The organism is Bacillus testis (assembly GCF_001243895.1).
GTDB classification, from domain to species: Bacteria; Bacillota; Bacilli; order Bacillales; family DSM-1321; genus Bacillus_AD; species Bacillus_AD testis.
Genome location: NZ_LN851186.1, coordinates 721,390 through 779,060, shown reverse-complemented (window position 1 = coordinate 779,060; position 57,671 = coordinate 721,390). Strand labels below are relative to the sequence as shown.

Annotated in this window: 53 protein-coding genes, 2 pseudogenes and 1 riboswitch (1 of these 56 running past the window's edge); of the genes and pseudogenes, 19 read left to right on the top strand and 36 right to left on the bottom strand. The window is 43.7% G+C overall.

Features of this window, described 5'->3' with window-relative positions:
• Positions 1 to 203, bottom strand: the 5' portion of a protein-coding gene (locus BN1765_RS04330; RefSeq protein WP_050614009.1) for an HD-GYP domain-containing protein. The gene continues 823 nt to the left of window position 1, outside the view; only the first 203 of its 1,026 coding nucleotides appear in the window; the start codon lies at positions 201 to 203; its stop codon lies beyond the left edge, outside the window.
• A gap of 311 nt (positions 204 to 514) precedes the next feature.
• Here BN1765_RS04330 and BN1765_RS20715 point away from each other — a divergent pair.
• From BN1765_RS20715 to BN1765_RS20555, 4 genes and pseudogenes are all read left to right on the top strand, one after another.
• A pseudogene (locus BN1765_RS20715) lies at positions 515 to 1,261 on the top strand (cache domain-containing protein); the annotation flags it as partial.
• Positions 1,253 to 2,209, top strand: coding sequence for a methyl-accepting chemotaxis protein (locus BN1765_RS20710; protein WP_390621189.1), 957 nt, complete (start codon positions 1,253 to 1,255; stop codon positions 2,207 to 2,209). The pseudogene BN1765_RS20715 and the gene BN1765_RS20710, both read left to right, overlap by 9 nt.
• 111 nt (positions 2,210 to 2,320) lie before the next feature.
• Positions 2,321 to 2,716 (top strand): thiol-disulfide oxidoreductase DCC family protein, encoded by a 396-nt coding sequence (locus BN1765_RS19435; protein WP_075050777.1) that lies wholly within the window; start codon positions 2,321 to 2,323, stop codon positions 2,714 to 2,716.
• A 311-nt stretch (positions 2,717 to 3,027) separates the two neighbouring features.
• Complete coding sequence (locus BN1765_RS20555; protein ID WP_261797551.1) at positions 3,028 to 3,153, top strand: hypothetical protein; 126 nt, start codon at positions 3,028 to 3,030, stop codon at positions 3,151 to 3,153.
• Between the two features lie 160 nt (positions 3,154 to 3,313).
• On the opposite strand, the gene motB is transcribed toward BN1765_RS20555, so the two are convergent.
• Positions 3,314 to 4,081 (bottom strand): flagellar motor protein MotB, encoded by a 768-nt coding sequence (gene motB, locus BN1765_RS04315; RefSeq protein WP_050614006.1) that lies wholly within the window; start codon positions 4,079 to 4,081, stop codon positions 3,314 to 3,316.
• Complete coding sequence (motA, locus tag BN1765_RS04310; RefSeq protein WP_050614005.1) at positions 4,074 to 4,865, bottom strand: flagellar motor stator protein MotA; 792 nt, start codon at positions 4,863 to 4,865, stop codon at positions 4,074 to 4,076. The genes motB and motA overlap by 8 nt, the downstream gene beginning before the upstream one ends.
• A 360-nt stretch (positions 4,866 to 5,225) precedes the next feature.
• Here motA and BN1765_RS04305 point away from each other — a divergent pair, with 360 nt between their 5' ends.
• The 3 genes from BN1765_RS04305 (at position 5,226) to pflA (ending at position 9,210) form a co-directional block, all read left to right on the top strand.
• Complete coding sequence (locus BN1765_RS04305) at positions 5,226 to 5,687, top strand: C40 family peptidase (RefSeq protein WP_050614004.1); 462 nt, start codon at positions 5,226 to 5,228, stop codon at positions 5,685 to 5,687.
• Between the two features lie 489 nt (positions 5,688 to 6,176).
• The gene (pflB, locus tag BN1765_RS04300; protein WP_050614003.1) at positions 6,177 to 8,402 is read left to right on the top strand and encodes a formate C-acetyltransferase; all 2,226 of its coding nucleotides are present in this window, start codon (positions 6,177 to 6,179) and stop codon (positions 8,400 to 8,402) included.
• Positions 8,403 to 8,475: 73 nt separating this feature from the next.
• The gene (gene pflA, locus BN1765_RS04295; protein WP_050614002.1) at positions 8,476 to 9,210 is read left to right on the top strand and encodes a pyruvate formate-lyase-activating protein; all 735 of its coding nucleotides are present in this window, start codon (positions 8,476 to 8,478) and stop codon (positions 9,208 to 9,210) included.
• Positions 9,211 to 9,312: 102 nt separating this feature from the next.
• Here the strand turns inward: pflA and BN1765_RS04290 are convergent, their stop codons facing one another.
• Entirely contained in the window at positions 9,313 to 10,965 is a 1,653-nt protein-coding gene (locus BN1765_RS04290; RefSeq protein WP_050614001.1) for an FAD-dependent oxidoreductase, read from the bottom strand.
• Between the two features lie 196 nt (positions 10,966 to 11,161).
• On the opposite strand from BN1765_RS04290, the gene BN1765_RS04285 reads away from it, so the two are divergent.
• Together BN1765_RS04285 and mreBH are read left to right on the top strand one after the other, a co-directional pair.
• Positions 11,162 to 12,445, top strand: a complete 1,284-nt coding sequence (locus BN1765_RS04285) for an MDR family MFS transporter (RefSeq protein WP_050614000.1) — start codon at positions 11,162 to 11,164, stop codon at positions 12,443 to 12,445.
• 91 nt (positions 12,446 to 12,536) lie between these two features.
• Positions 12,537 to 13,544, top strand: coding sequence for a rod-share determining protein MreBH (gene mreBH, locus BN1765_RS04280; protein ID WP_050613999.1), 1,008 nt, complete (start codon positions 12,537 to 12,539; stop codon positions 13,542 to 13,544).
• A 47-nt stretch (positions 13,545 to 13,591) separates the two neighbouring features.
• On the opposite strand, the gene BN1765_RS04275 is transcribed toward mreBH, so the two are convergent.
• The 6 genes from BN1765_RS04275 to BN1765_RS04250 are packed head-to-tail and all read right to left on the bottom strand — an operon-like array spanning position 13,592 to position 18,951.
• Entirely contained in the window at positions 13,592 to 15,355 is a 1,764-nt protein-coding gene (locus BN1765_RS04275; RefSeq protein WP_050613998.1) for an ABC transporter ATP-binding protein, read from the bottom strand.
• Between the two features lie 18 nt (positions 15,356 to 15,373).
• Positions 15,374 to 16,150, bottom strand: a complete 777-nt coding sequence (locus BN1765_RS04270) for a TatD family hydrolase (RefSeq protein ID WP_315969825.1) — start codon at positions 16,148 to 16,150, stop codon at positions 15,374 to 15,376.
• A gap of 2 nt (positions 16,151 to 16,152) precedes the next feature.
• Entirely contained in the window at positions 16,153 to 16,887 is a 735-nt protein-coding gene (locus BN1765_RS04265) for an ABC transporter ATP-binding protein (RefSeq protein ID WP_050613996.1), read from the bottom strand.
• Positions 16,874 to 17,656: an ABC transporter permease gene (locus BN1765_RS04260; RefSeq protein WP_050613995.1), complete on the bottom strand. Its 783-nt coding sequence runs from the start codon at positions 17,654 to 17,656 to the stop codon at positions 16,874 to 16,876. Before BN1765_RS04260 ends, BN1765_RS04265 begins: the two co-directional genes overlap by 14 nt.
• Positions 17,653 to 17,934 (bottom strand): thiamine-binding protein, encoded by a 282-nt coding sequence (locus BN1765_RS04255; RefSeq protein WP_050613994.1) that lies wholly within the window; start codon positions 17,932 to 17,934, stop codon positions 17,653 to 17,655. Before BN1765_RS04255 ends, BN1765_RS04260 begins: the two co-directional genes overlap by 4 nt.
• 24 nt (positions 17,935 to 17,958) lie before the next feature.
• Positions 17,959 to 18,951 (bottom strand): ABC transporter substrate-binding protein, encoded by a 993-nt coding sequence (locus BN1765_RS04250; protein WP_187119421.1) that lies wholly within the window; start codon positions 18,949 to 18,951, stop codon positions 17,959 to 17,961.
• Positions 18,952 to 19,106: 155 nt separating this feature from the next.
• A riboswitch (TPP riboswitch) is annotated at positions 19,107 to 19,218 on the bottom strand.
• 250 nt (positions 19,219 to 19,468) lie between these two features.
• On the opposite strand from BN1765_RS04250, the gene BN1765_RS04240 reads away from it, so the two are divergent.
• A complete protein-coding gene (locus BN1765_RS04240) occupies positions 19,469 to 20,017 on the top strand; it encodes a thioredoxin family protein (protein ID WP_050613992.1) in 549 nt (182 codons plus the stop codon).
• 74 nt (positions 20,018 to 20,091) lie between these two features.
• Here the strand turns inward: BN1765_RS04240 and fabG are convergent, their stop codons facing one another.
• Positions 20,092 to 20,832, bottom strand: coding sequence for a 3-oxoacyl-ACP reductase FabG (fabG, locus tag BN1765_RS04235; RefSeq protein WP_050613991.1), 741 nt, complete (start codon positions 20,830 to 20,832; stop codon positions 20,092 to 20,094).
• A 141-nt stretch (positions 20,833 to 20,973) separates the two neighbouring features.
• On the opposite strand from fabG, the gene BN1765_RS04230 reads away from it, so the two are divergent.
• The gene (locus tag BN1765_RS04230; protein WP_050613990.1) at positions 20,974 to 21,246 is read left to right on the top strand and encodes an acylphosphatase; all 273 of its coding nucleotides are present in this window, start codon (positions 20,974 to 20,976) and stop codon (positions 21,244 to 21,246) included.
• A gap of 42 nt (positions 21,247 to 21,288) precedes the next feature.
• Here BN1765_RS04230 and abc-f read toward each other — a convergent pair whose 3' ends face one another.
• Both abc-f and BN1765_RS20550 read right to left on the bottom strand, forming a co-directional pair.
• Positions 21,289 to 22,914 carry a ribosomal protection-like ABC-F family protein gene (gene abc-f, locus BN1765_RS04225; protein ID WP_050613989.1) on the bottom strand — a complete coding sequence of 542 codons (1,626 nt, stop codon included), beginning with the start codon at positions 22,912 to 22,914 and terminating at the stop codon, positions 21,289 to 21,291.
• Positions 22,915 to 23,067: 153 nt separating this feature from the next.
• The gene (locus tag BN1765_RS20550) at positions 23,068 to 23,202 is read right to left on the bottom strand and encodes an RAxF-45 family protein (protein ID WP_261797550.1); all 135 of its coding nucleotides are present in this window, start codon (positions 23,200 to 23,202) and stop codon (positions 23,068 to 23,070) included.
• A 135-nt stretch (positions 23,203 to 23,337) separates the two neighbouring features.
• On the opposite strand from BN1765_RS20550, the gene BN1765_RS04220 reads away from it, so the two are divergent.
• Complete coding sequence (locus BN1765_RS04220; protein ID WP_050613988.1) at positions 23,338 to 24,072, top strand: tryptophan-rich sensory protein; 735 nt, start codon at positions 23,338 to 23,340, stop codon at positions 24,070 to 24,072.
• Positions 24,073 to 24,169: 97 nt separating this feature from the next.
• On the opposite strand, the gene megL is transcribed toward BN1765_RS04220, so the two are convergent.
• Positions 24,170 to 25,357, bottom strand: coding sequence for a methionine gamma-lyase (megL, locus tag BN1765_RS04215; RefSeq protein WP_050613987.1), 1,188 nt, complete (start codon positions 25,355 to 25,357; stop codon positions 24,170 to 24,172).
• A 167-nt stretch (positions 25,358 to 25,524) separates the two neighbouring features.
• On the opposite strand from megL, the gene BN1765_RS04210 reads away from it, so the two are divergent.
• The gene (locus BN1765_RS04210) at positions 25,525 to 25,944 is read left to right on the top strand and encodes a hypothetical protein (protein WP_050613986.1); all 420 of its coding nucleotides are present in this window, start codon (positions 25,525 to 25,527) and stop codon (positions 25,942 to 25,944) included.
• A gap of 138 nt (positions 25,945 to 26,082) precedes the next feature.
• Here BN1765_RS04210 and BN1765_RS04205 read toward each other — a convergent pair whose 3' ends face one another.
• From BN1765_RS04205 to putP, 3 genes and pseudogenes are all read right to left on the bottom strand, one after another.
• Positions 26,083 to 27,270 carry a DEAD/DEAH box helicase gene (locus BN1765_RS04205; protein WP_050613985.1) on the bottom strand — a complete coding sequence of 396 codons (1,188 nt, stop codon included), beginning with the start codon at positions 27,268 to 27,270 and terminating at the stop codon, positions 26,083 to 26,085.
• A gap of 478 nt (positions 27,271 to 27,748) precedes the next feature.
• Positions 27,749 to 28,669: pseudogene (locus BN1765_RS04200) on the bottom strand (sodium:solute symporter family transporter); the annotation flags it as partial.
• 201 nt (positions 28,670 to 28,870) lie between these two features.
• The gene (putP, locus tag BN1765_RS04195) at positions 28,871 to 30,373 is read right to left on the bottom strand and encodes a sodium/proline symporter PutP (protein ID WP_050613984.1); all 1,503 of its coding nucleotides are present in this window, start codon (positions 30,371 to 30,373) and stop codon (positions 28,871 to 28,873) included.
• 286 nt (positions 30,374 to 30,659) lie between these two features.
• Between putP and brnQ the strand changes: the two genes are divergently transcribed.
• Positions 30,660 to 31,964 carry a branched-chain amino acid transport system II carrier protein gene (gene brnQ, locus BN1765_RS04190; protein WP_050613983.1) on the top strand — a complete coding sequence of 435 codons (1,305 nt, stop codon included), beginning with the start codon at positions 30,660 to 30,662 and terminating at the stop codon, positions 31,962 to 31,964.
• Positions 31,965 to 32,012: 48 nt separating this feature from the next.
• On the opposite strand, the gene BN1765_RS04185 is transcribed toward brnQ, so the two are convergent.
• On the bottom strand, positions 32,013 to 32,342 hold the full coding sequence (locus BN1765_RS04185) for a hypothetical protein (RefSeq protein ID WP_050613982.1): 330 nt from the start codon (positions 32,340 to 32,342) through the stop codon (positions 32,013 to 32,015).
• A 670-nt stretch (positions 32,343 to 33,012) separates the two neighbouring features.
• Positions 33,013 to 33,396, bottom strand: a complete 384-nt coding sequence (locus tag BN1765_RS04180) for a DUF302 domain-containing protein (protein ID WP_050613981.1) — start codon at positions 33,394 to 33,396, stop codon at positions 33,013 to 33,015.
• Between the two features lie 279 nt (positions 33,397 to 33,675).
• Here BN1765_RS04180 and BN1765_RS04175 point away from each other — a divergent pair, with 279 nt between their 5' ends.
• Positions 33,676 to 34,389 carry an S-layer homology domain-containing protein gene (locus BN1765_RS04175; RefSeq protein ID WP_050613980.1) on the top strand — a complete coding sequence of 238 codons (714 nt, stop codon included), beginning with the start codon at positions 33,676 to 33,678 and terminating at the stop codon, positions 34,387 to 34,389.
• 69 nt (positions 34,390 to 34,458) lie between these two features.
• On the opposite strand, the gene BN1765_RS04170 is transcribed toward BN1765_RS04175, so the two are convergent.
• Together BN1765_RS04170 and BN1765_RS04165 are read right to left on the bottom strand one after the other, a co-directional pair.
• On the bottom strand, positions 34,459 to 36,288 hold the full coding sequence (locus BN1765_RS04170; RefSeq protein ID WP_050613979.1) for an ABC transporter ATP-binding protein: 1,830 nt from the start codon (positions 36,286 to 36,288) through the stop codon (positions 34,459 to 34,461).
• On the bottom strand, positions 36,266 to 38,008 hold the full coding sequence (locus BN1765_RS04165; RefSeq protein WP_050613978.1) for an ABC transporter ATP-binding protein: 1,743 nt from the start codon (positions 38,006 to 38,008) through the stop codon (positions 36,266 to 36,268). Before BN1765_RS04165 ends, BN1765_RS04170 begins: the two co-directional genes overlap by 23 nt.
• 201 nt (positions 38,009 to 38,209) lie before the next feature.
• Here BN1765_RS04165 and cls point away from each other — a divergent pair, with 201 nt between their 5' ends.
• Positions 38,210 to 39,658 (top strand): cardiolipin synthase, encoded by a 1,449-nt coding sequence (gene cls, locus BN1765_RS04160; RefSeq protein ID WP_050613977.1) that lies wholly within the window; start codon positions 38,210 to 38,212, stop codon positions 39,656 to 39,658.
• Positions 39,659 to 39,701: 43 nt separating this feature from the next.
• On the opposite strand, the gene BN1765_RS04155 is transcribed toward cls, so the two are convergent.
• Positions 39,702 to 41,066, bottom strand: coding sequence for an aspartate kinase (locus BN1765_RS04155; RefSeq protein ID WP_050613976.1), 1,365 nt, complete (start codon positions 41,064 to 41,066; stop codon positions 39,702 to 39,704).
• Positions 41,067 to 41,251: 185 nt separating this feature from the next.
• Between BN1765_RS04155 and BN1765_RS04150 the strand changes: the two genes are divergently transcribed.
• A complete protein-coding gene (locus tag BN1765_RS04150; protein ID WP_050613975.1) occupies positions 41,252 to 42,106 on the top strand; it encodes an STAS domain-containing protein in 855 nt (284 codons plus the stop codon).
• 44 nt (positions 42,107 to 42,150) lie between these two features.
• On the opposite strand, the gene BN1765_RS04145 is transcribed toward BN1765_RS04150, so the two are convergent.
• The 8 genes from BN1765_RS04145 to BN1765_RS04110 all read right to left on the bottom strand — a co-directional run bounded on the left by BN1765_RS04145 (position 42,151) and on the right by BN1765_RS04110 (position 49,040).
• Positions 42,151 to 42,939: a GNAT family N-acetyltransferase gene (locus tag BN1765_RS04145; protein ID WP_069203062.1), complete on the bottom strand. Its 789-nt coding sequence runs from the start codon at positions 42,937 to 42,939 to the stop codon at positions 42,151 to 42,153.
• A 58-nt stretch (positions 42,940 to 42,997) separates the two neighbouring features.
• Positions 42,998 to 43,783 (bottom strand): sporulation protein YunB, encoded by a 786-nt coding sequence (gene yunB, locus BN1765_RS04140; RefSeq protein ID WP_187119420.1) that lies wholly within the window; start codon positions 43,781 to 43,783, stop codon positions 42,998 to 43,000.
• A gap of 129 nt (positions 43,784 to 43,912) precedes the next feature.
• Positions 43,913 to 44,635, bottom strand: coding sequence for an amino acid ABC transporter ATP-binding protein (locus BN1765_RS04135; protein ID WP_050613972.1), 723 nt, complete (start codon positions 44,633 to 44,635; stop codon positions 43,913 to 43,915).
• Complete coding sequence (locus tag BN1765_RS04130) at positions 44,632 to 45,288, bottom strand: amino acid ABC transporter permease (RefSeq protein WP_050613971.1); 657 nt, start codon at positions 45,286 to 45,288, stop codon at positions 44,632 to 44,634. Before BN1765_RS04130 ends, BN1765_RS04135 begins: the two co-directional genes overlap by 4 nt.
• Positions 45,289 to 45,357: 69 nt before the next feature.
• Positions 45,358 to 46,164: a basic amino acid ABC transporter substrate-binding protein gene (locus BN1765_RS04125; protein WP_050613970.1), complete on the bottom strand. Its 807-nt coding sequence runs from the start codon at positions 46,162 to 46,164 to the stop codon at positions 45,358 to 45,360.
• Between the two features lie 505 nt (positions 46,165 to 46,669).
• The gene (locus BN1765_RS04120; protein ID WP_050613969.1) at positions 46,670 to 47,530 is read right to left on the bottom strand and encodes a dimethylarginine dimethylaminohydrolase family protein; all 861 of its coding nucleotides are present in this window, start codon (positions 47,528 to 47,530) and stop codon (positions 46,670 to 46,672) included.
• A gap of 424 nt (positions 47,531 to 47,954) precedes the next feature.
• Positions 47,955 to 48,521, bottom strand: a complete 567-nt coding sequence (locus BN1765_RS04115; protein ID WP_050613968.1) for a nitroreductase family protein — start codon at positions 48,519 to 48,521, stop codon at positions 47,955 to 47,957.
• Between the two features lie 153 nt (positions 48,522 to 48,674).
• Positions 48,675 to 49,040 carry a VOC family protein gene (locus BN1765_RS04110; protein WP_050613967.1) on the bottom strand — a complete coding sequence of 122 codons (366 nt, stop codon included), beginning with the start codon at positions 49,038 to 49,040 and terminating at the stop codon, positions 48,675 to 48,677.
• Positions 49,041 to 49,300: 260 nt separating this feature from the next.
• Here BN1765_RS04110 and BN1765_RS04105 point away from each other — a divergent pair, with 260 nt between their 5' ends.
• On the top strand, positions 49,301 to 50,473 hold the full coding sequence (locus BN1765_RS04105; protein ID WP_050613966.1) for a M20 metallopeptidase family protein: 1,173 nt from the start codon (positions 49,301 to 49,303) through the stop codon (positions 50,471 to 50,473).
• Between the two features lie 74 nt (positions 50,474 to 50,547).
• On the opposite strand, the gene BN1765_RS04100 is transcribed toward BN1765_RS04105, so the two are convergent.
• From BN1765_RS04100 to BN1765_RS04080, 5 genes are all read right to left on the bottom strand, one after another.
• A complete protein-coding gene (locus BN1765_RS04100) occupies positions 50,548 to 50,778 on the bottom strand; it encodes an excisionase family DNA-binding protein (RefSeq protein ID WP_050613965.1) in 231 nt (76 codons plus the stop codon).
• Positions 50,779 to 50,844: 66 nt separating this feature from the next.
• Positions 50,845 to 51,048: a hypothetical protein gene (locus BN1765_RS04095; protein WP_050613964.1), complete on the bottom strand. Its 204-nt coding sequence runs from the start codon at positions 51,046 to 51,048 to the stop codon at positions 50,845 to 50,847.
• An 80-nt stretch (positions 51,049 to 51,128) separates the two neighbouring features.
• Positions 51,129 to 52,190 (bottom strand): aldose epimerase family protein, encoded by a 1,062-nt coding sequence (locus tag BN1765_RS04090; RefSeq protein WP_050613963.1) that lies wholly within the window; start codon positions 52,188 to 52,190, stop codon positions 51,129 to 51,131.
• Between the two features lie 183 nt (positions 52,191 to 52,373).
• The gene (locus BN1765_RS04085) at positions 52,374 to 53,702 is read right to left on the bottom strand and encodes a polysaccharide deacetylase family protein (protein ID WP_050613962.1); all 1,329 of its coding nucleotides are present in this window, start codon (positions 53,700 to 53,702) and stop codon (positions 52,374 to 52,376) included.
• 319 nt (positions 53,703 to 54,021) lie between these two features.
• Positions 54,022 to 54,732 carry a class I SAM-dependent methyltransferase gene (locus BN1765_RS04080; RefSeq protein ID WP_050616669.1) on the bottom strand — a complete coding sequence of 237 codons (711 nt, stop codon included), beginning with the start codon at positions 54,730 to 54,732 and terminating at the stop codon, positions 54,022 to 54,024.
• Positions 54,733 to 55,092: 360 nt separating this feature from the next.
• Between BN1765_RS04080 and BN1765_RS04075 the strand changes: the two genes are divergently transcribed.
• Positions 55,093 to 55,995: an AraC family transcriptional regulator gene (locus BN1765_RS04075; RefSeq protein ID WP_069202986.1), complete on the top strand. Its 903-nt coding sequence runs from the start codon at positions 55,093 to 55,095 to the stop codon at positions 55,993 to 55,995.
• A 32-nt stretch (positions 55,996 to 56,027) separates the two neighbouring features.
• Here the strand turns inward: BN1765_RS04075 and BN1765_RS04070 are convergent, their stop codons facing one another.
• The gene (locus tag BN1765_RS04070) at positions 56,028 to 57,263 is read right to left on the bottom strand and encodes an MFS transporter (protein WP_050613961.1); all 1,236 of its coding nucleotides are present in this window, start codon (positions 57,261 to 57,263) and stop codon (positions 56,028 to 56,030) included.
• Between the last annotated feature and the right edge of the window lie 408 nt (positions 57,264 to 57,671).

Here is a 57,671-nt window from a genome sequence, read left to right as displayed (position 1 = left end):
TCAATCATCTCTTCCATTGTAATGCCTTGGGAAATAGAATCTTCAACGAATACATATTGGAAATTCAGCTTCTGTAGCTTTTGGACAAATGCCGGATGGATCGTCCGCCCCTCTGCCAACAACACACGATGGTATTTATCATAAATAGGCCTGGCCAATTCCATGGTCGCTGTTTCATATTCTTGCAGTCTGATCAGTCTCACTTTTGCTCCCCCGTTCAACCATATTTTGCATCATTAACTTTATATCAATCGCCATAGGAAAAAAGAGGATAAATACTCTATTTTCAATACGGCTTCTTTCATTTCCACACTCTTCTCCCATACATCCAATGGCCTATTAATATGTATCTTTTTTGCCTTTCTTCTTCAAATTCTCCCTCTTTTCTCCGATAAACCAAAAGATAAGGTATGACTTATTTCATACCTTTACACAAATCAATCCAGAGAAGTTTAGAGCAAACAGGCTTTTTTCTTTTCCAGCATTTTTATAGAAAGAATCGGGGGAAACAGGTATGAAAGCATTCAATAACTTAAAGATTACGTCCAAATTCAATATGCTCGTTATCACGGCTTTATTCTTTCTGGCAATTGTCGTTGGCTTCTTGGTGATATGGAAAGTGGATAGCGCCATCCGGCATAATGGGCTTGAAAAAGTGAAGACAGACTTACTGTTGAGCTACCAAGCGTTTGACTCGCAATATCCAGGAAATTGGAAAGAAGAGGATGGAAAGCTATACAAAGGAAGCGTTCTTGTCACGGATACCATTGCCAAGCGGATGGGAGACATGACCAATGATGAAGTATCCATTTATGCCGGCGACAAAGCTGTTGCTTCAACCATCCAGAATAACGCTAAGGCCGGGACTGGTTCAATAGCCGTTCCCGTAGTAAAAGAAAAGACGTTGAACAATGGGAAAACCTTCTTCGGCAATATCAAGGTCGGAGGGAAACAATATGAAACTGGCGTTTTGCCAATCCGCAGCTCTTCGGCACAGATTGTCGGATTATGGCATGTGAGCGCCAAAGAAACGCTTGTAGACGATGTGATTAGCTCGATATTCATTGTCATTTGCATCTCATCCCTCGCTCTAATCGCGTTATCCTTTTTAATCGTGTGGTTTTTTACACATACGCTAAAAAAACGGCTTAACCATATATCCATCGCCTTGGATAATGCAGGAAACGGCGATTTTTCAACCGAAATCATAGATGATAAAGGCGATGAAATCGGGCAATTGGCCAGCAGTTATATGAAAATGAGAGAGAACTTAGGCAAGCTGATCCTAACCATTAAGAGCAATTCAGAACAGGTGGCTTCAGCTGCCGAACAGTTGAATGCCAGCTCGGAAGAAACCAGCAGGGCCACCGACTCGATTGCCCAGTCCATCCAGGAAGTAGCTTCAGCCGGCGATTCTCAAAACGACTACGTAAAAACCCTTGAAGAAACAAGCAACACGGTCCTGCATAACATCACCCAAATCGCCGATGTGTCTAATACGGTTCTGGCAGCTTCAAACGAAAATGCGAAGGATGCCCAATCGGGAGGCAACATGATGAATAAGACGATGGAGCAGGTCAATAAAATCAATGATACGACAAAAAGTACCGCCGAGATGATCTATCATTTGGGAGAACAGTCCAAAGAAATTAATAGCATCGTCAACATTATTACCGATATCGCCGAACAAACAAATCTTCTGGCTTTAAACGCAGCCATCGAAGCTGCACGGGCAGGAGAACACGGCAGAGGATTTGCTGTTGTAGCGGATGAAGTCCGTAAACTGGCGGAACAATCCAATCAGTCGGCCCAGCAGATCCGTTTGTTAATATCGGATATCCAACAAGGCATTAGCGGGTCCATCAGTTCAATGGAAGAAGGACGGCACGCGATTATAGATGGTTTGGATCTCGCCGCTACCGCTCAGGCATCCTTACTGGCAATCTCAGAATCGGCTCAGGATATGTATCAAAAAGTCTCTAGCATTACATCAGCCATAGATGAAATACAGAAAGGGACTGAAGATATGGACCATGTGATTCAATCCACGGTGGACCTGATCAAAAATACATCCTCCCTTACCCAGACGGTGGCCGCTTCGGCAGAAGAACAGAATGCCGCCATGCAGGAAGTGGCAGCGTCTGCCCATTCCTTAAGCAACCTATCGGACGAATTAGCCGAAACGATAGACAGCTTCAAGCTTGCCTGATGCCAGGCAGACATATGTTTATGTGTTTTAGTCCGTGGTAAAATAAAGATATAACCAATCATCAAAGGGCGTTGTATAGGCCCTTTTTCTTGGCGGGGAGGAGGCTTCATATTGAATAAGGGTATTGTTTTATTTGACGGCGACTGTCATATTTGCAATCGGAGTGTTCAATTCATCCTCCATAGAGACCGTAATGATTATTTCCGATTTGCTTCCCTGCAAAGTGAAATAGGCGGAAAATTGCTGGACCAATACGGCATCCCCCATGATTACGACAGTATTGTTTTCATTAGTGATCACAAAGCCTACTGCCAATCTGATGCCGTATGCCAGATATGCCTTCATTTATCTGGTTTATGGAAGATATTCTATTTAGGGAAATACATTCCCTCACCTATTCGGAATTGGCTATACCGCTTTGTCGCAGAACATAGATACCTATTCAATTCACAGCAAAAAGCATGCCCTATTCCTACGGAAAAAGAAAGAAAGGCCATGCTTCAATAGAGTGAAACTTTATCAGTGAATGATCCATGCCCCCTTCACTTCCGTGTTGAAGTAGGCGTTCAGTTAGAATGGGATTAAAAAGGAGGATGAATGCTCAACATTCATCCTCCTTTTCTTTCTGGCAGAGCTAATTCGACAATAATAGCAGTCATGTCGAACTTTTTATTCTGGATAATGTGAACATTATGTGTATTTTTAGATAGGCATAAAATAAAATATAATAAAGTAAAACTATGATCGGCAGGGTTATCATTCATCTCCACCGATCATCCATTGAACCAATCGAGTTCTAACTAATAGCCTAAGGAGGAATGAAATTGACCATCCTTCATATTATGAACTACTCGATTCCCATCGTTTGCATGGCAGCAATTGGCTTTTGGCTCGACCATCTGTGCAAGCCTTCAAAAGACTCCGGCAAACAGACCCTTGAATAAGATTACACGTACGCAGGCACAACTATCATTTTGCATTCAGCTCTCTTGCCATAACGACCTTGCAGTTATGGTCTTTTTTGGGTTGCACGCTTTCTCTTATCATTTATGGCCGCCCTGATTCTTTTTGCTGAACAAAAAAAATCTGCCGGTCAGGCAGACTTTACTGATTTAATTCTGTTCTGGGGCTGATTAAGATTTCCACCCGTCTATTCTTCGCTCTTCCTTCAGCTGTATCATTGGATGCAATGGGTTTAAATTCCCCAAACCCTTTGGCGCTGAACCACTCGGGATCCAAGCTTTGGTTCTCCAATAAGACCTTCATGAAATTGACTGCCCTCATTACGCTCAAATCCCAGTTGGAACTATATTTAGATGTAGATATAGGAACATTATCCGTATATCCGCTGATCATAATGCTTCTAGGCGGATCCATGACCATTAGTTTAGCAATTTCAGTAGCGATCCTTTTATCTCCAGGCCGCACATCTGCACTTCCTGATTCAAACAGGACATTATCGCGAATGGTCACCAACAGCCCCTCACCGGATAGCGAAGTTCCTAGCTGCCGGTTTAAGTGATTGTCCGTAATATACTGATTTACTTTTTGCTGCAGCTCCGACAATTCTTTTTGGTCTTTTTCCCCCAGTCCGCCCTTCTCCTCGTGTTCCTTCATCAACGCACCGCTTTTCTCTTTTCCGGTTGTGGGATCCTGCTCGACAGGACTTTGGTACTGAAAGACTCCTGTCCCGCCCGAGAATACGTCATCAAACGCTTTGGAGAGCTGTTTGAATTTCGAGGCATCAATCGAACTCATAGAAAACAAAACAATGAACAGCGCCAACAAAAGGGTCAGAATATCGGCGTATGGAATAAGCCACGATTCGTCGACATGATCCTCGTGCCGTTTCTTTTTCTTCTTCCTAGGCATCCTGGTTCACTTCGCCTTCAAGCCATTTTTTACGGTCGCTAGCCGGCAAATAGGATGTCAGCTTTTGTTCGATGGTTCGCGGCGCTTCCCCCTCAATGATGGACAAGATGCCTTCGATCATCATGTTTTTCATGGCCACTTCTTGCATTGATTTCCGTTTTAATTTATTTGCAAAAGGATGCCACAATACGTAACCACTGAAAATTCCCATCAATGTTGCCACAAAGGCGGCAGAAATAGCCTTACTCAGCTCTTCGATTTTATCCATGTGAGACAAGGCGGCAATCAAGCCGATAACCGCTCCCAATACCCCCAACGTAGGCGCATAGGTCCCCGCCTGTGAGAAGATGGCGGCCCCTGATTGGTGCCGCTCTTCCATTGTATCCAATTCCTCTGTCAAAATATCTCTTATATATTCTGCACTTTGGCCTTCCACCGCTAAATTCAACCCATTCCGCAAAAATGGATCATCCACACTTTCGGATATTCCTTCCAGTGCCAACAATCCCTCTTTTCTGGCAATGACTGCCCACTCAGAGAACGTTTTAATCAATTCTTCCGGTTTGGGAGCCTTTTTTTCCGTGAAGATGATCTTCAACAATTTAGGAATACGTTTAATTTCATTTGTCGGAAATGCGATGGCGACAGCTGCGACTGTTCCGACAATAATAATCAAGATGGCGGCTGGATTTAAGAGAGCCGATGGGTTGACTCCTTTTAATACCATACCGACACCAACTGCCACGAGACCCAAGATTACCCCAATAATCGATGTCTTATCCATGAAACTCACCCAACTTCACTTATATTCTTTCTATCAGTTTTATCGGAAGAAATAGAAGATACATGAGCGTTTTTGTTCATTTTTTATAGTGGGAATATGAAAGGGAAAAAAACATCAGGATAAAAGGCCTTTAAAAAGAGCTCTTAATTGCACAAAAAAAAGACTTTAGACCCAAACGGCTCTATACAACGCAAAAAAGCATTCCGTTCTACAAACGCAATGCCATCCAGTCTTTCAGTCTATTTATGTCAAATGTTGTAATATTTTTGTAACAAAACTTAATATTCCTGTAAATTTAAAAGTAGGAATTATTTGCTATATTAAATCTACCGAACTATTAAACATACCCGGAGGCTCTTTATGAAGAAATTAATGCTATCATCAATCGTCTCTCTGTCTCTTGTTTTAGTATTCCTATTGCCTTCTTATGCAGATGCTGCTGCCTATCAATCTTCCAGTGCAAAAGAAAAAGTAATAGAAGTGGGCAAGAATTACATAGGAACTGCCTATCGATTTGGCGGATCTACCCCTAAAGGCTTTGATTGTTCAGGCTTTATCGGCTATACCTATTCACGGGCAACCGGAAAAAAATTGCCTCGCACAACCACACAACTATTCAGCCAGGGCACAGGGGTTAACAAAAGCCAATTGCAAAAAGGCGATATGGTATTTTTCTCTACATATAAAAAAGGGCCCTCACATGTAGGCATTTATATCGGAAATAATAATTTTCTGCACGCGTCCACTTCACGGGGCGTAACAATCGATTCCTTATCCAATAAATACTGGAATCCTAAATATATTGGAGCAAGACGAATTTAACTATTTGAATTTATTCTTACCACCAACTTCGACCTTTTAAACATCCCCATGGGGTGTTTTTTTGTATGTAAGAGGTTTAAAAATAGCGTACAACGGGGATTAACTTCTAAAAAATCTGCTTTTTCACATCCTTATCACGCTATACTACAAAGTCGGGAAACCTCTTGTTACATTATCTGTTTCTTTTGTATTCTTATTATTGTGATACAGGTTGACAATTGATCGACTTTAAAAGGTTCAATTGATCCTTGGAATAAATACATTTTTATGAACCGGCTGCAATCACTTCCCCTTTCCAGCCAAATAACAAAAATGAAATCGCTATCCACCTACGATTATCCTATTAGAATAAAAAATTGTGTATCAATTCACAAATGATTCGAATTTAATCCGCCATATAAGCTACAAATAGTAGTATGTTTCATATATAATCTGTTATATAAAGAAATACGAAACTGTTTTACTTATACAAGAGAGGCGGGATAAATTATGGAACAATGGAAAGGCTTCCAACCAGGTGCTTGGAACAAAGAAATCAATGTACGTGACTTCATTATCAAAAATATCAATGTCTATGAAGGGGACGATACCTTCCTAGCTGGCCCAACCGAGGCAACATTAACACTTTGGAAACAAGTAATGGATCTTTCAAAAAAAGAACGTGAAGCAGGCGGCGTCCTCGATTTGGACACAAAGATTGTTTCTACTATTACATCACACCAGCCGGGATACTTGAATAAAGACTTAGAAACAGTTGTCGGATTCCAGACGGATGCACCTTTCAAACGTTCATTACAACCGTTTGGCGGTATTCGAATGGCTGAAAATGCAGCTGCATCATACGGATACCATGTAGATAAAGAAGTACAGGAAATCTTCACTAAATACCGGAAAACACATAACCAAGGTGTGTTTGATGCATATACCCAAGAGATGAAACTTGCCCGTAAAGCCGGAATCATCACTGGCCTTCCGGATGCATACGGACGTGGACGCATTATCGGCGATTACCGCCGTGTCGCTCTATACGGTGTAGATTTCTTGATTGAAGAAAAGAAAAAAGACTTAAACAATACAAGTACTATTATGTCCGATGAAACAATCAAGCTTCGTGAAGAGCTTTCCGAACAAATCCGTTCATTGGACGAATTGAAACAAATGGCGGAAAGCCACGGCTTCGATATCTCCGGTCCGGCGAAAAATGCGCGTGAAGCTTTCCAATGGCTATACTTCGCTTACCTTGCTGCGATTAAAGAGCAAAACGGAGCAGCAATGAGCCTTGGCCGTGTATCCAGCTTCCTTGATATTTACGTAGAGAGAGACTTGAAAAACGGCACATTGACAGAAACAGAAGCCCAAGAGCTAGTCGACCACTTTGTCATGAAGCTGCGCCTTGTTAAATTCGCAAGAACACCTGACTATAATGAATTATTCAGCGGAGACCCTACTTGGGTAACTGAATCAATCGGCGGCGTATCGCTTGACGGTACTCCATTGGTTACGAAGAACTCTTTCCGCTTCTTGCACACTTTGTCCAACCTCGGCCCGGCTCCAGAGCCAAACTTAACTGTCCTATGGTCAACAAAGCTTCCTGAAGCGTTCAAGAAATTCTGTGCGAAGATGAGCATCCAAACAAGTGCCATCCAATATGAGAATGATGATTTGATGAGACTTGAGTACGGCGATGATTATGGAATCGCTTGCTGCGTATCCGCGATGAGAATCGGTAAACAAATGCAATTTTTCGGAGCCCGTGCAAACTTGGCAAAAACATTGCTGTATGCGATCAACGGCGGTGTCGATGAAAAAATGAAAATACAAGTCGCTCCAAAATTCGCTCCGATTACATCTGAAATCCTAGATTACGAAGAAGTAATGGAACGTTTCGATACAATGATGGAATGGTTGGCAGGATTATATATCAATACTTTGAATGTCATCCACTACATGCATGATAAATATGCGTATGAGCGCATCGAAATGGCCTTGCATGATACTGAAATCTTGCGTACGATGGCAACAGGAATCGCTGGCCTGAGCGTTGTGGCCGACTCACTGAGCGCTATTCGTTACGGCCAGGTAAAACCGATCCGCGACGAGAACAGCATCGCTGTCGATTTTGAAACAACTGGCGAGTATCCGAAATACGGCAATAACGATGACCGTGTCGACCAAATGGCTGTGGATTTAGTGGAGCGTTTCATGACTAAATTGCGCAAGCATGCAACTTACCGCAACTCCAAACATACGATGTCTATCCTAACCATTACATCGAATGTTGTTTACGGTAAGAAAACAGGAAATACACCTGATGGAAGAAGAGCCGGAGAACCATTTGCGCCTGGCGCCAACCCAATGCACGGAAGAGACACAAAAGGAGCGCTTGCTTCATTGGCATCTGTCGCTAAACTTCCATACCAACATGCTCTTGACGGTATTTCCAATACATTCTCTATGGTACCGAAAGCGCTTGGAAAAGACGATGCCAACCAAGAAAACAACCTGGCTGCGATTCTTGACGGCTATGCAGCTAAAAAAGGGCATCATTTAAATATCAACGTCTTCAACCGTGATACATTATTGGATGCTATGGAGCATCCTGAAGAGTATCCACAATTAACAATCCGTGTATCCGGTTATGCCGTTAACTTTATTAAGCTGACACGTGAACAACAAATCGACGTGATCAACCGTACGTTCCACGGCAGCATGTAAATAAGCTTCATTAAATCTTTACAAAGCTCCCCTCCTTCAACTCCCTTGGCGGGGGGCCAGGAGGGGATTTTTTATGGTAACAGGAAATATTCATTCAATAGAAACATGCGGAACTGTAGATGGGCCCGGTATCCGATACATTGTCTTCACGCAGGGATGCCAGCTTCGGTGCCAATACTGCCACAATGCAGATACCTGGGAAATAGGTACCGGGAAAACAATGTCCGTTGATGAGATTATTCAGGATGTGCAATCTTATATCCCCTTCATGGAAGCATCAGGCGGCGGAATTACTGTCAGCGGCGGCGAGCCACTGCTTCAGATTCCTTTCGTCACTGAGCTGTTCAAGGCTTGTAAGGAAATAGGCATTCACACAACGATTGATTCTTCGGGAGGCTGTTTTTCCGAGAAACCCGCGTTTTTGGAGCAGTTTGACGAACTTTTATCCTACACGGACCTCATTCTTGTTGATCTTAAGCATATTGACCGCGATCAGCATAAGAGATTGACAGGCAAACATAATGACCACATTTTAAAGTTTGCCCAATATCTATCCGACAAACAAATCCCTGTTTGGATACGCCATGTTCTTGTGCCTGGGGTCACCGACTTTAATGATTATCTGGACCGGCTCGGTAAATTCATTGGCACACTGAAAAATGTCCAAAAAGTAGAAGTGCTGCCTTACCATAAACTTGGGGTTTATAAATGGGAAGCACTCGGTTTGAAATATCCTCTACAGGATACAGACCCGCCGTCCGAAGAACGCGTCCAAAATGCATACGAACGTTTAACAAGTTATTTGTAACCCCTTGTCGGAAAACAGAATAAATGCCCGGATATTGTCCGGGAAATAACTTTATTTCGACTTCTGCTAAAACAGCGAAGCGCTAAGCGCTCCGCTGTTTTTTTAATTATTGCCATAGACCTGACTATACGTTTTGTATCCGCCGCTCACATTAACAGCCTGAAAACCATTTAAATCTAGTACTCTTGCAGCGTAATACCCTCTGTGCCCTACTTGGCATGCCACATAAATTTTTCGGTCCTTCGGCAATTCATGAAGCCGATCACGCAATTCTCCCAAAGGAATATTTTTAGAACCTGGAATATAGCCGTTTTCCCTTTCTTGAGGTTCCCGCACATCTATTAGATAACCGCCTTCCTCTACGATTTTGTCGATCTGGTGGAAATGGGCCACTTCAATCTCTTTATCTACTATATGGGAAGCCGCATAGCCCAGGATATTCACCGGATCCTTCGCCGACGAATATGGCGGTGCATATGACAATTCCAACTCTTGAAGGTCATGAACCGTCAATCCACCTTTAATGGCGGTGGCAAGCACATCTATACGTTTATCGATTCCATCTTTCCCGACAGCCTGAGCACCGTAAATCGTTCCTTTGTCGCCGTCAAATATCAGTTTCATAGCGATTAGGCTCGCACCTGGATAATATCCCGCGTGGGAAGCCGGATGGATATGAATGCATTCATACCCGATGCCCATACGTTTCAATGCTTTTTCATTATGACCGGTTGTGGCAACAGTGAAATCGAACACTTTAGCCACCGAAGTGCCAAGTATTCCTGTGTATTCTGTTTTCTTGCCATATATATTGTCAGCGACAATCCTTCCCTGGCGATTGGCTGGACCGGCAAGCGGCACCATCGCAGGCTTACCGAAAATATAGTCTTTCACCTCGACAGCATCACCAATTGCATAAATATGCTCCTCACTCGTTTGGAGAAATCGATCCACAATTATTCCACCTCTTTCTCCTATTTCGAGCCCTGCCTTTACCGCCAGCTCATTTTCCGGTTTCACGCCAATCGATAAGATGGTCAGCTCGGTCTCCAGTTCCTCTCCGCTTGAGAGGATAATCTTTTTTCCTTCCTCCCTGAACGATTGAACCCCATCATTCAATATTAAACGCACGCCCTTAGCCTTTAAATGTTCATGGATAATACATGCCATTTCATAATCCAATGGAGCCATTACTTGTGCAGCCATTTCAACAACTGTAACCTCTATTCCGAGCTCCACTAGATTTTCTGCCATTTCCAGACCAATAAAACCACCGCCGATGACCACCGCCTTACCTGGCTGCTGCTCGGTGACAGCAACTTTAATGCGGTCTGTGTCGGGCACATTTCTTAATGTGTATACGTTCTTTGCATCCTTCAAACCAGTGATAGGCGGTACGATCGGTTTCGCGCCGGGAGAAAGAACCAATTCATCATATGATTCTTCATACTGTTCGCCTGTGTCGATATTGCGGGCGATGATTACTTTTCGATTTGCCAGGATGCCGATTACTTCTGTCTTGTTGCGGATATCCAAATTAAACTTTTGGGACATGCCTTCAACTGTCTGTACCAATAAAGACGGGCGATTCTGTATGACACCTCCTATATAATAAGGAAGACCGCAATTCGCAAAAGATATATACTCCCCTTTTTCGAATAAGACAATGTGAGATTGTTCGTCCAGACGACGTAGTCTGGCAGCTGCAGTTGCCCCGCCGGCCACTCCGCCGACAATGATTATTTTTTTAGCCATTAGATATCCTCCTGTTATTTGCCATCTATCATCATTATATACCCCTTAGGGTATTATTGATAGATGTTCAGAGAGCTTTCACAACTTGTACAAATGTCCACCCTCTCTTCTAGTTCAGCTCTGCCGCCGCACTTGTCTGAATCATACAAAAAATCGTATGATTAAGAAATGAATTGCTTCAAAGGGGGGCACAATAATGAGATTTAAAGATTGGAACGCCAATTTAAAAATTCGCCTAGGTGGCGAAGCGTTGGTGAATATAACATTTTGGATGTTCTTCCCGTTTTTAGCCATCTACTTTTCTGAAGAGTTCGGTAAATCGCTGGCAGGCATTTTATTGATTGTTTCGCAGGCTTTTGCTGTAATCGCTAACCTAATGGGCGGCTTTTTCGCCGATCGTTTTGGCAGGAAGCGAATGATGGTGTTGGCCAGCATCGGCCAAGGGGTTGCTTATCTATTATTCTCACTTGCTTCCTCACCATGGCTGGATTCTGCATGGATTGGCTTTCTTTGTTTTACAATCGTATCCGTCTTTAGCTCCATTTACTATCCGGCCAGCCAAGCGATGATTGCGGATATAGTAAACGAACGGGACCGAAGTGGCGTATTCGCCCTCTTCTATACTTCCGTAAACATAGCTGTCGTGATTGGGCCGATTGTCGGCAGTATTTTTTACAAAGACCATCGTTTCGAGTTGTTATTGTTAGCGGGAATCTCCAATATCCTGCTTGGCATCGTCTACTCCAAATGGATTGTAGAAACGCTCCCGGCGAATTTGCCACAAGTTCGCCGTTCAAGAGAAACAAGTGGGCTTCATTTTTTGATTTCACAAGTAAAGGATTATGGAGTGATCATAAAAGATCATGTCTTTCTCCTCTTTATTGTCGCAGGTATATTGAATGCAATGACCTTCATGCAATTGGATCTTCTGTTTCCTGTATATACAAAAGAAGTCGTCGATATCCAGACGCTCTTTCAATTGGGGGATTGGAGCTTCACTGTAACGGGGGTTAAAACATTTGGACTGCTCGTTGCGGAAAATGGGCTATTCGTCGTGCTGTTCACTATTATCGTTTCCAGATGGATGGACCGCTTTAAAGAAAGAAATGTATTCGTGGCAGCTTCATTGGTCTACGGCATCTCCATGTTGATTGCGGGCGGCACACACTTAGTATGGGGATTGATTTTAAGCATGGCGATCTTCACTCTAGGTGAGCTCATGACGGTCGGCATTCAGAATAGCTTTATTTCAAAAATCGCGCCCGGCCATATGCGGGGCCAATATTTTGCCGCAGCCTCTCTCCGCAATACTGTCGGCCGTATGATTGCCCCGTTGGCGATTCCCATGACTGAATGGTTCGGAAATCAGGCAACCTTTGCCATCCTCTGTGGATTTTCAGTCTTAAGCGGCATCCTTTACTTCATTATGTTCCAGAAACATGATCGGCAGACGATGATACACAGCGGCCAAAGTTTGTAATGTAATTGTAAAAGTCACTTCCATTTACAATCTGTCTGATTCCTATAGAATAGGTAGATGGGGGGTCAAACTTATCGAAAGGGTGACGTACATGTTCTCTTCTACAGAGATAGGTATTGACTTAGGAACTGCTAATACATTAGTTTACACTAAAAATAAAGGAATCGTTTTAAATGAACCATCTGTTGTCGCAATGGATATCCAAACAAATGAAATTTTGGCTGTAGGAATGGAAGCCAAAAACATGATAGGTAAAACGCCCGGTAATATTGTTGCTGTGCGCCCTTTGAAGGATGGCGTTATCGCAGACTTCGATCACACAGCCGCAATGCTGAAACATATTATGAAAAAAACAGGCAAAATACTTAAATTATCCATTAGCAAACCGACTGTTGTTGTTTGTGCGCCTTCCGGTTCTACATCCGTTGAACGCAGAGCCATTGAAGACTCTGTCAAAAGCTGCGGCGCCAAACAGGTCCACCTGATAGAGGAATCCGTCGCTGCTGCGATCGGCGCAGATTTGCCGGTGGACGAGCCGGTTGCATCGGTCATCGTCGATATCGGCGGCGGCACGACGGAAGTTGCCATTATATCGTATGGCGGTGTCGTTGCCTGCAATTCGATCCGCATCGGCGGCGACCAAATTGATGACGATATCGTCCAACATGTCCGGAAGCATTATAATCTTTTAATAGGCGAACGGACAGCTGAACAAGTAAAAATGGAAATTGGATATGCTCTTATTGATCATGAGGAAAGTACCATGGAAGTAAGAGGACGAGATTTAGTGACGGGACTTCCCAAAACGATTACTCTCTCCTCGCTGGAAATCCAGGAAGCCATGAAAGAATCTCTCCTTCAAATGTTGCATACCGTTAAATCCACCTTGGAATACTGCCCTCCGGAGCTTAGCGGAGATATTGTCGATCAAGGTGTTGTTTTGACCGGGGGCGGTGCGCTCATGAACGGCATGCAGGATTGGCTGTTTAATGAAATAGCTGTACCTGTGCGGATGGCGCCTTTCCCGCTTGAATCGGTTGCCATCGGTACCGGCAAATCAATCAGTATGATTAAAAAACTCAATAAATTGGCAAAATAATAGGAAAATCCCCTGCAACCGTTTAAGTTGAGGGGGTTTTCCTATTTTCATGCTTTTTTCTGAAGTTCACTATTTATTTTCAATTGCTGCTGTGCAAATTCCCGGTATAAAGCATGGGTTTCCATCAGCTCATCATGTGTGCCGATTCCGGTAATGACACCATTCTCCAAGAATACAAGCCGGTCTGCATCAACAACAGTGGACAACCGATGTGCAATGACAATGGTTGTCCGGCCTTTCATCAAACGTTCAAGTGCCATTTGCACTGATTGTTCCGATTGGCTGTCGAGACTTGAGGTCGCTTCATCCAGCATCAAAATTTCAGGATTGCGCAACAATGCTCTCGCTATGGCGATACGCTGGCGCTGCCCTCCTGAAAGCTTCAATCCTCTTTCGCCCACTTCTGTCTCGAAAGCATCTGGCAACTCCTCGATGAAATCAAGAGCATAAGCCATTTCTGCCGCCTTTTGCAACTCACTTTCCGTTACTTGGCGGTCCAAACCGTAGCAAATATTGTCTTTGATCGTACCAGCAAGCAAAGGACTTTCCTGTGACACATATCCGATATGCTTCCGCCAAGATTCCAGCGAAAACTCGCTGATTTCTTGTCCCCCTATTTCAATTGTTCCTTGAGTAGGAGCATAATAGCGTTCCAATAGTTTGAACATGGTTGTTTTTCCGCTTCCGCTCGGGCCGACGATTGCTGTTACCTTCCCTTGCTCAATATGAAGATTGATATGGGACAGAATTTCAGCGCCTTCTTCGTAGGAAAAAGAAACATCGTTGAAAGCAATCATTTGTTTTGCATCCACTAAGCTTTTCCCCGCTTGCAGATCCTCTTCCTCTTCATTCAATATATCGATGATGCGGTCAGTCGCCCCAATCGATTTCTGCAGTTGTGTGAAAAATACGGTGATTTGCCCCATCGGCATAATAATCTGGAACAGATACAGAATGAAGGCGACAAGCGAACCGGCCGTGATAGCACCGCTTGATACTTGCATGCCTCCATAGCCGATCACAGCAACAAGCGCCCCCATTAACACCAAGGTGATGATAGGGCCCACCAATGATTGCGTCCGCGCTTCCTTTAAACCAAGCTTAAACAGAGTTGAAATTCCCTTCATGCCGCGCCCGTATTCAATTTCTTCTGCGTTAGAAGCTTTTACAAGGCGGATTTCCGGCAGCACCTGGTTCAGTATACCGGTGAACTTTGCTGTTTCAGCCTGTGTTTCTTTTGAAATAGAGTGCATCATTTTGCCGATTGGCACCAATATGGCAGCCGCAACCGGCAGGACAATGAAAATCAGCAATGTCAGTCGCCAGTTCATGACGAAGAGAATAATGATACTGCCGACAACGGATATAATACCTGTTATGGCGCCCGTTATATGGGTGGTGATCAATTCTTTGACCACCATCGTATCATTCGTCATCCGGCTGATCATTTCGCCAGAACCATTACGGTCCGAATAAGCTACTGGCAGCCTGACAAGCTTTTTCCACAGCAATTCCCTTAAGCCGGCAATGATTTTTTGGCCATTATAGCCGAGAGCGTATGTAGCATAGGCGCTCAATGCTGCTTGTACAATGAACACGATAATGATCAAACTGATTTGTTTTACGGATAAAGAAGACATGCTGAACCCATCCACCAATTGTTTCGTCAACAATGGAATCAAAAGGCTGACCAATGTCGTAACAACACTTAGGCCCAAAGCGAATATCAGTCTCCCATAGGATGGGTTGGTTGCCTTCATTAAGGAAAGGAAGGGCCTGAAGCTCCCTTTATTCTTATTATTTGTTTTCATTTTTCCTCCTGTAAATGCTTAACTCTCTCCATTATACAGTCCATAAAAAAGAATACTATGCCTGAATGTTTTCTCCCATACTTTTTCTGTCTCGATTCCTTTGATTTTCGCTAACTTATACATGCTGTCCCTGATCATGAGCGGATTGGTCATCCGATTGCGGAACGGTCCTTCGAAGGGCCAGGGACCGTCCGTCTCCAGCATGATCCGGTCAAGTGGATACAGGCTTGCTAGATGCTGGATTTCTTTTTCATAGCAAATATCAGGGGTGATGGATATGCTGTATCCATTATCGATCATTCTTTTTATGAGAACATCCTCTCCCTTGAACCAATGAAAATGGGCTTTTGTGACGCCATGCTTTTCAAGGAGATCGCAGGCTATAGCGCCATCTTCGTAAACAGCATGCAGGACGATTGGTTTGTTATGCTTCTTGGCGAACAGGATGAATTTTTCTAACAACTCGATATAACCTTGCACTTCCAATCCGGGGTTTTCCTGTCTCTTATAATAAGGCAAACCTACTTCCCCTACGGCAACCATTGTATCCACATGCTGTTCCATCCAACGAAACAGTGCGTCAATCTCCTCTTGCTTCGGCAGCTCCTGCTCCGGATGGAAACCATACGCCGGCTTGACTCGTGGATCATGCAGCGCTAATTGATGGTTCGTTTTACAGGAAGCAAGATCCATAGAGACCGCAATATAATAATCTACTTCTGGAAGATTCAAGATGATTCTTCTTTGTTCCTCCGAATATGTATCCAAATGGATATGGCTGTCAATCAATTGCATATTCATCGCTCCTTCAATAACGCATAGAGCTCCTGCTTCAATTGGATAAAAGCCGGCTCCAGTGCCATTTCTTCTCTCCGCGGCCGCGCAAAAGGAACGGCAACCTTTGTAACGATAGATGCAGGCTTGGATGACAAGACATAAATGGTATCCGATAAATAAATGGCTTCCTCTATGCTGTGGGTGATGAAAAGGACCGATCTGCGGTTCTTTTCCCATACATTCAATAACCAGTTCTGCATAGACAGGCGAGTAAGCTCATCTAAAGCGGAAAAAGGCTCATCCAGCAGCATCAATTTCTGCGGGCTTGCCAGGCTTCTCAGAAAAGCGACTCTTTGCTTCATCCCTCCGGACAGCTGATGGGGCAGCGCATTCGCATATTCTGCCAGTCCTGCTTTCTCCAGCAATTTTTTTGCTTCACCTTTATCTGCCTTTTTTGAAGCTAGCTCTGCACCTAGCACCACATTGTCCAACACCGAACGCCAAGGTAGCAGTGCAGGTTGCTGCGGCATGTAGCTGATATGGCCCTTTTCTCCGATAATCTCTCTTCCATCCAGTAAAATCTCGCCCCGCTCAGGCCGATACAGGCCGCCAATCAAGTGGAAAAGCGTACTTTTACCGCTTCCAGAGGGGCCAAGAATGCTGACAAACTCCCCATCATTCACCTGTAAGGAAAGATCGGATAAGACTTTTTGATCATGGCTGTAAGCATAAGATACATGTTTAATGTCGAGCATCTCGTTCTTGGTCCTCCCTTCTTTTCCATGAAACTGTATATTTCTCCAAAAGTGAAATACACAAGAAGAATAACAAGCTTAATGCCATGACGATGAAGATGGCAACAAATACACGATCCGTCCGGAAAGACTTGGATGCCATCGTCATATAGACTCCGATTCCCTGCTTTGCGCCGAGCCATTCGGAAATAACCGCACCCATGACACTGTATGTGGCGGCAATCTTCAATCCGGAAAAAACAAAAGGAAAGGAATGTGGAAGCTCCAGTTTCCAAAATAATTGCCGTTTGCTTGCGCCCATCATCTCAAAATAATGCTTCAACTCATATGGGGTTTGCCGCAATCCATCCAACGCGGCAACAGCCACCGGGAAAAAACAGACAAGCGTAATGACGATTAATTTCGGCAACAGCCCGAATCCGAACCAGATGACCAATAAGGGAGCCAGCACAATAATTGGCACATTCTGCGACAATATCAACAAAGGATACACTGCATCCTTGACAGCCGGAAATAAATGAAGGGACGCAGCCAAAAGCAGCCCGATTGCACTGCCGATCATTAAACCTAAAAGCGACAGCTCAACAGTCGATGCCAATTGCTCCATGATCCGGCTAGAGTCTGCCGCTCCTTCTTTAAAAATGGCGGAAGGAGCCGGCAGCAGCCAGGTTTCGACTTTAAAGATTCGAACAATCAATTCCCAGAGGATTAATAAACTTAAAAGAAGAAAGAAGGGTGCACCCTTCTTCCATAAAGAACGTTTTTTCATCTGTATTTCTCCGTTAACGTGCCCAGTGTAATTCCTTCGGGCTGGAAGAGAATTTTGACTTGCGAGATTACATTGGGCGAACCTAGTTCAATCATGCGATGATTCATTTTTTCGATAACCTGCAGCAATTCCGCCAGGTCTCCTTCCATCGTTGTTTCCAATGGATGGACTTCATACTTCACACCTGAATCATGGATGACAGCAATCGCTTCATCCACCAGCTCGATCACATGATTGCCCTTTGGGATTATTTGCACGCTCACTAATGCATTAGCCATTATTTATTCCTCCCGTCTCGTCTCTTATTTTTTTGGCAAGAAATCATTGGTAAAGGCTTCTTCCGGGTTGAAGTCCCCTTCAAGCAGCTTGTTTTCTTTCATCCACTCTCCATAGTCCTTCCAGACGGAAAGTTTCTGAAGACCCCATTGCTTAGCGTCATCCTGATATTTGGATGCAAGCCACTCTTGGCTTTTCTTGACTAATTCCTGATCAAGATCAGGCTCTGCTTTTGTCAGAATGTCTGCCGCTTGGTCCGGATGGTCAATGGAGAACTCATATCCTTTGGACACAGCCGCAACAAAGGCTTTGACTGTATCCGGCTCTTTAGCGATCATTTTTTCGCTTGTCGTCAGAACCGGCGTGTAGTAATCGAGCTTATCGCTATAATCCTTCACATACAGCATATTGAGCTTTTCCCCTCTCAGCTCCGCTTCAATCCCTGTCCAAGCATAATAAATCCACGCAAAATCGATGTCCCTTTTCACTGCTGTAAAATAATCCGTATCGCCTATGTTCAAGATGTCCACTTTTTTCACATTGGCATTTTCTTTTTCCATGATGGATTTCATGATTGCTTCTTCAACAGGTGATCCATAGCTACCGTATTTTTTTCCCTCGAAGTCTTTTGGACTCTTCATATTCTTGCTTGCAGGAGAGGCAAATCCGGAGGTATTGTGTTGGATGATGGCAGCGATTGACACAAGCGGCACCCCTTGAGCGCGGGCCTGGGTCAATCCTTCCTGGTAGCCTATGCCGAAATCAGCTTTGCCGGAAGCAACAAGCTGGTCTGCCCCAGTCTCGCCCGGCTTAACGATTTCCACGTCCAGTCCCTGTTCTTTAAAATACCCTTTTTCTTTCGCTACATATAAGCCTGTATGATTGGTATTGGGCGTCCAATCAAGGACGACTGTCACTTTCTTTAATCCATTGCCCTCTTTTGATGATTCGTCATTAGAAGAGCTGCAGCCAGCTAATACCATCATCACAGCCAGCAGTATAAACAGCACTTTTTTCACTAGTGTTCCTCCTCCTTGGATACTCAAACATGTGAAGTTGAAGACTGTTTTACTTTGGCAAAAACCGTCTTCGCCCTTGGTGCTCAACGCTGTAACACAATAAAAAACGCCCGAAATCATGTTTTCGGACGTGAGCATGCATTACGCAGTGTTCCCAAGCAGTAATAAATGTTCCCTCCGCTGGCATAACCCAGATCAGGTTCAAAGAGTCAGCATCTGAAACGGATGCAATCTCAGCCGGCAACACCGGCCCCTCCACATGTTGAATTCTATCGTTTTTCAACGCTATTATAACAAATAAACAATGAAATGCAAAAAACTTAAACAATTCAATCTACCATGCTAATCTAATAACAATATAGCCTAAGCGCATTCCATATGCCGATTGGTTCAACTGATCGATTTCTTACTGTCGCTTGATCTTCCCGCTTACACTCCTTTGCCTCACTCTCCTTTAAAAGAGGAAGCCTCAGCGCCAGATAGAACGGGTTATAAAAAAGAAGCAAGGGGGATATTTATGGATTTACGTACATGGTTCGACAAAGGGTACAATGAGCAGGAGTATATTGACTACATGCAAACAAATAAGGACAATATGTTGCAAATCAAAGAGCAATTCACGCTGCATTCTCCGCAGAAGGCAGGGCTGCTGAAGCCCCACCGCCTTCGCGCATTGGTTTTGACGGCCGACTGGTGCGGCGATGCCATGGTCAACCTGCCTGTATTCATGGCCATTGCACATGAAGCTGGCATTGAAGCCCGCTATCTGATCCGCGATGAGAATCTCGATTTAATGGATCAATATTTGACGAATGGCACTGCCCGCTCCATCCCGATCATCATCCTTGCCGATGAAGAAGGAAATGAAGTAGCCAAATGGGGCCCGCGGGCACCGTCTGTCCAACAAAAAGTCACGGAACTGCGTGCAGGACTGCCGGCTAAAGACGATCCTGCCTACGAGGAAGCCTTTAAATCACATATTGGAAAAATGAGGGAACTTTATGTATCTGACCCTTCTATTTGGAGAGAAATCGAAGAGGATATGCTACAGACATTTGCCCAGTAAGAGCGAAGCTGGCTACAGGAGATCAGACAGCTATAAACCGCCGGAACTATTCCAGCGGTTTTTTGGTTTCTTCTTCACATCATGATGCCGCCGTCCACCTCTATGACAGTCCCATTGATGTACTTAGCCTCATTGGAAGCTAGAAACAAGTAGGCATTAGCGATGTCTTCCGGCTTACCCAACCGCTGAAGCGATACGATGTTTTTCACCTGGGCCAGCAGCTGCTCCGGCACGCTCTCGATCATTGACGTCTCAATGAAACCTGGAGCCAACGCATTTACTGTGATGCCTTTTCTCCCTAATTCTTTTGCCCATGTTTTTGTCATGCCGATCAGGCCTGCTTTTGCTGCGGAGTAGTTTGTCTGTCCAATATTGCCGTTCAGTCCCGCTGCCGAAGAAGTATTGATGATGCGTCCTTGCCCACTCTCAATAAGATATGGCACAGCAGCCTGGGTACAATGGAAGACACCAGTCAGATTGACATCAATCACGGCTTGAAAATCCTCTGGTTTCATCTTGGAAAGCATAGCATCTCTGGTTATTCCCGCATTGTTAACAAGGATATCTATGCCGCCAAAACGGTCAGCCACACCGGCAACCATTTGATTCACACTTTCCCGGTTTGCTACATCCACCTGAAAAAAAGCTACACGATCGCGGTAAGTGTCCAACCCTGCCAAACGGGCTTCCATCCCTTCCGCTTTAAAATCGGCAATCGCCACTTTAGCTCCCTCTCTAAGGAACAAATTGACAGCTTCCCATCCGATTCCATTCGCTCCACCTGTGATGATTGCTACTTTATTTTCCAATCGCATCCTGTCCATCCCCCTTTTCCTATTGCTTTTCATCATTATTCTAACATATATATGGAAAATACTGTTTGTTTATACAAGTGAGAAACGTGCTATGGTACCATATAAGCAAGCTAACGTTCACATAATGAAAGGGTTGATCAGATGCGTACAGTAGCAATGACCATTCAAGGACATGTGCAAGGTGTGGGATTCCGTTTTTTCACACAAACGACCGCAGTCGCCTATGATATTAAAGGCTGGGTGCGCAATCTGAACAATGGGGACGTCGAATTGGAAGCGGAGGGTCCCGATCGCCAGATGGAGACATTTATCCGGAAAATATCAGAAGGCCCGCGTTTCTCTAAGGTAGAACATGTCAGCCTGGCTGACCTCCCGGAACCAAAGGGATATACGGAATTTAAAATCACCAACTAAAGCAAACAAGGACCCTGGCTAAGGGTCCTGTTTGCTTTTCTCCTATTCGTTCCGTTTTTGCTTGGCCCAATCATACGGGCCCTCATAAGCCTGGAGTGTTTCATTCTCCAGCCAAAACGTTTTAGTGAATAATGTATTGAGGAAGTAGCGATCATGCGATACCGCTAAAATGGTTCCTTCAAAAGAATCTAAAGCTGCTTCCAATACTTCTTTTGACTCTATATCCAGATGATTGGTTGGCTCATCTAACAGCAACAGATTCAGGTCACTATGCATTAATTGTGCCAGCCGAAGCCTCATCCGTTCGCCACCGCTCAATCCCCCGACACGCTTGAATACCGATGCCCCATAAAACAGGAATTGCGCAAGGATATGTCGCGCTTCCCCTTCTGCCACAGCCACTTCTTCTCTGAATGTATCAAGCACTGTCATGTCGGGATTCTCATATCGATGATGCTGTGACAGATAACCGATTTTCACATTGCTTCCCATCTTGACTTCCCCTTCATCGGCAGTTGTTTGCCCGAGGCAGATATGCAGCAATGTGCTTTTTCCCGAACCGTTGTCGCCGACTATACAAGCCCGTTGTTTATACTGCAGATGCAAATCTACACTATGGAAAAGGAATTCATCATGAAAAATCTTGGCTATATTCTTCATTTGAATCACTTCTTTCCCGCTTCGAGAACTAGCTTCAAATCGTAAATTCATCTTCTTGCTCTCTATAATCGGTTTTTTCTTCACAGTCATACGGTCCAATGCCCGCTGCATATTAGTCGCCCGTCTATGCAGGCTTTCACTAGGAGGATTGGCGCGGTTGGCCCAATCGCGCAATCGCTTGATGGCCTCCTTCATTTTCTTGATTTTCTTTTGCTGCTCCTGGAATTCCTGAAACTCTGCCAACAGTTTTTTCTCTTTAGCTTCTATGAAGCCAGAATAAGAGTGGTGATAGATGTGAGCTTCTCCCTCTTCAACATCCATGATTTTTGTCACTACTTGATCCAGGAAATAACGGTCATGCGATACAACCATAACCGTTCCTTCATAATAGGCGATGTACTGCTCAAGCCATTCGACAGAAGTGATATCCAGATGGTTGGTCGGCTCATCCAAGAGAAGCAAGTCGGGCTTTTGGAGCAGCATATAGGCTAGGTTTACTTTCGTACGCTCCCCTCCGCTCATTTGGCTGAAACGATTTTGCAGCAAAGGCTTGATTTTCAGTCCATTCGCTACTTTTTCGATCTTTGATTCAATCTCATAGCCGCCAAGCTCCATATATCGAGCCTGAAGATTGCCGTAGGAGTCCAGCCACTTGCCCATCTGCTCTTCACTTGCTTCTGTGGATAGCTTGATTTCCAGTTCGGCCATCTGCAACTTTAGCTGATTGACCGAGTCAAATGCTGAATGGAGGACTTCCAAGCACGTCCAACTCTCCGGAAAATCGGGAATTTGGGCTAAGTACCCGATTCTAGTACCCTTTTTAATAGCAATCGTCCCTTCATCACTCTTTTCCAAACCTGCGATTAGTTTCAAAATAGTACTTTTCCCGCTTCCATTGGCCCCTACTACTCCGATTCTTTCTTTTTCCTGAATCTCAAAAGAAAGGTTTGTAAATACCGGGCTTCCTCCAAACATCTTCTTAACTGATTGACATGCACAAATCGTCATAGCTCATTCTCCTTTTTATACGCCAAAAAAGCCATAGCTGATGCGTGTAACGCATTGCCATGGCTTTAGCACAATTTCACTATTTGCTTAAAAACAACAAAAAAAGAGCCTGCGCTCTCTTCTTGTACGTTACTTCATATGGTGAAGAGGCAATTACGTTCCATTTTCATATGCAGTTGTTCTAAAAAAGGGCAGACTTCTCCCTTGAACAAGTGCAGCATGAAAAATTGCCTTGCATATATACAAAAACGCTAAAATGACGATACGCAACGCGATTGAACGTTCCATTACCCCGACACCTCCTTTTTTTCTGAATAATCTATTTTTAGTATATATTGGTTTTTTATTGTTGACAAGTATAGCCGTAAAAAAGGTTATGGCCTAAAGGATTGTGGAATAATAATGCTATGAAGGAGGGATAAAATGATCGCTTTGTGGTTAAATATCATTACATTTATCCTCGTTGTTATTGTCAATACATTCAGTGAGACATTACCTTTAAACGGCAAAACCACGGGAGAGATTTCCAGCCAGCAAAACGTGTTGATTACCCCGGCTGGCTTCACCTTTAGCATATGGAGCCTCATCTACCTTTTGCTCGCTATTTGGGTTATACGGCAATTCTCGCGGAAGCGGCGGAATTCAGCTGCCTACCGCACAGCATCCCCTTATTTTGTAGCAGTCAATATTTTTAATATCGCCTGGATATTCGTTTGGCATTATGAACAATTCCTTGCCAGCGTGATTGTTATGATCCTGCTCTTGGTTTCTTTGATTTTACTTTATACAAGAATCAAAAAAGTCCAGCATACGCTATGGGACTATCTTCCATTTTCTTTCTACCTCGGTTGGATTACCGTAGCCACGATCGTTAACGTCGCTTATTACCTAACCTATATCGGTTGGAACGGTTTCGGTATTTCCGATGAGATTTGGACCTATATCATGCTCGCAGTTGCAGCCGGCATCGCCCTCGCCTTCCGCTATGCTCAGCGGGATTGGTTTTTTCCGTTAGTGACGATTTGGGCATTTTTTGGCATCGGCATAAAAAACTGGGACAGCCATGCATCCGTAGCTTACACAGCATTTGCACTGGCAGCCATACTTCTGATTAGCCTGCCACTGCTAAGAAAAAGAAAAACATCATCATTCTACTGAGCATTAGAGGGACATCAATCAACTTTCTAAACAAGAGTAAAGCAAGCGGAAATAACCTGCCAATCTGTAGATGACGGCAGGTTTTTCTTTTAAAGCATTAGGCAAGCGAATCCAAAGCTTGCTTTAAGTCTTCCCATATATCTTCCCATGCCTCCAGGCCGACCGACAAGCGGATCAGTTGATCGCTGATGCCCATTTCAAGACGATTAGCAAGCGGGATGACAGAATGCGTCATCGTAGCGGGATGCTGAATCAACGTTTCGGTATCGCCAAGGCTTACAGCAATCTTTATGAGCTGCAGCGCATTCAGGAAGCGCTGGGCGTCTTTTTTGCTGCCATTCATTTCGAAGGAAATGAGGCCCCCGCCCTTACGCATTTGCTTTTGCGTGATGAGAAAATCAGGGTGTTCTTCATCTCCAGGAAAATAGACAGCTTTGACACGCTTGTGCTCCTTCAGACGGCTAAAGATTTTTTCAGCGTTCTCGCAATGGCGATCCATGCGGACAGGAAGGGTTTTTAATCCCCTGGTCAATAACCAGGCGTCGAAAGGGGAAATGATGCCGCCGATATCTTTTTGGGTCGTTCCCCGGATATGCTCCATGCGCTCGCGGCTGCCAACCACTACGCCGGCAACAACGTCGCCGTGGCCGCCAATATATTTTGTGGCGCTATGCAATACAATGTCACACCCAAGTTCCAACGGCTTTTGTAAGTATGGTGTAGAAAACGTATTATCTACTATGACGGGGATATTATGTTCTTTGGCAACAGCCGCAACCATACTTAAATCAATCACTTTCATCGTTGGATTGATAGGTGTTTCAATATACATGCAGCTGGTTTGCGGAGTGATCAATTGGCGCAATTCTTCTTCATTGCTCAGCCAGCTGAATGAATGGGAGATATTATATTTCTCTTCCATCAATTGAAGCAGGCCAAATGTACAGCCATAAAGCCCTTGTGAGCAAATAATATGGTCTCCGGCCTTTGTTAAAGAAAGCAATACCGCTGATACTGCAGCCATGCCGGAGCCAAATGCCAAAGCTGCTTCCCCGCCTTCAAGGATGGCCATTTTTTCTTCAAGGACCCTTACTGTCGGGTTCCCGAGCCGCGAGTAAATAAATCCATCCGCTTCCCCGGCAAAGCGCTGCTCCCCTTGTTCGGCATTTTCAAAAGTAAATGTGGATGTTTGGTAAAGAGGGACTGAAAGACTGCCTGCATGTTGTTTGGAATCATAGCCATGATGAATGACAGCGGTTTCAAAATGCTTATATTTTTTATCCATGAACGTATCTCCTTTGTCTTTCACTTTCCATCTTCCATTGTATGACAATTTCGTTTAAAATGTAATAAATTACTAAATATATTGTATATGATCGTGCATCATGAACGGTACCCTTTATGCATACAAGTAAAGGTGACAAAGATTTCCCTCAATGGGGAGGTATTCATATGAAACAGACAAAAAAACTAGTTGTTCCCGTCTGCCTTGTTATTTACACCATCATCGCCTCCTGCGCAGATATGCAATTAACCGCCCATTATACAAAACTCGCAGCTTCTACTCTAACAATTCCACCTTATCCCTTTCTCCATCAACTAGTTTTTGCGCCAATCGGAAGTATCCTCGGAATGAACACGCTGATTCAACAGTCGCAGAAAGAAGGCAAATGGAGGTTCAATATCCTATTATTTTTGCTTCTATTTCTGCCGTCTGTCTATGTCGCTTTTCAACCCTATTTCTTTTTTCGAGTGCCATGGCTTGCTTTTCTACATGAGGCAGAGTGGATTAAGTCGCCTCTTTGGATTGCCGCATCGATCATTGTTGGTTATTCCATCGTTTCACCGTGGGAAAAGAAAGTACAGAAATAAAAAACGGCTTCAATTCCTCCTTTTGAAATGTGAGCGACGGTTGAACTATAAAACGTTTCGGCATATAAACCGACATCATTTCATTTCAACAACGCGAAAAAAAAACACCGCCTCCCTATGAGAACGGTGTTTGGACGTTTATTTCTTTTTCCCAGCTGGGCGTTTTTGGGGAGCTGCCTTTTTCAAGACAGGGCGTTCATCGACAATCTGTCCCTTAAAGAACTCTTTTTTCTTCACTTCGATCCCCAATTGGCGTGCCAGCTGCTTTAGGCTTTTTTCTTCTGATGGCGTTATGATCGAAATGACCACGCCATCGTTTCCAGCGCGGCCCGTACGTCCGGAACGGTGTGTATATTGCTCGATTGTACGCGGTACGTCGTAATGGACAACCGTCGTCAAGCCTTTAATATCAAGACCGCGCGCCGCTACATCTGTCGAAAGCATCATCGGGAAGTCGCCTTTGCGGAAACCTTTGATGGCTCTTTCACGCTCTGTTTTATTTGTTTCCGCATGAAGAACTGCCACATGCTGATTCTTAAACTTCCATTTCTCCGCAAGAACAGTCATATCTCCAATGTCCCTCATAAAGACCAACGATTTCGTATCGGGTAGCCGTGAGATTTTTTCAAGGATCAGCGGTTTGTCGCGCTTCTCGCAAATAAAATAAATATGCTCTACTTTCCCTGAAAACTGTTCATCTTTCTTGACTGTTATGATTTCAGGATTTTCGGTGAAGCCCGCCAATTTTTCTTTTATTTCCGGAGTGACGGTGGCGGAGAATAATAACAGCTGGCGTTGGTCTTTCATCGTACTTTTGATGATAGCCGCCACTGTTTCATAGTGTTCAGGCACAACCAATGAATCGCCTTCGTCCAGCACAATCGTCTTGACTTCGTGCATTTTAAGCTTTTTTTGCATCATGAGCTCCTGAATCTTCCCAGGAGTCCCGACGATGATGTGCGGTTTCTTCTTTAGCTTTTCCAGCTGCCGCTTGATATTTGCCCCTCCGATGAATGATGCACTGCGCAATCCGCTGCCTGCAGTCCATTTCACCAGCTCCTGATGGATTTGCATAACTAATTCGCGCGAGGAAGCCAATATCACAGCTTGTACATGCATGGCATCCGGCTTTACTTTAGAGAGCAAAGGCAGCAAGTATGCCAAAGTTTTGCCTGTGCCCGTAGGCGACTGGGCAATTACATCCTTTCCTTCCATGATTAAAGGATACGCCTGTTCCTGGATGCTTGTCGCCTTGCTAAAACCTTCTTTCTTCCAAACTTCCTGCAAGAAAACAGGGCATTGCTGTATAAATGAAGAATTTGTCATACATTCGATCTCCTTACCTTCTAATAAAGTGAAACTTTGATCTGTGGGATGTTCTTCCTCCACAGATCATTAGTTGAACCAATCGGATTCTTACTGGCGCTTGATCTCCCACACATACTTCTTAACGCATCTTTTGAATCGGGAGCCTTAGCGCCAGTTAGAATGGGATAAAGTGAAACTTTGATCTGTGGGATGTTCTTCCTCCACAGATCATTAGTTGAACCAATCAAGGTTCTTAGTGTCATTTGCTTTCCTATCTAATCATTGTTTCAGTAGCTGTTTCTTCTCTATATTCTCAGCTAATCTACCTTTAATTTCAACGAAAAGTATAAAAAAATTCAATGGGTCTTGTTCGCTTTCCATATGGGTATGCGCTTTTTTGCCCATATTTGTCCACTCTAACACAATGAACAGACAAGTAACATAACTCTACTAAAAAAACTCCGCCGAAAAATTCGGCGGAGCCTTGGCTACAGGATCAATCAGTATGGATCATTCCTTTATCCACTTCTTTTTCAAACTTTGTCTGGCGTGCGGCTTCATTGAATTCCTCTTCAATTTCCGCCGCTGGTTTCTTACTCAGGTTGCTGACAAGTACAATAGCAACCATACCTACGATAAACCCGGGGATAATTTCATAAACGGCATCGAAAGCTTCAATCAATTCCCATACAATCACGGTCACTGCGCCAGCAATGATTCCCGCAAGCGCTCCCCATTTGGTCATTCTCTTCCAATAGAGGCTTAACAGGATGACAGGGCCGAATGCCGCCCCAAATCCTGCCCAGGCGTAGCCCACTAAATCCAAGATTGTTTTGCTTGGATGCAAGGCCATCAGCAGGGCGATGACGGAAACGGCCAGCACTGTAATTCTGCCGACAAGCACTTGTTCCCGGTCGGAGGCTTCTTTGCGCAAAAATGTTTTATACACATCTTTCGTCAAGGCACTTGAAGTGACAAGCAATTGAGATGAAATGGTACTCATCACTGCTGCCAGAATAGCCGCCAAGAGGAAACCTGTAATGATGGAGGGAAATAATTGTTCAGATAATACAATAAAGACGGTCTCCGGATTCTCTAATGTTTGGTTGGTTACTTTAAAATAAGCGATCCCGACTAAACCGGTAAACATCGCACCCACGATGGAGAAAATCATCCACCCCATCCCGACTCTTCTGGCTTTTTTGATTTCCTTAACTGAAGTAATGGCCATAAAGCGGACGATGATGTGCGGCTGCCCAAAATAACCCAGTCCCCATGCAAGCAAGGAGATTATTCCGATAACAGTCGTTCCTTCAAATACTTTGAGGAGAGCAGGATCAATTTCCCTGATTTCCTCAAAGGTCATCGAAGGGTTGCCTATATTCACAATCGCGACAATCGGCACAAGAATNGTAGCTGTTTCTTCTCTATATTCTCAGCTAATCTACCTTTAATTTCAACGAAAAGTATAAAAAAATTCAATGGGTCTTGTTCGCTTTCCATATGGGTATGCGCTTTTTTGCCCATATTTGTCCACTCTAACACAATGAACAGACAAGTAACATAACTCTACTAAAAAAACTCCGCCGAAAAATTCGGCGGAGCCTTGGCTACAGGATCAATCAGTATGGATCATTCCTTTATCCACTTCTTTTTCAAACTTTGTCTGGCGTGCGGCTTCATTGAATTCCTCTTCAATTTCCGCCGCTGGTTTCTTACTCAGGTTGCTGACAAGTACAATAGCAACCATACCTACGATAAACCCGGGGATAATTTCATAAACGGCATCGAAAGCTTCAATCAATTCCCATACAATCACGGTCACTGCGCCAGCAATGATTCCCGCAAGCGCTCCCCATTTGGTCATTCTCTTCCAATAGAGGCTTAACAGGATGACAGGGCCGAATGCCGCCCCAAATCCTGCCCAGGCGTAGCCCACTAAATCCAAGATTGTTTTGCTTGGATGCAAGGCCATCAGCAGGGCGATGACGGAAACGGCCAGCACTGTAATTCTGCCGACAAGCACTTGTTCCCGGTCGGAGGCTTCTTTGCGCAAAAATGTTTTATACACATCTTTCGTCAAGGCACTTGAAGTGACAAGCAATTGAGATGAAATGGTACTCATCACTGCTGCCAGAATAGCCGCCAAGAGGAAACCTGTAATGATGGAGGGAAATAATTGTTCAGATAATACAATAAAGACGGTCTCCGGATTCTCTAATGTTTGGTTGGTTACTTTAAAATAAGCGATCCCGACTAAACCGGTAAACATCGCACCCACGATGGAGAAAATCATCCACCCCATCCCGACTCTTCTGGCTTTTTTGATTTCCTTAACTGAAGTAATGGCCATAAAGCGGACGATGATGTGCGGCTGCCCAAAATAACCCAGTCCCCATGCAAGCAAGGAGATTATTCCGATAACAGTCGTTCCTTCAAATACTTTGAGGAGAGCAGGATCAATTTCCCTGATTTCCTCAAAGGTCATCGAAGGGTTGCCTATATTCACAATCGCGACAATCGGCACAAGAATTAATGCAAGGAACATAATCAGCCCCTGTACCGTATCTGTCCAACTAACAGCAAGGAATCCCCCAAATAAGGTATATAAAATAACAACAGTGGCTGAGATAATGATTCCTGTCCGATAATCCATATCGAATGCCGTCTTAAACAATTTTCCTCCGGCCACCATTCCGGAAGACGTATAAAAAGTAAAAAATACGATAATGACAGCGGCTGATGTGATTCTCAAAACCCTTGACGCATCGTGAAAACGATTCTCTAAATAGTCGGGAATTGTAATAGAGTTCCCCGCCACTTCTGTATACGTTCGAAGGCGCGGTGCTACATAAAGCCAGTTAAAGTAAGCCCCTGTGGACAAACCGACAACAATCCACCCGGAACTAAGACCGCTTACATACATAGAGCCGGGCAGCCCCATCAGCAGCCAGCCGCTCATGTCCGAAGCGCCCGCACTCAACGCTGTCACAACCGGACCAAGCCCGCGCCCTCCCAACATATAGTCAGATAAATCAGTGGTTTTCTTATATGCAAAATACCCTAAAAGCAACATTCCCGCCATGTACACGACAATTGAAACAATAACCCCGTATTCCAAATAAATTCCCCTTTTCTTTGCCATATAATATTGCTTTATCAAAATATTTAGATAATAATTTATTTTTAGAATAACAGAAAATGTAAGGAATGTTAACACGTATTTTTCTTTTTCTAATGTTTTCAGCTCTTTTTACCCATTTTAAATCGTGTTACTCTCTACGTTTATCGCAATTGGGTTAACATAATATATGAAGCCATTACCTTTTGTTTTCAAAAAGATATAGAAAAATATTATTCAGATTGTTATACTTCTACAAACAAAACAAAGAGAGGATTCTTACATCATGCAATTTTTATCAAAAAAACAGCTCTTATTTATTTCCTTTATGCTGTTTTCAATGTTCTTCGGGGCAGGCAATCTTATCTTTCCTGCATTCCTGGGGAGAGCATCTGGAATAGACACGTATATTTCCATGGCTGGCTTTATCCTTTCTGCAGTTGGTCTTCCTATTCTCGGGGTGATTGCTGTTGCGAAATTAGGGAGCCTTGATACTCTTGGGCGCCGGGTTTCTCCGCTTTTTGCCCTCCTTTTTCCGTTCATTATTTATATTTCAATCGGGCCTTTAATGGCCATACCGAGAGCGGCTACCGTTTCTTTCGAAATGGGGTTGAAGCCATTTCTGGCCGAGGGGGCTGATGTCCAATGGCCGCTTGTCTTTTATTCGGTGATCTTTTTTTGTTTGGTACTATGGTTCAGCCTGTCGCCAAACAAACTGATCGATCTGTTTGGCAAGATCTTGACTCCGTCTTTACTGGTCTTGCTGGCCATCATACTGATTAAAAGTATTGTGACCCCTCTGGGAGGAACGGCTGCAACGGCTGCAGCCTATCAAGAAAACACTTTCTTCAAGGGTTTTTTGGATGGATACATGACTATGGACTTATTAGGGTCACTGGTCTTCGGAATTGTCATTGCTAACACGATTTACGCGCAGGGGATTACCGATAAACGTAGCCTCTCCCTTTCCATGATGACTGCCGGGCTTGGTGCGGGCATTCTGCTTGCCGCTATCTATGTGATTCTAGGTTATATTGGCGCCACCAGCGGGCTTGCATTCGGCCACGCCGATAATGGGGCAACTGTTCTTTCGCAAGTAATGAAGCAATTATTCGGACAGGCAGGGACCATCATTTTAGCCGTCATCTTCACCATTGCATGCTTATGTGTATCGATTGGCCTGATTATATCCTGCAGTGAGTATTTCTCTGCTCTTTATAAAAAATGGTCCTATAAACAATGGGCTTTCATACTCACTCTGATCAGCGGAGTTGTTGCTAATCTGGGCCTGAATTCTATCCTGTCATTCTCGGTCCCTGTTCTGGGTTTGATTTATCCAATAGCGGTTGTGCTTATTTTACTTGCATTGGCTGATACATTTATCCGGGGAAGCAAGTGGGCATACTCTCTGACAATCTCAATGACTGCCCTATACAGTATTTTAGACACTTTAAACAACACACTTTTTAAGGGTACTTTTGATGCGGTATTAAGACATATCCCTTTGTATGAACAACAGGTTGGCTGGGTTTTACCAGCTATTATTGGCTTAGTGATCGGCTTGGTGGTTGATCGCCCTAGAAAAAAATAAAAAAAAGGATGCGTAGCATTTGCTTGCACGCATCCTTTTTTTATGTTATTATTTAGTTTCTGTGAAAGAAATAGCAATTGTCTTTAAGGGTTCTTCCTTAAGGGAATTGGTTGGTCTGATCCTTTCACATGATGCGAGTTCATATGAGAAATCTTGCACTGAATCTGGAATAACGCTTTTTGCCTTTAACCTTAGAAAAAGCTGTTCCATGGCATCATCCGTGTCGATCGGAGACTGTGATTTATTGCACAGGAATCCATCTACACATGTGTGCACAACATTCTTATAGACGGTTTCATCCACAAAAACAAAAGATGCATCTAGTATGTGCTCTACTTCAGAATGATCCATTTCTATAATGGTCATAATATTCAACACATTTCACCCACCCATTTTCTTTGTTTCGTCCAAAGAAACAATACCACTGCATATCGCAGGAATTTCTTTGTTAAAACCATCTTAACATCTTCCATGCATTAATTCCCAGGATATTGTAAATATTGTATGAACAATAAGAGTAGTCGCTTAAATGTTTTATATTTGAAAGAATGGGTAAATATAATAATGTGCTGTTACAGATGAATTATACTTATTTTGTCACTGGAGGCATCAACTTTGATATCGAGTAATTTTAATCGGGTATCGGTTGTTACTTTTCCTATTCACGCCGGATCGGCTTCGGAGCCGTGGGGACGTAAGAGAGGTAGGGCTTACGTTGTTTAGGCTACATTCATGCAACTGACTCGAAACCACCAAAATAACCAATTATATAATTGAAATCACTTACTTAATATTTAAAAAGAGAAACCGTTTTCTCCAAATTGCACACAAAATGGCGCACTATCCAGGCGCCCCTGTTAAAATGGCATATTAATCTTTGGCCGGTCCCTATAAAATCCGTCCTTAGCTTAAGTCCCATTGCGACAAGCGCCTAAAGTGCCAGCACTGCAACTAATCGTGCTGAATGCAACAAAGGAAGGGACAATTCAAATACTCCTTCCATAGAAAAGAAAGCCCGCTGGTTCAGCGGGCTTTCTACTTTTTCATCTTATTTTAACTGATCCATACATTTTTTTAATCTTTCCTCTATAGAGCCTGCAATGGCTTTAATCTGTTCGTTGTCAATCATATCCGTTAAAGCCGTAGGTTTAAGCATTCCCACTTTTGTTTGGTTTTCCTTTTCATACACAACTAACTTGCACGGAAGGAAATAACCCATCATTAAATCTTCCTCCAAGACTCTCTTTGCTTCCTTCGGGTTGCACACTTCTAAAATGACAAAAGTTGAATCAAAGTCGAATCCTTTTTTTTGTAGCGTCTCCTGGACATTAAACTGGAACTGGACGCCGAATTGTTCTTCTTTTAGGCTTGCTTCCAATCGAGTGATGGCTTCCTCTACAGAAAATGGAACGTCAATTGTATAATGAAACATGATTATAATCTCCCCTTTCTTTATATTCCTTACTTCTCTTCCCTGTACTCACAAAAATAAACCCCCCACCGTATCCAAACAGTTAGCGTCTTTCTGTTACAGTAATTCTAAAAAACCACTGCTATTATATATTTTGATTGAGTTACATACAATTAATCCTAAAAATAATCAAAATATTTAAAATTACCCGTAAATAATGAGCAACCTACAAGCTAATATATCCTCATCATAGTATGATTAAGAATGGGATAACTACATCAAAGAAAAGGGGATTTATGAATGAAGAAATTATTTCCTATTATTGTTAGCTTGCTGCTAATGTTTTCATTGGCGCCATTCGCTTATGCGGATGAAGAAAGTTATGAACCAACATTTAAAGATGTACCTGAGTCGTACAAGTTCTTTGAAGACATCGAGCTTTTAACCTGGGACGGGGTCATTTCAGGCTATAAGGATGGCACGTTCCGCCCCAACCAATCCGTGACTCGGGAACAAGCGGCTATCATGATTGGACGTTGGTTGGATTATGATGGAAAGCCACAGAAAACCATCTTTCCTGACGTTTCACCCGCATCGGTCGCTTCAGGCTATATTCAGGAAGCAGTCAATGACGGCATTATCCAAGGCTTTAAGGATGGTACGTTCAGACCAACTCAAACCGTTACACGCGGCCAGATGGCCATTTTCCTATCACGCGCTTTTGATTTGACGGAAGCTGATCAAGTAACATTCAAAGATGTTTCGCCTTCTTCAGCCGCCTATCCGTATATCGGCAAACTGATCCATGCCAATATCACATATGGCTATGAGGATGGCACATTCAAGCCGAACCTAGCAGTTACGCGCGGTCAATTTGCAGCCTTTATGAACCGGGCAATCGAATTCGAATTGAGCCAATACTATGATGAAGATTGGTCAGATGAAGACATGGATTTTGATCAATTACTAGAACAATTGGAACAGTATCAAGAGCAAGAAAATAACCATATATAATCGTTTCCATAGCAATTAAAAAAGGGAGTTCTTATGAGCTCCCTTTTTTGGCTGGTTGCACAGCTAAAGTTATTCCCGATTAAGCCCGGCCTGTACCAATTTTGCATAGAAGCCTTGCTTTTCCATCAATTGATCGTGCGTGCCGGTTTCTGTGATGCTGCCCTCCTGCAGAACGATGATTCGATCCGCCTCTCTGACAGTATTGAGCCGATGGGCGACCACAAACGAGGTTCGCCCCTTCATAAGCTTCTTAAGAGCTTTCTGAATCTGCAATTCAGTAATGGTATCTATCGAGCTAGTCGCTTCATCAAGAATAAGGATGGCAGGATCCGCAAGTACTGCCCGCGCAATGGCCAGCAACTGTTTCTGTCCTTGGCTCAGGTCATTGCCGCCGTTATGCAGAACCGTGTTATAGCCATCGGGCAACCGTTCAATGAACGAGTGGGCGTTCGCAGCCTTAGAAGCTGCGATAATCTCTTCATCCGTTGCGTTAAGGCGGCCGTAACGGATATTATCGCGGATTGTCCCTTGAAACAAAAAAGATTCCTGCAATACAAATCCCATTTGTTCACGGACACTTTCGCGCGTATAATGCGCCAGATGATAGCCATCAATGGCGATACGGCCTTCGGTATAATCATAAAAACGGGAAAGAAGATTGATGATGGTCGTTTTTCCGGCGCCGGTCGGGCCTACTAAAGCAATCATTTCTCCCGCCTTCGCTGCAAAACTGACGTCATGGATCGTATTTCTGCCGTTTTCATACGAAAATGAAACATGATCGAAGGCGACATCCCCTTTTACCAGAGGCAATTTTGGCTTATTCTTTTCATCATGGGCCTCTTCTTCCGTGTCCAGGATTTCAAATACGCGTTCTGCCCCGGCGACAGCAGACAACAGTGTATTGAATTGGTTGGCAAGATCATTAAGCGGTCTGGTGAACTGGCGGGAAAACTCGATGAACACAACAATCACGCCAATTGAAATCCAGCCTTTCAGCGCAAAAATGCCCCCGACGCCGGCTATAATGGCAAATGATATATTGTTTAATGTGTTCATGACCTTCGGGATTAGCCCTGAATAAGCTTGGGCCCAAAACCCTGAAACCCTCAGCCTGTCTACCCGGTCCATGAAAAGCTCTTCCACTTCTTTTTCCTGTGAAAAAGCTTTAATAATCCTTTGCCCTGAAATACTCTCTTCAATGACCCCATTCAATTCCCCGAGATTCTGCTGCTGCTTCTGAAAAAGCTTCCCAGTCCTGTTCGTAATCCACTTCATGCCAGCAAACATGGCAGGAACAATCAAGAGCATAAATAAAGCAAGCAGTGGACTCAAGTAAAACATAACAGAAACCGTACCTACGATAATTAATGTGCTGGATAATAGTTGGATAACAGAACTATTGAGCGTGCTGCTGACATTTTCAATATCATTGGTTACCCTGCTCATTAATTCACCGTACTGCCTTTTGTCAAAAAAGGAGATCGGCAGCTTATGAAAATGAGTGAACAACTTATTCCGCAACTCCACAACCGTCTTTTGGGAAATGCTGATCATCATAATATTCTGCAGCCACATGCTTAGTGAATACAGTGCATAAATAAGAAGTAGGGCCATAAGCATGCCAAGAAGGCCGTCCAGCCGCCTGGCAACAATATAATGGTCGATGACCCTCCCGATCATGACCGGGCCAGCCAAAGAAAGGGCAGAGCTTATCACCACCAGCAGAATAACTGTATAAAACATTGCTTTTTGCCTTGTGAGCATACGCCAGATACGCATGATCGTTTCTTTTGTATCTTTTGCGCGGACTTTTTTCTTAACGAACTGTTTTTTCAGTTCCTTCGGTTCAATGATTTTTTCGTAACGGAAAGGATCACTTATTTGCCTTCTCCACATACACTGACCTCCTTTCTCCGCCCTGTGATTGGATGATTTCACGGTACAAAGCTGAACTTTCCATCAATTCTTGGTGGGTACCGATAGCTGCCTTTTTACCGTCCTGCAACAGCATGATCAAATCTGCATGGATAGCGGTGGATATCTTTTGGGTGACAATCAGCTTTGTCCCCCGGTAAGCTTTCAATGCCTGCAATAATTCCATTTCGGTTTTTACATCCAATGCACTGGTGCTGTCATCGAAAAGCAGGATTCTCGGCTTGCGTACAAGCGCTCTCGCAATCGACAGGCGCTGGCGCTGCCCTCCTGATAAATTGACGCCTTTTTGCCCGATTTTTGTATCCATTTGCTGCGGAAGTTTCATAACTGTTTCATAGATTTGCGCATCTTTGCACGCTTTTACGACTTCTTCCTTGCTCGCATTCCGTTTGCCCCAACGGATGTTTTCCACTACGCTTCCGGTGAATAACAGCGGCTCCTGAGGTACAAGACCAATTTGGCGGCGAAGCATACGTTGGTCGTATTCGCGCAAATCGATCCCATCAATGGTGATTCGTCCTTCCGAAGGGTCATAAAGCCTTGGGATCATATTCACCAAAGTTGATTTCCCCGATCCTGTAGAACCCAGAATGGCCATCGTACATCCAGCTTTAAGGGAGAAAGAGACATGGTCAAGGGCGGAAAAAGATTGCCCAACATATCTGAAACTAACATTCTCAAAGCAAATATCCCCGCGCATTGCTTCGATTTTAAATGTATCCTCGTGATCTTCCATCTCCTCAGGCGCATTCAAAACTTCATTCAGGCGAGCCGCTGATGCCCGCGAACGGGAAAATGCCATAATGATGAAAGAAAGGACGGAAAGAGAACCCGTAATCCGCGTTGCATAATTCACCACGGCGACTACTTCTCCAACATTTGCCGTCCCCACTGTTATCTCTTGATTGCCGAACCAAAGTATGCAGATAGTGGCTGCATTCATCAGAAAAAGCAGCGCCGGCATGGAGATTTCCATGAATTGCAGAACGGAAGCCGTTTTTTTTCTTAATTGTTCACTCGCGTCCTCAAACCGGCTGACTTCATGGCTTTTCCTCAGAAAAGCGCGAATCAGCTTCATGCCGGCCAAGTTCTCCCCCATCACGTTATTGACCTCGTCCAGTTTCTCCTGGACTACTTTGAACATCCTCCCCCCTTTTCCCATAAAGAAAACGAGAAAAAGAAACAGACAGGGAACGACCACAGCCAGGTAAACAGCTAAAGAAGGATGGACGATAAAAGCCATAATCAAACCGCCGAAGATCAATAACGGCGCCCGTGCCATGATTCTTAACCCCATAAACATGGTATTTTGCAGTTGCTGAACATCGTTGGTCAAACGCGTCATCAAAGACCCGGCAGCAAAAAGAGAAAATTGCGCATATGAGAAAGACTGTACTTTTTCGAAAACATTCTTTCTTATATCGGCACCAAAACTTTGGCTGACGTGTGAAGCATAATATGTATTCATAATGCCAGATAAAAAACCAAGCAGCGATAAGGCTAGAATGATTCCTCCCCAGATAGCCACCACTTCCAGATTTTTCACCATGATCCCGTTATTAATTATTTTTGCCATCAATAACGGCTGTACCAATTCAACTACCAGCTCTGCAATCATAAAAAATAAAGCGATAGCGGCAGAAATCTTATATGGCCTGCAGTAGCTCCATACTGTTTTCACTCATATCCTCTCCTTGGCAAGCTGATGAACATTTCGGTCCACGAACAAAAATGTATGTTCATTTTACTATTTTTAACTGATAATTCCGAATAAAAAATCTCATCTATTTACTTGCGGAACCTATACTTATGGTTCTCTATAAAAGAAAAAGCGTATTATAATAGGTAAAGCGGGGCATTACTATCGAAAGAGGACTTCTACATGAGTATATTAAGCATTAGCATTAATTGTCTTTTAGTTTTGAATATCTTATTAGCCATCTTTGTTATCTTCAGGGAACGGCGCGATGCCACTTCTACATGGGCCTGGCTTTTGGTCTTATTCTTCATTCCCCTCCTTGGTTTCGTCTTGTATCTGCTGTTCGGGCAGAATTTAAGCAGAAAGCATATGTTCCATTGGGATGGCCCCCAAAAACAAGAAAAGAAAGCGATGGTTATGGAACAAATCAGGGAAATCCAAACAGCGACCTTCCCGCTCCATAATTGTTCATCCAAGGAACATTTAGATTTAATTTACATGAATCTGAAGAACAATTCTGCACTCTTGTCATTCGATAATGATGTGACGATCTATACGGATGGCCAGGAAAAGTTCTACAATCTGATTAAGGACATCCAAAAAGCGAAGCAATATATACATATGCAATATTACATCATTCATAATGACCATTTGGGGAAGGAAGTCATAGCTGAGCTGACCAAAAAAGCGCAAGAGGGCGTAAAAGTGCGCGTATTGTATGATGAGCTCGGCTCGCGCGGTTTATCCAAAAGAGCCTTCAAAGAATTGATAGCAGCCGGAGGAGAAGTTGAAGTCTTCTTCCCTTCAAAGCTTCATCTGATCAACCTGAGGCTAAATTACCGCAACCACCGCAAACTCGTCATTATCGATGGATCTGTGGGCTATGTAGGCGGTTTTAATATTGGCGATGAATACCTTGGCCTCAACGCCAAATTTGGCTATTGGCGCGATACGCATCTCCGAATAACAGGCAGTGCGGTTTATGAAATGCAGACACGGTTTATCCTGGATTGGAATCTGGCATCTCATCGGCATGATATTGAATACAGCCCTAATCTTTTTCCGCCCAATACAAAAAAAGGCCATACTGGCATACAGATCGTCACCAGCGGCCCGGATTCGGAATGGGAAACGATCAAGCAAGGCTATATTAAGATGATTCTTAGCGCCAAATCATCCATACTGATTCAAACACCGTATTTCATTCCTGATCAAAGCCTGTTCGAAGCCCTCCGTATAGCATGTTTGGCCGGCAAAGATGTTAAAATCATGATTCCAGATAAGCCGGACCATATCTTTGTATATTGGGCAACCATGTCGCATATTGGCGAACTTTTAAAAACCGGAGCAAAAGTGTACGTTTATGAAAATGGCTTTATCCACGCCAAAACGATTGTGGTGGATGAAGAGGTTTCCTCAGTCGGAACAGCAAACATCGACGTTCGGAGCTTCCGCCTGAATTTTGAAGTAAATGCCTTCATTTATAGTTCAAGGCTTTCAAAGCAATTGGCTGAATCTTTCACCTACGATTTGACGCTTTCGAAACAACTGACATTGGAGGACTATAATAAGCGTTCATACCTTATCCGGTTCAAGGAATCCATTTCCCGTTTATTGACGCCAATCCTGTGACAAGAGCAGAGGGAGAAGCCGATTGGCTTCTCCCTTTTTCTGTTCATAGCGCAGCGACTGGCACAAAAAACTCATTGTAAAGGGCTTCTACTGCCTTATGTTCATTGCTTCCTTTAACTCCGAACATCATGCTGACTTCTGATGAACCCTGATTGATCATTTCAATATTAACCCCGGCGTTTGCCAGCGCTTTTGATGCACGCGCTGTGGTGCCGATATTTTGCCGCATGCCTTCTCCTACAATCATCAGCATGGCGAGATTACGCTCGACTTTCACATTATCGGCATGGAGCTCATCGTAAATGCGTTCGACAATCAACGCTTCATCTTTTGAATTCATCTGGCTTTCCCGGATAATAACCGTGATATCATCTATGCCGGACGGGACATGCTCATAAGAGATGCCGTGTTCCTCAAGTATCTGCAGAAGCTTTCGCCCAAATCCAAGTTCACGGTTCATCAAGTATTTACTGATATAAATACTGCAGAACCCTTTATCGGAAGCAATTCCGATGACAGGTCCATTTGTATTCTCCCGTTCATTAACAATCAATGTACCTGGGGCGCTTGGATTATTGGTATTCTTCACATTCACCGGGATGCCCGCCCGAAAAGCGGGGATCAACGCTTCATCATGAAAGACCGAAAAGCCGGCATAAGAGAGTTCACGCATTTCACGGTAAGTCAATTCTTTGATTTCCTTCGGTTGATTGACGATAGTAGGATTTACAGAATAAACCGCATCGACATCCGTAAAGTTTTCATATACCTTCGCTTTTGTCCCATTAGCCAAAATACTGCCTGTAATGTCGGAACCGCTTCGCGAAAACGTCGCAATCTTCCCTTCCTTTGTATATCCAAAGAAACCCGGAAAGATGACAATCCCCTCATAATCCCTCAGCTTCAGCAGACTTTCATAGGATGTCGGCAGCACTTGGGCATTTCCGGGTTCATCGCTCACGTACAAGCCGGCGTCCTGAGGATTCACATATGTAGCTTTTGACCCCATCTTATTGAAATAAGCAGCGATTAATTTGGCATGATTATCTTCACCGCTCGCTTTCACCGTATCCATGTATTTTTCAGCATCCGTGCGGTCACTTTCCAGCACTTCTTTAATATTGGATCTGATTTCTTCCATTACATGTTGTGGCAGCTCCAAGTCACGGGCAATGCTGGCATATCGCTCGATCAATACTTCCGCTTCATCGCCGCAATGTCCATTTTTCAGATAACTGTCGCCGCATTGAATCAACAGATCTGTCACTTTCGTATCCTCAGGCGATCGCTTTCCGGGCGCAGATACCACGACAATCTTCCGCTCTGGGTCACTAGTGACGATTTGGTAGACTTTTTTTAATTGTTCACCCGATGATAAGGATGATCCTCCGAATTTAACGACTTTCATTCCGACAACTCCTATTCCATTAAATTAACAGAATTTTATATTATTATGAACTTTTGGAATAAAACTTGCAACCCCCATATTGTCCTGTATAGGCGCAAACATGTCTTTAACGATAATGTCCGCCACTCTGAATTGACATGTTTGCCCATTTCATGAACAATAAGGATAAGAGAGGGGGAGTATACATGAACGAACAAATCGCTGCTCTACATGATTATTTGGTCAAGCACGCTGATGCATTTTCTGAATGCTGGCATAAAGAGCTAACCATCAAAGAAAACTCTGATTTTTCTATAGATGCACCAGAGCAGAAACAAGTAAAAGTCAAAAAACAAATGGCCAAATATTTGATTCTGATTGCCGATTCTTTGACAAAAACAGAGGAACAAATGCAAGAAACAATAGCTGAATGGACTGTCCAGACAGCAGCTGAAAGATTTGGATCAGCCACTACTTTAACGGATGTGCTCGAAAATAATTTACTATTCCGCAAAGTAATGATGAGGTTTGTATTATCCTTCATAAAAGATAATGCAAATTCCATGGATCTAGAGGATCTTTTTTATTGCACCGAGCAATTGAACGCCGGTTTGGACTTCACGTTGCAGAGCTTTTCAGCCCATTACCTGGAACTGTTGCTGAACCGCCTTGCCTCCCAATCCACATTAATAAAGGAGCTAAGCGCGCCGATTATTTCATTGACCAATCAAATCGGCCTGCTGCCGCTTATAGGCGATATTGATACGGAACGGGCAAAGACAATGATGGACACCACCTTACAGCAAAGTGTCGAGACGCAGATTAACATTCTTATCATCGATCTGTCCGGTGTAATCTTAGTCAATACGATGGTAGCCCAGCAAATTTTCCAATTAATTGCTGCCCTCAAAATGATCGGGGTGAAAACCATCCTAACCGGCATCCGTCCGGAGGTTGCACAGACGACCGTCCAACTGGGGCTTTCTTTCGCAGGGATCGAGACGCATAATTCGCTGAAAGCTGCGTTCCACCATTTATCCAAAGAAAGCTACTTTCTGTGATATACGAAAAAACCACCGACAGCAGTCCGTGGTTTTCCTTCTTTTCAACGATACATAGTCCATTTGCCGATATCACGAAAGCCGATAGCCTTATATATTTTCCCGGCAACCGGATTATCATAGAACAGACAGGGTACTCTCCCCTCTTTCAGTAAATCGCTGGCCAACTTGCTGACGATACGGCTGGCATATCCTTTCCCCCTTGCTTCATTTGCCGTACAAACGGCCATCACCATAGCAGAGTTTGTATTTTCTGCCGTAGTGGAGGCGGAGGAAATAGGTTTTCCATTCTCTGCAATGAAATAGGTGCGTCCAGTACCCGATTCGATCCTGTGCCGATTGGATTCCCTTATATCCGGCCGCAAAGAAAATTCTTCAATTGTCTCCAAAAGATCTGTAACATCATCAATCATTCCTAAATCCGCTCTCTGGATCTCCACTTTGCCATCGTGGCAGGGAACGAAGCTGTCTTTTGTGCATTGGCAAAAATAAGTGCGTGTTTTCCGGCCCATCAGATGCCCAATGAACGGTTCATAACGCTCAATCACCTCTTCACATCCAGAGAATGCCAAAGGGCCATCAAATGTCTCAATAATCTTTGCAAATCCCGCGATGTCATGCTCCCCCTCGCTATATGGAATGAAGGAATTCCTATATCTCAGCAAGACCCCCTGAAGATTTCCTTCCTCATCCAAATCGCCCCATAACTCCTGAAAATCATGCGTGAATCCAAAATTTTCAAGATCGCCTATGATAAACAAGTTAAGAGCGGGCTGCTTTTTTACGTACTTCATGACTTTTTCCATCGAATCTTCTTGCAATTTTACAATCATTTTCTCACCCCGCGCTTTTTTACTATTATACATAGACAACAAATCCAATAATAGGAAATTATTCATTTTTTTCCTTTTTCTTTTTTTTGATTTCTTCCGTCAAGACAGGTGCAGGAAGGCTTTGCCCATTGCTGTAATAGCTGGGTACTTCACCAGGGATAAATCTGCCTCCGAGACTGGTTTCAAACTTAATCGGGGTTTCTTCCGTTGCAAACGGGATGACAATCTTCAGATCAACCTCAAAATCGACGAAGACTTCCAGAAAGGTATTATTGATTCCACCATTGGTCATTTCTGTTCTGAATTTAGGCCGGACATCGCGGGTAAAAGCCAGTTCCACCGGAATCTTCGGCCCAAGATTAGAAAGGATTGTATTCCCGGTGGCTACCCCCAACGGAATATAATAGACGATATTATCCAACTGATTCGCTTCCACCTCTTGGATATTATTGGATTCTCCCAGATGATCGGTGGTGATTCCCAACCGTTTCTCGATTCCCTTCGTTGTGTTGGCGAGGAAAGTAGTATAGATTTCGCTGTCGAAACGATAGGTAGGCGCCATCCCCTCCCTTTTTTCTTCTACAATCAATTTATCGATATTTCCCTGTTTCTTTATATTTTCTTCAACGGAATCAATAATAGCTTGTATAGCTATACGCTTTACTTCTGTTTTGGCGACACTCTTGATAATCGGGGTGATGGACTGGTCAACAAACCACAGCGTCAGAAAATTCAACAGCAAAAACAAAATCAGTGAATATAGCATAACTTTCTTGAATCCCAGCGGTCCCCTTGGCACGGGCAATGCCATTCTTTTGCGTACCTTCCACCTGCGACGCTTCATCTTAGAACCAGCTCCTTTGCAACATACATATGCCTGGCCCATAAAAAAAATGATAGACAAGCGGGGATTCATCCTCTTGCTAGCTGCCCTAAAAAAAAACGGCAATGCGATGCATCCCCGTTTTTCCTGCTATAGCACCTTGCTTAAAAAGGCCTTTGTCCGCTCATGCTGCGGATTGGCGAACAGCTCGGCTGGCTTGTTTTCTTCCACGATATAACCTTCGTCCATAAAAATGACACGATCTCCGACTTCGCGGGCAAATCCCATTTCGTGGGTGACCACTACCATTGTCATTCCTTCCAGGGCAAGCTGCTTCATTACCTCAAGCACTTCGCCGACCATCTCGGGATCAAGAGCGGAGGTCGGTTCGTCGAATAACATGACTTTCGGCTCCATTGCCAGTGCACGGGCGATGGCCACGCGCTGTTTCTGGCCGCCTGAAAGCGAATTTGGATAAGCATCGGCCTTTGCTTCGAGGCCCACTTTACGGAGCAGTTCCATTCCCTTTTCCTTTGCTTTTTCTTTAGAGACGCCTTTTACCTTCACCGGAGCAAGCATGATATTTTCCAGGACGGTTTTATGGGGAAAGAGATTGAATTGTTGAAAGACCATCCCTACATTCATGCGCAGTTCGTTGATATTACTTTTTTTATCGGTGATATCCATTCCCTCCACAATGATCTGTCCGTCCGTGATGTCTTCCAATAAGTTGATGCAACGAAGAAAGGTCGATTTTCCCGAACCAGACGGGCCGATTACGACCACAACCTCCCGGGGATCGATGGTAACGGAAATATCCTTAAGCACTTCATTATCGCCAAATGCCTTTTTTAATTTATTCACTGTAATCATTCTGTATCCAACCTTCTTTCCACTCTGCTAAGCACGAAGCTCAACGTCATCGTCAAAATCAAATAAATGGCGGCTGCCGTAAGATACGGCTCCCAGACCTTCAAATATTGGCTCTGCATATTGCGGGACCAATACATGAGTTCAGGCGCCGTTATAACGGCTGCAATAGACGATTCTTTGATCAATACGATAAATTCGTTCCCCATAGGCGGGATGATCCTTTTGATAGCCTGTGGCAGAATAACATACCGCATCGCCTGGACATGTGTCATTCCCAAAGAACGGGCCCCTTCCATTTGGCCTGAATCGATCGACTTGATTCCCCCGCGGAAAATCTCTGCGATATAGGCGGCGGAATTAAGCGATAATGCCAGCAGTGCTGCCATAATGGCGTTTGTTTCACCTATAAACATTGGCACCACGCCGAAATGGATGATCAGCAATTGGACGAATAAAGGCGTGCCTCTGAAAAAGGTAATATAGACGGTAAACGGAAACGCCCATATCCGGTTGCGCATCATTTTGCCTAAGCCGATCAACAAGCCGAGTATCGTCCCAATTAAGATTCCGACCAACGAAAGCATGAGTGTATATAGCGTTCCCCGCAATAATAAGGGGGCATATTCTACAATAATGGAAAAATCGAAATTCATAATGTCTCCTCCAGTTATTCTTATGGAGAGTCCAGCACCGAAACCCTCAATCTACGGCAGTTTATCCTGTTACTTCTTCTGCTGTTCCTTCAATGTTTCGATATCAGGTGTAGATCCAAGCCATTTTTGATAGATTTTTTCATAGGTTCCATTCTCGAAAAGTGTATTGATGGCCTCATCAAATTTTTTCTTCAATTTCTTGTTTCCTTTTTCAAAGATGACTCCATAATACTCGCCGGCAAAGGATGGGTCTTCCACTACATTTAATTTTTTGTCTGGGTTTTTCTTCGCGTATTCCTCGATGACCGCGTTGTCAGCTACGACGGCATCCGCTCCTTTTTTCGTCAGTTCCATAATGGCGAGCGTCGTATTCTCAAATTTACTGATATTTTTATTGTTTTTCCCCAGAATATCTTCTGTCACAAATTGGCCTGTTGTCCCTGCTTGTACAGCGACTCTTTTCCCTTTCAAGTCTTTTCCGCTCTTAATGTCGCTTCCCTCAGGCACCAGAATCTTATTGGTGGAGATGAAATAAGGAACAGAAAATGTATAGGATTTTTCCCGGTCTGGTTTGATGGAAATAGCTGAAATCCCGATGTCGGCTCTTTTCACTTTCACTTCTACAAATAAAGGATCCCAACCGACATGCTCTACCTTCACCTTGTAGCCGGCCTCTTTAGCCGCCGCTCTGATAAAATCAATATCAAATCCGCTTACTTTGTCCTTGTCCATAAATTCCATGGGCGAATAGGCAGCATCCGTCACCACCCGCAGTGTTTTTTGGCCGCCTCCCTCTGTGGACCCGTCTTTTCCGCAGCCTGCAAGCAATAAGAGCAAAGCGCCGCATAACATACTGTAAATCATTATTTTCTTCATCTCGTAAACTCCTTTTAAATTTTTATAATAGTCTGATAGTTTTATTTATTATATCCATATTATTATAATTATTCAATATCTTGTATAAATAATATTTTAGATGAATGGAATCCAATCTCCGCCGATTAACCCACCATTATATGCATTCAAACTTATGATCGGTGGGCGTTCATTCATTTCCTATCATTCCATCAGATTTTTGCTGGCGCTTGATCTCCCCCTTCCGCTTTTTCGCCTTCGCTCCTATAAAGCAGGAGTCTTAGCGCCGGTTAGAATAGGAGAAACACAACCAAGAAGCAACGCCTGGATTTTTTCTAATACCACCTCCATCAAGAATTTTTCTGCATAGGTATGCCATAAGGCCAGGTGCCGCACTAGTAAAACCTATGCCTTTTATGTTTACTTATGATTAGTTTTATTTCTTATACCTACGACCACTATTTATCTCAAACATTCATAAAAGCCGCAAAAAAAGATTTGCGGCTTTCGTCAGTGGAACCCTATTTTATTTTTCGTTCAGTCGTTTAAGCGGCATGGAGCAGCAGCGAAATGAACCGCCAGATTTAATGATCTCGGAAAAATCGATTTCCACCACTTTATATCCCCGCAGCCGGAGTTTTCTGTTCAACTGCTTGTTGCACGGCAGGCTTAAAACGGTCCGGTTCCCAATGCTCAAAACATTCGTGCCCATCGAGAACTGCTCTTGGCTGGAAACGGTGATCAACTCGTATCTTTGGGAAAGAATCGCATACTCGTTCTCACTGAATGCTTCCGGATAAATGATGGCATCCTCATCCGATAGAATATTGAACACACAATCCAAATGCAGGTAACATGACTTGAAAGGCATTGGAACCAGTTCATACTCGCTGCCTAAAAGGCCTTTCAATTCGGCGACAGCCTTAGGAGCAGTCCGGTCGCTCAGGCCAATATACACATATTTGCCGTGGACAAGGACATCCCCGCCCTCAATCGGGGATCCAGTCAGCTGTTTATAGGCGATTTGCTCCCGTTCCAGCCACTCCTTCAGTACTTCCTCTTCTCCTTTTCGGACCTGGCATTTCATTTCTGCTAGAAAAACAGTATCGCCAACTGTAAATCCAATATCCCGGGTGAAGACCTGTTCCGGCTTTTGCCGGTCCGCTGCCAATTCAACCACGTCGACACCGTGGTCCTTCAATATCTGTATGAATTGGGTATGCTGTTCAATCGCAAGAGAACGCTTAAGTTTCTCATCCGCAAAATATTTTTGTGTTTCATTAATACCTGCTGAAATGCTCATATAAGCGGGAGAACAAACAGCCACTTTTTCCAGTTTTCCATATTCATTTTCACAATGTACGCGTTGATTCAGTTTAATCAGCATCGATTCTCTCCTTTTATTCGCTTTTTCATTGATCTCATTCTAACTAGCGCTAAGACTCTCATTTAAAACGAGCCGGGAAATCCAGTGCCAGTATGAATCTAAGGTGATTCAGGCTAATGACTATTAGGGGCAGAATGAACCCCTGCCGATCAAAATTTCACTTTCATAGAGAATCAATTACCCGTATAAGCGTTTTCCAAAACCTTCCTCCTATTTACAGATGCTTATGCGCCGAAGCTAGAACAATTGCCTATTATATGCATAGGGATTCCCGCAGGTGACAGTCCTCCCTTTTTAAAATGAAAAAGCAGTGCCGAAGTATGCACTGCTAACCCATTTTCTGTATTTCTTTATGGAAACAAACGATCTTCCATTGTTTATGCCCATACAAAAAAGCCCCTTCTTCGAACGAGGCTTTCTGGCATTATTTTGATTCGATAATTGTCAATAATTCAGCAGCCGGCGTACGCGGTTGCGCTTTAGGGATCATTTCTGGATATCCCAGATGAATATTGGCCACAATCCGTTCACCCGGCTTGACGCCAATTGCCTCGCGGACCATCTGCTCCTGAAGCCATCCCTGCGTATGCCAAGTCATCCCTATATTTTGCTCCCACGCAAGCAAGCTGAAATTCTGAATGAGGCAGCTAATGGCCGCTGCGTCTTCTTCCCGTTGCGCGAGATTTGAATTTTCCTTCATGACCACCAATAGAAAAGCAGGATTGGACATAAGCTTTTGGTACAGTTTATTTCCCTCTTCTTCTTTCTTGGCGGGATTTGTTTCTTTTGCCATTTTCCATTCTTTCACAGCATTAGCGAATTTCTCTCGGCCTTCGCCGTTGAATAAAATGAAACGCCATGGCTGCGTTAAATGATGATTAGGAGCCCATACAGCTGTATCCAATAATTCAGAAATCAAAGCAGTAGAAACTTCGCGATCTTCAAATCGTTTAATTGATCGGCGACTTTTAATCATTTGCGCTAACTCCATAATTCTCCTCCTTATCTTCCTAATGATAATGATAATCAATTTCACCCTAAAGATATTATATCTCTTTTTTAGGATACGGGGCAATGATTTAGGATGGCCATTCAGTGGGTATGCACCTAATGAAGCGGCTTTACATGCGATTACGGTTCCTAATCAGTCATACTGTATGAATTCAATGCGATTTCCGAATGGGTCATCCACAAAAAAACGTGTCCTTCCCTCAATGGGCACCTCTTCTTTAACCGATATGCCGGCTTGCTCAATATCAGCTTTCAATTGGCTAATACGATCGACAACAAAGCAAGGATGTGCTTTCCTTGCTGGGGAGAATTCCTTCTCGACCCCGATATGTATTTGTTGGTTGCCGCATTCAAACCAGCAGCCGCCTCTTTTGCGGAGATTTTCCGGTTTGGGCAATTCCTTCAGGCCGAGAATCTTGCCATAAAAAGAAATGGCTTCCTCCTCGCAACCAGGCGGAGCGGCCAGCTGCACATGGTCAATTCCTTTTATATTCGCCATTCATCTTCCTCCATTGTCCCAACGTATGATCCAAACTCCTATAGTATATCATCTTTTTTACATTTTTTTCTATTTAGTCTTGTTTAGACAGTTTGATTGTTTTAGAGTTAGTAATCATACAATCAAGTGAAACGTTGACCAGTGAAGATTGTTTTCATTCACTGGCTCTTGCTCTCCCACTTATCCTTCTTCGCCTTCGCGCATCATTTGAAACGGGAGCTTTAGCGCCAGTTAGAACAAGATAAAGGAGCGTGGCCTGCATGGAGGATATTTATAGACAAATAGACAAATTATATAGCGAAATGGTTAATATGCGCCGCTATTTTCACCAGCATCCGGAATTGTCATTTCAAGAAGTAGAGACGCCTGAGAGGATTGCTGCCTATCTGGAAGAGTTAGGCATCGAAGTGCGGAGGAACGTAGGCGGAAGAGGGGTTGTCGGATACATCCGAGGCAATAAGCCTGGGAAAACGGTCGCTTTAAGAGCCGACTTCGATGCGCTGCCCATCCAGGATGATAAAGATGTCCCATACCGTTCAACTGTACCCGGTGTGATGCACGCATGCGGGCACGATGCGCATACAGCCATCTTGCTGGCCGTTGCCAAGGTACTCTCAGGCATGACAGAAGAACTTTCCGGCAACGTAGTGTTAATCCATCAGTTTGCCGAAGAATTGGCACCAGGAGGGGCACTCCCTATGATTGAAGATCATTGCCTGGAAGGTGTCGATGCGATTTTCGGCACTCATGTCTGGACTCCTCTTCCCATCGGAACTGTCGGCGTCCGTGCCGGTGCGATTATGGCTTCAGCAGATAAATTTGAGATAGAAATCATCGGACGCGGCGGCCATGGAGCAAGCCCCCATGAGACGGTTGATCCGATTGTAGTCGGCACCACCGTTATCCAGCAATTGCAGCAGATTATTTCCCGCCGGATTAATCCCCTTCATCCTGCTGTATTGACAGTTGCTACTTTCCATGCCGGCCAGGCATTCAATGTCATTCCGACAAGCGCTTCGATTTCCGGCACTGTCCGGACCCTCGATAAGGATGTCCAACAGCAAATTATAGAGCAAATGGAAAAAATCATTTCAACTGTTTGCGAAGGAGCAGGGGCAAACTATCGCTTCGATTATACGAAAGGTTATCCGCCGGTTATCAATCATTCTAAGGAGACAGACCGCTTAGTCGAGATCAGCCGGCAAGTTGTCGGCAGTGCCAATACACTTGAAGTGGAACCCAATATGGGCGGAGAAGATTTCGCCTATTACCTGCAGAAAGTGCCGGGCGCATTCTTTTTCACAGGAGCAGGAAACCCGGACACAGGGGCCGCCTATCCGCACCATCACTCCATGTTTGACATCGATGAAAAAAGCATGCTGATTGCGGCAAAAGTTCTGCTTTCGACAGCGCTTGATTATTTAAACGCTTGATGAGTGAGATCGCCCTTTCCTTCCATATAAAGCGGGAAGCTTCGTTATTATGGTATTAAAAAAGGATGAATACATCAGTCTTCATCCTTGATATCCTTATCTTCGGGAATCGGTTCGTTTTGCCATTCTTCCACTAAGTGTTTATACTTTTCCAATTGCTCGAAATGCGTCTGGAACTGATCCTTAAAGATTAAATGCTGCTCACCATCGTATAATGTACGGATTTGGCCGTTTAAGATCAGCTGTTCCACATACGTTTCGGACACAGATAAATAGGCTGCTGTTTCCTTTATCGTCAAATACATGTCTACATCACTCCTTACTGCTCCTAGTGTACATGTAAAGCAAAAGAAATGACAGCATGGCAACTGTCATTTCTGCATTCGCTTCTGTTTTCGTTGTTCTGCTCTCTTTTGCACACGATTTCTCTCCATCAAAAAGAGGCCAACGACACCAAGCAGAAATCCGGCTGCCTGGAAAAATGAAAGATAGGGAGTATCCTTGTCCAACCCAAAAGAAGTTAGAAGTGATAACACAATCCCGCTTGTTAATAAAATAATGCCTATTCTGATCAATTTCTTCATCCTTATGCATTTAGAATACTTTTCATTATATCCAGTAAGCCACCTTAATAGATGAAGAAAATATTAACAATTCACATATCCTTTTGTTCAGCAATGCCAAAGCTGAAAATAGTAGTCGCCTTGAAAGGCTTGCCTTTCTCCAAAACAATAGACTTAAAGGAAGGGTGATGCACAGCATCAGGGAACCCTTGCGTTTCAAGGCAGATTGCCATATGTTTATGCCCTTTTTTTCCGCTGATCGCCATATCTTCCGTTAAGGAATTAGCCGTGTAGATGACTGCCACAGGCATCTCCGTTTCCACTGCCAGCGTTCGTCCGCTCACTGGCTCATATAAATTGATTTCCTGCCCTTGCTGGTGGTTCAATATAAAAGGATGGTCATACCCTCCCGCATACTGGAGCTGCCGGTCCTTGTGTTCCAACCCTTCCTTTATCCGGCGCATCTCTCTGAAATCAAAAGGAGTGCCGGCCACTTCAAGTTCCTTTCCGGTAGGCAAAAGCTCTTCATTGAGTTCTAGGATTCGGCTGCTGTCCACCTTCAGCCTATGGCCCTGAATATCCTCCTTTGCATTGCCACTTAAGTTAAAGTAAGAATGGTTGGTCAGATTCAAAATGGTCGTTTTGTCAGCAATTGCTTCATAAGTGATCTTCAATTGATTTTGATCAGTAAGCGTGTAGGTTACTTTCACTTGGACTTTGCCTGGATATCCTTCTTCCCCATTATCGCTGACTCTGGAAAACACAATGCCTCCTTCACCATCTGCCGCAAATGGTTCAGCTTCCCACACTCTCGTAATAAAACCAGCCGGTCCACCGTGCATATGGTTTCCTTTCTCATTACGCGCCAAATAATACTTCTTGCCATCCAGCTCAAATTCACCGTCCTTCATTCTTCCGGCAACCCGGCCGATCACACCTCCCATATTAGGGGTATTGTTATGGAGATAATCATCGTAATCGTCAAATTCGAGCACTATATTTTCAGCAATGCCATTTTTGTCTGGTGTCCGTATTTCTGTAATAATGCAGCCCTGGTTAAGGCAGGATACCTGTACTCCCTGGCCATTTTTGATGGTGAATTGATAGACATCCCCGCCGTCCGCTGATTGGATGAATGTTTTTGTTATATTCATAGTTTGCCTACTCCTTCCACTGTCATTCTTTCAATCTACTTTACCCTAATCCAGCCGTTAAAAAGCACCGGCCTTGCTTACGTTATCTCTTGGATACAAGCAAAAAGAGCCGCCGTAAAGAACGGCAGCTCACGTTTATCTCATTATAAAAAGACTCCCGCTCCAAAACGCGGGTTGGTTCACCTAATGGTCAGCGGGAGATAAACCCTCTCCGATCATCGCTTCACTTGATATCTCATTTTGTTCAGGCATGGCTTCTACTTTTTTGATTGTCGATAACACAGAATCCACAGAAGCATGTCCATGAATATTAACCCTTTTTACTTCATATAAGGTATCCCGCTTAAGGTCCAGAAGACCTGGCTTAGTAGTCAGGGACATTTGGAAACCAGCTTGTTTCACCAATTCCTCTGAAGCCTGCGAGTAATTTCCGACTGGGTACGCGATGGTTGTGACCGGCTTTCCTAAATGTTCTTCTAGCAATCTCTTAGAAAGGAGCAAGTCATTATAGACCCGGGCGCGGAACTCCTGGTCCGTTTCCCGCTTCCCATTAATGATAAGCGGCCCTGCAATTGCTCCGCTGCCATTCTGTACAAAATGAAGATTATTGGTATGGCTTTGGAAGGAGATAACGCCGCTGGCGCTCATTTCTTCCATCTCTTTCCAAGTGAGTTTTGGATAAGGGCTTGGATGATTTTCCGGATGCTCGACGTAATCCGTAATGATGAAGATTGTCGCCTTCATGCCAAGCTTCTTCAATGCAGGATATACATACGTATAATTGCTTTCGTAGCCGTCATCCATTGTAATCATTAGGGGTTTGGCCGGCAATTTAGCCTTTCCATTTTCAATGTCGATGACATCCTGGGACGTCAACGTTGTATACCCTTGATCCTTCAACAATTTCATTTGCTGGTAAAAGACGTTCGGATTAACTGTCAATCCATTTTGTTTATTGTAGTCAAAATGATGGTACATCAGCACGGGGATTTTCCCCTCCATCTGATGCTTCTTATAGGCGTCCATTTTATCGCCTGATCCGACCGCAATCTGGTTGCCGAAACGGGCAATATCCTGGTTAAGGGCTTTTGCCACAATACCCGCCGGCAAATATAATTCCCCTTTATGGTAATACGCATTTAACGTAGAAGTTAATAATTGATTATTGAGGTAAGCTTTGTTGCGGTTTATGTAAAAATCCGCCGTACTGCTTCCAACTGCCATAGTAAATATTTCATTCGATCCATCTTTCCAGGATGTCTTGGCATTGAACTGCTTTGCCAATTCCATCGCAGGAACATAAACCGAGTTATTCTTGATCTGGGGTGCTCCAGTGGGTTTATCGGCACTTGCAGACTTTCCTTCCAACTTGGCTGTATCTTTCATATCCATGACCACTATTTTATTTTTTACTGCCTTTACAGACTGTGGGTGGGCTTCCATTCTCCATATGATTGCTGCCAATAGCACAAATGAAATAAGGGACAATACATACACGATTCTTCTGTTCATTCAAAACTCCTCGATGTTATTCTGGCAGTGCCTCTCATTCCCTAGATGAATATCAAACACGCCAATCTATTTCACATGGCTAAAACAACAAAAAAACGTCTGCTCAATAGAGAAAAGATTCTCCATATGAAGAAACGGAATGAAATGGAAAAAAGTTTCATAGATTTCAATAAAATATCCGTAAGATTCCTGCACTTCTGCAAATAGATGAGCACAGGATAATTATTATAAAACTTTTTCCGGCAATCACAAACAATAACGCTTGGAAGAAGAAAAAGTGCATAATGAATCCCTTTACATTGACTTTGTATGCTATTTTTTATCCTTTCTTACAAAAAAGGGCTGTCCACAATCCTTCTTCGCCAAATAAAGAAGAATCTGGCCCGCATTTTTTCATCGGGATGATTTCAATTGGGTGAAAGGCGTGGAAAATATCCAGAAGTTTTTCTTCAGTAAACCCCAATCCGCCTCTCATGCTAAAATGCCGATACACATCCCAGTCACTTTGGCCGTAACCGCCAAGAGGGCCATCAACCATAAAACAAGTCAAAGCAAAATAACCCTGCGGCTTTAAGGCTTTTTGAATCAATTTCAGATAATTCCCTCTCCTGTGCGGAGGAATGTGATGGAAGCATCCTGAATCATAAACAAAATCATAGGAACCTTCATCTATACATATGTCAAAAATACTATCAGTTATAAAATGGACATTTGCCTTCCTCTTCTGGGCACGTTCCATCGCCCAGGAAATCGCTTCTCGAGAAGAATCGACCGCATCCACCGTGCAGCCTCTCATTTCGAGATAAAAGGCGTTTCTTCCTGGTCCGCATCCCAACTCCAAAGCTCTTCCTGGCCTCAACCAGCCTCTCTCAAAATAGCGGACTAAATTTTCATCAGGCAAATCAACAAAAAAAGGAATTCCTTTCTGCCGGTCCTTGTAGAAAGAATCCCATTCAAAACCCGCTTTTTCCCGAAGAAGCTCATCAAGCATTAACAGAACATCTTCATTGTCCCTGATCTGTTCCTTCACCAAATCAATCCCGCCTTTTCTTTTAAAATATTTCATTCTATTTTATATTCTGTAAGGAGGGAGCTTTTCCTGTAAGCCTAAAAAAGGGCAAGCCAAGAAAGCCTGCCCCTACCCTAAAAATAGATCTATAGATTGAATAAAGCCCCCATCTTTCCTCGAAAGCGGCCTCAATAGACCTTTATAAAGGCTCCCCCTTTACTGGGCTGTCGAGGCATATTTGTATGTGCTAGGGCCATCCTTCAGGAATCCCATTTTATTTTTCGACAAAATCCGCAATACGCCTCCAAAAAAGAAACTTTTTCCATATTTTCATTTATGATAATCTATTAAAAAATACGATTGATCTGTGAGGAAACAAATATGCCGCCCATTATCCACCAAATGCAGTCGATCATCGACTACATTGAAGAACATCTAAAAGAAGAGTTGACCGCCCAAGAACTAGCTCAAAAAATCGGTTACTCTACCTTTCATTTTTATAAATTATTTTATCAATACGCCGGCAGCCCGGTTATGGATTATATTTTAAAAAGAAGGCTTCAGCATGCCATATTCGAAATCTCACAGGGCAAAAAAATAATTCAGGCTGCGTTGGAATACGGTTTTGAAACGCATTCAGGATTTACAAAAGCATTCAAGAAATGTTTTGGTAGCCCTCCCCGACTTTATTCGATGCATTGCCCTCCGTCTTTGCCATTGAAGCCGAATCTAGCCTCCCTTCATGAAAAGAACGTCGGGGGTGTCTTATTGCAGCCGAAAATTTTGGAAACGAAAACAATTTCTGCAATCGGCTATCTTTATCATTTTACGGATCACGAGGCGGTATATACCCGGGATGCTCCCGCCTTTTGGTCGTGGGATTGGAATGATGGACAAATAGAAACCAATCTTTATCAAGCTCTTGCCCCCATCTCCCACGGTGAATATTGCATCAATATGAAGAATGAGGAACAAGGAGGTTTTTCTTATCTCTTCGCCCTGTCATGCCCCGACTCTGCATGCGTGCCTGACACAATGGCACGCTTGATCCTTCCCCCTTCTCTGTATGCCGTCTTTCAAACTCCGAAAGTCCTTCCGGCTGATTTCGCGGAAAGCATCCGGGGAACGTGGAGGTATATCATTGAAGACTGGCTCCCTCTGTCCCCGTACGAAGTAAGTGAACAGGCCTATGATTTTGAGTTTTATGATGAATTATGCCATCATTGGCTTCATGAAAAAATCTGCATGTCTATTTACCTGCCCATTTCCTTGAAGACAGACTGAATGAAACGGCCATGCCCATGCAAGTATGTTGTTTAGGAACGGCTGATTGTCATAGCTTTATGGTACATAAAACATGCCGGGATAAGAATTAGCGCGCTGGCCGTATAGGCCAGGGAAAGGGTTGACCTGACAGCCAACGCTCCTATAAACGGCCCGCCAATAATCTGCCCCATTGCGTCAACCTGGCCCTTCATGGAAAAAAATGCAGCGCGATGGGTTGTTTCCGGTATCAGGCTATTCAGCCAAATATTTTCAATCGGCATCATGACATTGCGCATGATATGGACTATTCCGTAAAAAAATAATAGAGCAAGCATCGAGCGGCTCCAGGCAAATCCAAACGCACCGGCAACCAGCATCAGAGAGCATAGCAACAATAGGCGGTATACTGTTTTCATCCGTTGAAATAAGAAGACTCCCTCAATCTTCCGAAGTGCCAGGAATGACAGAAGAGCAACCACAAACTGAATGCCTCCAAAAAAATAAACTGAATAGGACTCACTTAAATGGCGCAACACATCATTAGCAAGAAGATGTGTCACCCACAGCCGGTCGAAAGCTTCGCTGAAAAAGCCAAAACAGACGGTAATACCCAACAACAGCCTCATTACCATACTGCGCCTGCAAAAATCACTGATATGAAAGAAAGTCTTTTTTAGATACGCTGTAATCGAATAGTCTACGCCCGTATTTTTCTGGAAGTTATTTTCCTTCATAGCATAAAAAAGGATACATGCAATCCCCATCATCCCCAGTCCGCCAATGATAATAGGAACAGTCAGGCTAAAATAGCCCACGCAAACGCTGAACGGTATTGCCATAAATTGCGCCGCATGTTCCATGCGCGCTCCTTTGACAAATGCAGCCGATGCTTTTTCATTTCCTGCTTCATCAGCAAGCCAAGCCTGCGTCGCCCCGCTGATGCATGTATAGCCCAAACCCCAAATCAGCTGAGAAGCAAGAACCGCCCAAAACAGCGGCACCATCCCTTGGAGAAGGAAGCCTACTCCAATAAGCACATACCCTAAAATAATGGATACCTTCCGACTGATTCTGTCCGCTATTATACCCGTCGGCAATTCACAAAGGAGGACCGTTGCCTCTAGTACCGTTCCAACCAAAATCAATTGCAATGGATTCAGTTGTACAATTGTCGCTTGATAAAGCAAATTCACGGTAAACACACTCGAAAAGAAAAATTGCGACCAAAATTGCAATTGAATATAGACATGTACAGGCTCTTTCTTTAATCGCCATAAGAAAAACATTCTCTTTCCCCCTTTCAACTTTATTGTAAAAAAAGAGAAAGTGGATTTCTTTTCCATTTTTGCGGTTTTATAAAAATAAAAAACCATTACCGCTTCCGGCAATGGCTTGATTCGTCTTATTTTGGCTATTGTTAAAACGGAAACCCACATATGTGCTGCAGAAAGTGAGCAATCCTGGGCTAGAGTTCCGCTGTTTCTTTCACCAATCAAAGTTTCACTTATCGTTGGCTATGTTTTTATATCCCTGGTAAACATCAGCCCCCTGCGCTCGCTGTGTTTCCTTTATCTCAGGCAAAGGGCTTCAGTTTGTACATCGCTAAACGACCGATCTAATAAAGTAAGGCCTGATCTGCAAGATATAGAAGAAGTTGTGTTCAGCGATGAAAAATAGGTTTATTTCATGTTGAC

What these genes read in the sequence shown, in the direction of transcription:
- BN1765_RS04180 (WP_050613981.1), bottom strand. Translation starts at nt 33,396, where the DNA reads ATGTTTCATTATACAATTGACGTTCCATTTTCTGTAGAGGAAGCCATC.
- BN1765_RS04105 (WP_050613966.1), top strand. Translation starts at nt 49,301, where the DNA reads ATGGAGGATATTTATAGACAAATAGACAAATTATATAGCGAAATGGTT.
- BN1765_RS04275 (WP_050613998.1), bottom strand. Translation starts at nt 15,355, where the DNA reads ATGAAAACAAATAATAAGAATAAAGGGAGCTTCAGGCCCTTCCTTTCC.
- BN1765_RS04090 (WP_050613963.1), bottom strand. Translation starts at nt 52,190, where the DNA reads ATGAATATAACAAAAACATTCATCCAATCAGCGGACGGCGGGGATGTC.
- BN1765_RS04240 (WP_050613992.1), top strand. Translation starts at nt 19,469, where the DNA reads ATGGATTTACGTACATGGTTCGACAAAGGGTACAATGAGCAGGAGTAT.
- BN1765_RS04135 (WP_050613972.1), bottom strand. Translation starts at nt 44,635, where the DNA reads ATGATTACAGTGAATAAATTAAAAAAGGCATTTGGCGATAATGAAGTG.
- megL (WP_050613987.1), bottom strand. Translation starts at nt 25,357, where the DNA reads ATGGATAAAAAATATAAGCATTTTGAAACCGCTGTCATTCATCATGGC.
- BN1765_RS04120 (WP_050613969.1), bottom strand. Translation starts at nt 47,530, where the DNA reads ATGCTGATTAAACTGAATCAACGCGTACATTGTGAAAATGAATATGGA.
- BN1765_RS04220 (WP_050613988.1), top strand. Translation starts at nt 23,338, where the DNA reads ATGATCGCTTTGTGGTTAAATATCATTACATTTATCCTCGTTGTTATT.
- BN1765_RS04270 (WP_315969825.1), bottom strand. Translation starts at nt 16,150, where the DNA reads ATGCAATTGATTGACAGCCATATCCATTTGGATACATATTCGGAGGAA.
- fabG (WP_050613991.1), bottom strand. Translation starts at nt 20,832, where the DNA reads ATGCGATTGGAAAATAAAGTAGCAATCATCACAGGTGGAGCGAATGGA.
- BN1765_RS04170 (WP_050613979.1), bottom strand. Translation starts at nt 36,288, where the DNA reads ATGTGGAGAAGGCAAATAAGTGATCCTTTCCGTTACGAAAAAATCATT.
- BN1765_RS04070 (WP_050613961.1), bottom strand. Translation starts at nt 57,263, where the DNA reads ATGTTTTTCTTATGGCGATTAAAGAAAGAGCCTGTACATGTCTATATT.
- BN1765_RS04285 (WP_050614000.1), top strand. Translation starts at nt 11,162, where the DNA reads ATGAGATTTAAAGATTGGAACGCCAATTTAAAAATTCGCCTAGGTGGC.
- BN1765_RS04125 (WP_050613970.1), bottom strand. Translation starts at nt 46,164, where the DNA reads ATGAAGAAAATAATGATTTACAGTATGTTATGCGGCGCTTTGCTCTTA.
- pflB (WP_050614003.1), top strand. Translation starts at nt 6,177, where the DNA reads ATGGAACAATGGAAAGGCTTCCAACCAGGTGCTTGGAACAAAGAAATC.
- motB (WP_050614006.1), bottom strand. Translation starts at nt 4,081, where the DNA reads ATGCCTAGGAAGAAGAAAAAGAAACGGCACGAGGATCATGTCGACGAA.
- BN1765_RS04100 (WP_050613965.1), bottom strand. Translation starts at nt 50,778, where the DNA reads ATGTATTTGACGATAAAGGAAACAGCAGCCTATTTATCTGTGTCCGAA.
- BN1765_RS20555 (WP_261797551.1), top strand. Translation starts at nt 3,028, where the DNA reads ATGAAATTGACCATCCTTCATATTATGAACTACTCGATTCCCATCGTT.
- yunB (WP_187119420.1), bottom strand. Translation starts at nt 43,783, where the DNA reads ATGAAGCGTCGCAGGTGGAAGGTACGCAAAAGAATGGCATTGCCCGTG.
- BN1765_RS04175 (WP_050613980.1), top strand. Translation starts at nt 33,676, where the DNA reads ATGAAGAAATTATTTCCTATTATTGTTAGCTTGCTGCTAATGTTTTCA.
- mreBH (WP_050613999.1), top strand. Translation starts at nt 12,537, where the DNA reads ATGTTCTCTTCTACAGAGATAGGTATTGACTTAGGAACTGCTAATACA.
- BN1765_RS04290 (WP_050614001.1), bottom strand. Translation starts at nt 10,965, where the DNA reads ATGGCTAAAAAAATAATCATTGTCGGCGGAGTGGCCGGCGGGGCAACT.
- BN1765_RS04260 (WP_050613995.1), bottom strand. Translation starts at nt 17,656, where the DNA reads ATGAAAAAACGTTCTTTATGGAAGAAGGGTGCACCCTTCTTTCTTCTT.
- BN1765_RS04150 (WP_050613975.1), top strand. Translation starts at nt 41,252, where the DNA reads ATGAACGAACAAATCGCTGCTCTACATGATTATTTGGTCAAGCACGCT.
- BN1765_RS04115 (WP_050613968.1), bottom strand. Translation starts at nt 48,521, where the DNA reads ATGGAGTTAGCGCAAATGATTAAAAGTCGCCGATCAATTAAACGATTT.
- BN1765_RS04085 (WP_050613962.1), bottom strand. Translation starts at nt 53,702, where the DNA reads ATGAACAGAAGAATCGTGTATGTATTGTCCCTTATTTCATTTGTGCTA.
- BN1765_RS04155 (WP_050613976.1), bottom strand. Translation starts at nt 41,066, where the DNA reads ATGAAAGTCGTTAAATTCGGAGGATCATCCTTATCATCGGGTGAACAA.
- BN1765_RS04255 (WP_050613994.1), bottom strand. Translation starts at nt 17,934, where the DNA reads ATGGCTAATGCATTAGTGAGCGTGCAAATAATCCCAAAGGGCAATCAT.
- BN1765_RS04230 (WP_050613990.1), top strand. Translation starts at nt 20,974, where the DNA reads ATGCGTACAGTAGCAATGACCATTCAAGGACATGTGCAAGGTGTGGGA.
- BN1765_RS04075 (WP_069202986.1), top strand. Translation starts at nt 55,093, where the DNA reads ATGCCGCCCATTATCCACCAAATGCAGTCGATCATCGACTACATTGAA.
- BN1765_RS04205 (WP_050613985.1), bottom strand. Translation starts at nt 27,270, where the DNA reads ATGACAAATTCTTCATTTATACAGCAATGCCCTGTTTTCTTGCAGGAA.
- abc-f (WP_050613989.1), bottom strand. Translation starts at nt 22,914, where the DNA reads ATGACGATTTGTGCATGTCAATCAGTTAAGAAGATGTTTGGAGGAAGC.
- BN1765_RS04110 (WP_050613967.1), bottom strand. Translation starts at nt 49,040, where the DNA reads ATGGCGAATATAAAAGGAATTGACCATGTGCAGCTGGCCGCTCCGCCT.
- BN1765_RS04145 (WP_069203062.1), bottom strand. Translation starts at nt 42,939, where the DNA reads ATGATTGTAAAATTGCAAGAAGATTCGATGGAAAAAGTCATGAAGTAC.
- BN1765_RS04305 (WP_050614004.1), top strand. Translation starts at nt 5,226, where the DNA reads ATGAAGAAATTAATGCTATCATCAATCGTCTCTCTGTCTCTTGTTTTA.
- cls (WP_050613977.1), top strand. Translation starts at nt 38,210, where the DNA reads ATGAGTATATTAAGCATTAGCATTAATTGTCTTTTAGTTTTGAATATC.
- BN1765_RS04130 (WP_050613971.1), bottom strand. Translation starts at nt 45,288, where the DNA reads ATGAATTTCGATTTTTCCATTATTGTAGAATATGCCCCCTTATTATTG.
- motA (WP_050614005.1), bottom strand. Translation starts at nt 4,865, where the DNA reads ATGGATAAGACATCGATTATTGGGGTAATCTTGGGTCTCGTGGCAGTT.
- brnQ (WP_050613983.1), top strand. Translation starts at nt 30,660, where the DNA reads ATGCAATTTTTATCAAAAAAACAGCTCTTATTTATTTCCTTTATGCTG.
- BN1765_RS20550 (WP_261797550.1), bottom strand. Translation starts at nt 23,202, where the DNA reads ATGGAACGTTCAATCGCGTTGCGTATCGTCATTTTAGCGTTTTTGTAT.
- pflA (WP_050614002.1), top strand. Translation starts at nt 8,476, where the DNA reads ATGGTAACAGGAAATATTCATTCAATAGAAACATGCGGAACTGTAGAT.
- BN1765_RS04210 (WP_050613986.1), top strand. Translation starts at nt 25,525, where the DNA reads ATGAAACAGACAAAAAAACTAGTTGTTCCCGTCTGCCTTGTTATTTAC.
- BN1765_RS20710 (WP_390621189.1), top strand. Translation starts at nt 1,253, where the DNA reads ATGAAAATGAGAGAGAACTTAGGCAAGCTGATCCTAACCATTAAGAGC.
- BN1765_RS04265 (WP_050613996.1), bottom strand. Translation starts at nt 16,887, where the DNA reads ATGCTCGACATTAAACATGTATCTTATGCTTACAGCCATGATCAAAAA.